Genomic DNA, 57,671 nt, shown 5'->3' with positions numbered 1-57,671 from the left:
GACGCGGGTTCCTATCGGGCGCTCAACGACCTGGCGCCCGTCGTGCTGGAGGCCAGCGCCGCAGCACCGGTCACCGACGGGGACGACCGCATGATTGCGGTGACTCTGGCCAACACCAGCCAGGTGCCGGTGCTCAATGCCAAGCTGACGCTGGTGGACCAGCGCGGCGAGCGCATCCTGCCCGCGTATTACAGCGACAACTACGCCGTGTTGCTGCCCGGCGAGCGCAAGCGGATCGAGGTGCGCTATCCCGCAAGCACTGCTGCGACGCCGTCGCTCACCCTGCGAGGCTGGAATGTGCCGCAACAGGCAGTGCCCGTCGCCCGGTGATCCGTCGCCGCCCCTTGCCCGTCGGGGCTGCTGCGGCTCCTGGGCTACAGGCAGAGATTTCCGCCTTTGCGGGAGGCCGATTGCAGGCAGCCCCCGGGATCCGCACCCGGCCTAGCGCGCGCTTGAGCTCGGCTCGCCGACCATCCGTGCGAGATAGGCGGCATGGGGCTCCGCCTGTGCCACGGTCGCATCGATCGCAGCGCGCATGCGCGCCAGAGTGGCGGTCAGTTCGGCGGTCGTGAACTGGTCTGCAAGCGGCGACGGACGCTGGGGCAGATCGTCGAAGCCCGCGTAGAGGCTCAGCCAGCTTGGATCCTGAAAGGTCTCCCATTCGCGGCGCACGAACTCACCGTTCGCGCGCCAGGTGTCCAGCTTCAGTTGCAGCCCCTCGGTCGGCACCGTCGCGCGCATCTGATCCCAGAAGGGCTCGCCACGGCGTCCGTTCGCCTGGTAATGCAGCAGCAGGAAGTCGCGCAGCCGCTCGAACTCCAGCACCGACTGATAGTTGAAGATCGTCGCCAGCCGCGGGTCGAAGCCGCGGTCGGGGAAAAAGCGCACCAGCCGTTCCAGCCCCGTCTGGATCAACGAGATGCTGGTCGACTCCAGCGGCTCCAGAAAGCCCGACGCCAGGCCAAGCCCGACGACATTGTGGTCCCAGAAGCGTGCGCGATGACCGGTGGTGAACCGCAGCCGGTTCGGCTCGGCGAGGGGTTCGCCGTCCAGCCCTTCCAGCAGCATCGCCTCCGCCGACGCATCGTCGACGAAATCGGAGCAATAGACATAGCCGTTGCCGATGCGGTGGCGCAGCGGGATGCGCCATTGCCAACCGGCAGGCCGCGCGGTCGCGATGGTAAAGGGTTTGGGCGCGGCACCGCTGAGACGACACGGGACGGCGATCGCGCGATCGACCGGAAGCCAGCGGCGCCAGTCGACATAGGGCACTTCGAGCGCCTCGCCCAGCAACAGACTGCGAAAGCCCGAGCAGTCGATCCACAGCTCACCCTCGATGCGGCGACCATCGTCCAGCACCACCGCCGCAACATTGCCGGTCAGGGAGTCGCGCTCGACCCGCCCGATCCGCGCGTCGAAATGGGTCACGCCCGCCGCGATCGCGTGCCGGCGCAGCAGCGCTGCGAACCGGCTTGCGTCGAAATGCACAGCAAAGTCGAAGACGCCAAGATCGTTGGCAGGCCGCCGAGCGGGCTCCAGGCACCTTCCTTGTTCGGCCAGTTTGGCAGCCAGGCAATAGGCCGCCAGCGGCGTCGGATCTCCGGTCTGGCGCAGCTTCAGCCAGTAATGATGGAAGGCGACGCCGCGCGCCGGCACGCCATAGAGACCGAAGGGATGGAAGAAGCGATGCCCCGGCACCTTCCAGCCGTCGAAGCGGATGCCGTACTTGATCGTGCCCTCTGTCTCGCGCAGCACCTCTGCGTCCGTCAGGCCCACGGCAGCAAAGAAGTCGCGGATGGCAGGCACCGTCGCCTCGCCGACCCCGACCGTCCCGATCGCCGAACTCTCGACCACCGTGATCGCTGGGCGCAGATGTCCGAGCTGCCGGCTCAGATAGGCCGCAGCCATCCAGCCGGCCGTGCCGCCACCCACAATCACGATGCTGCGGATCGGGTGCATCCTGTCAGTTCCTCGCCCGCCTACAGCCGAAAAGAAGTCCGCCGCACCTGTCGAGCAAGTGCGGCGGTGACGACCTCTGCAAGGCCGATCAGAAGCGGGCGCGAACCCCGGCGATGAAGCGTCGCTCGTAGATGTTCTCGAACAGCACCTGGTCGCTGTAGGTCAGATAGTAGCGTTCCGTCTCCGCGGTCAGGTTCGACGCCTGGCCATAGAGGGTGATGTTCGGCAGCACGTCGTAGGAAATCGACGCGTCCAGATAGTTGGTCGGCCGCTGGTACTGGGCGAGCCCGGCGATGCCGCCATAGTCCGACGAAACGAGCCGCTTGGAGCGATAGTTGTACGCCACGCGCGCCTGGAAGCCGTACTTCTCGTACCAGAGCGCCGCGTTCACCTGATGCTTGGAATTGTCCTGGAACGGCTGATCGTTGCCGGCCAGGTCCACGCGCCCCGTGTCGCCCAGGGACAGCGTGTAGTTGGCGTCCACGCCGAAGCCGCTCAGGAAGCCGTCCACGCCATAATCGGCGAGCGCCTGGCGCGCCGACACTTCCACGCCCTTCAGCGTACCGCCTTCACCCTGCTGCGTGGTGCTGACCGGCACCGGGCGCCGGATCACGCCATCGTTGTCGGGAATGTCGTTGCGGATGACGGTCGCATTTTCGATGAAGCTCGCGACATTGATGTAGAAGGCACCGATCGCGACCAGGCTGGACTGGCCCGTGTAATATTCGAGGCTCGCCTCGGCATTGTCGGCGCGCCACGGGTCCAGCTGCGGGTTGCCGCGCGCGTTGGCGCCGCGAGCCTCGAAGAGGCCGGTCGCAGTGTTGATCGCATAGTTGACGTTGAGGCCGCCGCCCCACTGCAGGAAGTCGAGCAGCGTCATCGTCTTGGCAAAGGCGGCGCGGAACCGCAATCCCTGGCTCAGGTCAACCGCCACGTTGAACGCCGGCAGGAAGTCGGTGAAGTCGCGGGTGGTGAAGAAATCGCCCGCATCCACGCCCGAGACGCCATAGGGCTGGGGCACGCCGACGATGTTCTGCCGCACGGTGAAGCGGGTGTTGACGACACGGACGCCGCCGTTCGCCTTGAACGGCAGGCCGAACACTTCGCCCTCGCCCGCCACTTCGGCATAGCCGGAGATCTGGCGCAGCTTGATGCCGAACGAGTCCGCCGGGTTCACGTTGTTGACGCTGCCCGGATAGAAGCTGTTCTGGAACGCCTCGGAGTCGTCCATCGCCTTGGGATCGAGCACCCACAGCGTCGGCGCGCCGGCGGCGGGCAGGTTATACTGCTTCATCAGCCCGTCGAATACGGGATCATTGCCCTGCCGGGTCAGACCCGCCGTATAGGCAACACCTGCGGCATCGCGGACAGGGCAATATTGATCGCCCAGGTTGACGTCGAACGCCTTCCACTTGACGTAGCAGCCGGCAGCCGGGTTCGCGGGATTGTCGGTGTTGCCGGCATAGAAGGGCGAAATACGCTCAAAGGTGAACTGGTCGACGCTGCGCTCGCCGTAGCGCGCACCGAACTTCAGGCGGAAATCGTCCGAGGCCTTCCACTCGGCATCGCCGCGCAGCGCCCACAGGTCGCCGTCCTGGTAGATGTTGTTTTCCGACGAGATGGTCTTGAGGCCATAGCGCGACACGTCGCCGACCTGGTCGAGGAACGCCTGCGAGAAGCTGAACACCGGCTTGCCGCTGCTATAGTCGACGGTCGCCGGCTGGCTGTAAGCACGATAGCCGGTGGGGTTGAAGCGAATGTCGCCGCCGGGATAGTTGCCGACGCCGTCATAGGCCCATTGATAGCCATCGGTCAGGTTGAACTGCGCGTAGGACTGGTCGAGCTTGCGGCTGGCCTTGCCATAGATGCCGCGGACGGTGGCGCTGAACTGCTCGCTCGGCTTCCAGTCGAGCTGCACATTGTAGTTCTGCGACTCCGAACGGATGCGGAACGTCTCCGCATAGCTGTCGAAGTTCGGCAGGTCATAGGCATAGGTCTGGACGGTGTTCAGATTGTAGCCGTCGACGACGGCGCCTGTGTCGCGCGAATTTGTCGGCAGGAAGGGCGAGGACTGCCAATCCACCATCTGGAACTGGAAGCCTGCAGTGCGATCATACTGCGTCTGCTTCGTGTAGAAGCCGTCGGCCGTCAGGCGCAGCGCGTCCGAGAATTCGAACTGCAACGACGCATTCGCGCCGAAGCGCTCGCGGCTGGTGATGCGGTTCCAGGCGGTATGCGACTGCGGCGTGATGAACGCGTCGTTCGCGTCTCCGTCGCCGTTGACGTCGAAGCCGATGATTTCGCCCGCGCCGTTGCGGACCGCAGTGCCGCGGCTGGCCAGCAGCGGGGAGCAGCGTGTGCCGCCCACTGCCGGCGGTGCACTGTTGGCGATCGGCACGACGCACGACGTAGCCGGGTCGCTGTCCGTATTCGGGCTGGTGTTGTAGAGGATCGCACCCGTGGCGTCCCGCTGGTAATTGCCGACCGCGAAGTCGCCGGGATTGGTTGCACTGCCGCCTTCGTTGCGCAGCGTGACCCCATAGTCCTGGATGCCGCGGAAGCTGTTGGACAGCGTCAGGTCGCTATAGGCTGCCGAAACCAGAACGCCGAAGCGCCCGGAGTTGTAGGAGATCAGTCCGTTTGCCGACGGGCTCCACTTCTCAGTCTTGTCGCCATATTGCGCTTCTGCCGCGCCCGCGACCGTCAGTCCGCTCTTCAGGTCGAACGGCCGACGGGTGAGCAGATCGACCGTGCCCGAAAGACCCGCCTGCTGGAGAGAGGCGGTCGGCGACTTGAACACCGTCGCGCCCGAAAACAGCTGCGAAGGAATGTCGGTAAAGTTCGGCTGCACCGTGGTGACCGAATTGGCCCCCAGGAACTGCTCGCCGTTCAGCAGCGTCGTCACCTGCGGCAGGCCGCGGATGTTGATGGCGCCACCCTCGCCCGCCTCGCGCCGGATCTGGACGCCCGGAATCCGCTGCAGCGAGTCCGAAATGGTGACGTCCGGCAGCTTGCCGATGTCCTGTGCGCTGATCGCGTCGACGACGCTGTCCGCCTCACGCTTCACCTCGATCGCGCGGGCCTGGGCGGCGCGGATACCGGTGACGACGATGTCGCCGCCCTCATTATCCGTCTGGGTAGGCGCCGCGACCGAGTCCTGCGCGCGCTCGCTCGCCTCGGGATCGCTGGCGGCGGATGCATCCTGCGCATGGACTGCGCCGATATGCCCGAAGCTTAGTGCAAGTGCAGACGATGCCGTAAGCGCCAAACGGCGCACGCGTACGCTTCGTGCGAGCATATACCCTCCCCACGCGACCGGTTGTCTTCCCCAGTTCGCTAGCAACCGGATCATTCTGCAGTTCATCAGGGGTGTCAAGCGCCCAGAGTACTTACCGGGGACTTTGCCTGGTCTTGAACATGGCGGAGGCAACTACCCGGCGGGTCCGATCCGGATGTATTCGGCAGGACCTCGATCAATCCCGGTATGCAGGCCGCCGTGGCCCGATCGTGCAAACGCCTCAAACCTTGATGAACCAGCCTCGTTGGCGCAGCCACATCATCGCCCAGCCGATCAGGGCCATGTACAAGAGGACAGGCAGCAGCGACGCCCATTGCCCCGGCAGCACGCCTGCCGCCCAGAGATAGGGACGCTGCAACAGGTCCCACCCAATCATGCTCGACGTCAGCATGTGGAGAACATAGGCGGCTACCGCGTTCGAACCGAACCCCAGGACAATGGTGGCCGGCCAGCCTCCCGGCAGACGATCGCGTCCGTCTGCCAGTCCGTGCAGGGCCGCAAGCGCCAGAGTTGTGAGCCCGGACGTCACCAGCACAAAGGTGGAGGACCAGATGTCCTTCACGACCGGAAACGCCAGGCCCCAGACGAGGCCGGCCAGCAGCATCGCCGCACCGGCAGCCGCCAGGGCTTTGCCCGAACCACGCTCTGGTCGCGCTTGCAGATAGATCCCGATCAAGACCCCGATCAGCCCGTGCGCAATCGCGGGGATCGTTCCCAGCAGCCCTTCCGGATCATAGCCCTCCGGCCCCCGCACATAGTTATGCCCGCCGGCTCCCAGCAGCACGCGGTCGACCGACACGACGAAATTATGCCCGCGAACCCAAAGGTCGTTCGGAAGCCCATCCAGCGCCGGCAGCAGCGTCAGCGGCCAATACAGGATCAGCGTCGCCACAATGACGGTCGCAAGCGTCCGGGGCTTGCACCACCAGTACAGCAGCGCACAGGCACCATAGACGAGCCCGATGCGCTGAAGCACGCCGAAGAGCCGCCACGACCCACTTGCGAAATCGGCGAACCAATAGATGTTGGAGAGCAGGAAGCCGAGGACGATCAGGCGCAGCGCCCGTGCGCAGATCCGCCGCTCAACTGCTGCGCGGGTGCCAACCTGCCCTTGCTCGCGCGCGAGCGAAAAGGGGATCGAGACCCCGACCATCATCAGGAACGCGGGAAACACCATGTCCGCAAGCGTCAGTCCGTCCCACCTGACGTGCAGCAGCAGCGGGAACACCGGCGCCTTGGCGGAATAGAACATGCCCGCTGCCGAATTGACGAGGATCATGCCCATCACGGCAAGTCCGCGCAACAGGTCCAGAGAGACCAGTCTAGGACTTCGGGCGACCGGCCGGTGCGCCGATAGCTGCCCGTTGCTTCCCACCTTCTCCGGCGCTGCTGTCATCGTCTTGCCGCCTCCCCGCGGAAGAAGGAAACAGAAAACATCTGCGACGTCCATAGTGTCACGCGGCGTCGCTGATGACGGGTGGCTGCCTGCGCCCGGCCCTGCGGCGGCACGCCCCATCGTTGACCCGCACCGGCGTCGGTGGCACTTCCAGCGGCTTGACGGGAGAGCTGCACATGCGACGATTGGCCTTGGCACTGATGTTGGGTGTTGCCGCGCCGGCTGTCGCACAGGAACAGGCATCGCTCGACCGACTGGCAGACGCGCTCGGCTATCGCTTCACCATCGTCGACAACCAGCCGAAGAACTGCCCTGGCAGCGGCGGCTGCTTCCTCTCGGATGTGACGCTCACCATCCCGGCCGATCTGCCCGCCGGCATGGAACGACCGGAGATCCGGTTCGGCTTTGTCAGCCGCATCCTGTCGATCGACAGCGATACCTTTGACAGCCGCCTCATCAACGGCGACCTCAACGCGCTCACCCTGAAGCCGGGCAAGCGGCTGGAGCCGGGCCGCAGCTATCGCGTCCGGATCCTGGGCTCGGGCCATTACTTCGCCCGCGTCTATGCGATGCCGAACGCGCACCTTGTGGTGCCCGGCCTGGAACCACGGGTCATCGCGGCGAGCCGGACGGGTGTGGATGCGGAGACCGGGCTGGAGACGCTGCCGTTCGTTCCGCCGATGCGCGACCCAGCGCTCGCCAACAACAGCAGCGCGGACCAGACGCGGTGGTTGACGCCCGAACGCGCGTTCGAGCGCTATGCCGCCCGCGGCCAAGCGGTCACCCCCGACGTGGTGATCCTGCCCAAGCCCGCTTCGGTTCGCCGCCTCGACGGGGCTGCCACGGATCTCACTCGTGGCATGCGCGTCACGGTCAGCGGCTTCTCGCGGGCCGACCTGGCCCCGGCACTGGCCGCTGTCAGCGGTGAAGTTGCCCGCGGCGGGGTTCCGGTTCGGATCACGAGGGCGCGGAACCTGCAGTCTGAGGGCTATCGCCTGCACGTCGCAGACGGCTCCATTCGCATCGAGGCAGCCGACGCAGCCGGCGCGAACCACGCCTTGCGCTCGCTCGCACAACAGGCGCGATATGAAGCGGGGCATGTGCGCCCGCTGCTGGTGGAGGACGCACCTCGCCTCGCCTTTCGCGGCCTTCACGTCGACGTGGCGCGCAACTTCCACTCCAAGGCCGAGATCCTGAAGCTGCTCGAGCAGATGGCCAGCTACAAGCTCAACAAGCTGCACCTTCACCTGGGCGACGACGAGGGTTGGCGCCTGGAAGTGAAGCAGCTGCCCGAACTGACCGAGATCGGCGGCTTCCGCTGTTTCGACCCGTCGGAGCGCAGCTGCCTGCAGCCACAGCTGGGCGCAGACCCGTCCCGCGACGCTCCGACCAACGGCTTCTTCAGCCAGGCCGACTATCTCGACATCCTTGCCGCCGCCAAGGCCCGACAGATCGAGGTGATCCCGTCCTTCGACATGCCGGGCCATTCGCGCGCGGCGATCCGGTCGATGGAGGTGCGCTACGAACGCCTGCGGGCGGCCGGGCAGCTGGCCGAAGCGGAGCGGTTCCGCCTGCGCGAGCCCGCCGACACCACCCGCTATCGCAGCATCCAGAATTACGACGACAACACGCTGAACGTCTGTCGCGAGGAGACCTATCGCTTCCTCGACGTGGTGATGGACGAGGTTGCAGCCCTGCACCGCCGCGCCGGTACGCCGCTCACCACCTATCACATCGGCGCGGACGAGACCGCGGGTGCCTGGTCCGAGTCCCCGTCCTGCCAGGCGATGATGGCCAGGACCGGCCTGAAACCGCAGCAGCTCGGCGCACACTTCATAGAGCGGGTGGCGAACGATCTGGCCGCCAAGCATATCCTGGTCGCCGGCTGGAGCGACGGGCTGGGCCATACGGCCGTGGCACGCATGCCGCGCCAGGTTCAGTCGAACATCTGGGGCGGACTGTTCACCGGGGGCGTGGCGGAAGCGCATGACCAGCTGAACCGCAGCTGGCGCGTGGTGCTGTCGATCCCCGACATGGGCTATCTCGACATGCCCTATGCGCCCGACCCCGAAGAACGCGGCTATGACTGGGCGGCACGCGAAGTCGAACTCTTCCAGATGTTTGCCTTCATGCCGGACAATCTGCCGGCCAACGGCTCGCTGCGCACCAACATCCTCAACCAGCCGGTTCCGTTGAAGGACGAGAAGCCGCGCCAACCAGACCGAAACGTCATGGGCATGCAGGCGCAGCTGTGGAGCGAGACGGTGCGCAGCGACGCGCAGGTCGACTATATGCTCTTCCCGCGCCTGCTGGGCCTCGCCGAACGCTCCTGGGCGGCGAAGCCCGGGTGGGAACCGGCCTATGTTGCAGGGACGAGCTTTGCGTTTGGCGATGGCAAGGTGAACCTCGCCGCTGTCCAGGCCGACTGGCGCGAGTTCGTCGGCCGTGCCGGTGCGGCGCTCCGCCAGCTGGACAGAAGCGGCGTCGCCTATCGCCTGGCGCCTCCAGGCGCGCGGATCGCGGCCGGGCGGCTGGAGGCGAACAGCGAATTGCCGGGTGTGCCGATCGAATATCGCTCGGGCAGCGGTTCGTGGCAGCCCTATGCCGGACCGGTGGCGGTGCGCGGTTCCGTCTCCATCCGCACCCGCTCGCCGGACGGACGCCGCCCCGGCCGCGCGGTGACGGTGGAGAACCGCTAACTGCCCGGTGCCTGGATCTCCGCCGCTTGCCGCCCTCCCGGACAGCAAGCGGCGGTCAGGCCTCGTCCAGAGCATGATGGTCGAGAGGATGTCCGTTCGTCCTGAGGTGCCATTGAGCGCAGTGGAAATGGCGTATCGCAGGACCGGCTCCGGGTGCTTCGATGCGGGGCGTCGACAAGCTCAGCCCCTACTCGGCACGAACGGCTCCTTGATGCTCCCGCTCTAACGGATGGTCCGTGCCGGACCCGCGTCGATCACAAGGTCCAGCCCGCGCGATACTCCCGATCGAGGAAGCGATTGGCTTCGGGTACGTTGGTGACGCGTCCGCTCGCCCCGTCATACTCGATCGGCTGGTCTGCCCGCATCGCGACCATGCCAAGCAGCATGGTCTCGTTGAGCGGCACCGCGACCGAGAAGGGCGAGGAGATCGCCTCTTCGCCGCGGATCGCGCGGATCCAGTTCATCTCGTGCCCGTCGCGTCCGCCCAGGATCCGCGGCAGCGACACCGGCACTGCTGCGGCGTGCGCCTCCACGCCTTCGCCGATCAGGACCGGCTGCTGCCCATAGGTGTCGTGCATCAGCATGCCGCGGTCGCCGACATAGAGCACACCGCCATCGGGGTTCATCCGCGCGGTGGCCGGCATCTCCCGGGGCGTCGGCGGCATCAATCCGCCGTCGTACCAGGTCATCGTCAGCGGTCCGCCCTTGGCATGGCCGAATTCATAGGTGGTGACGTTCGCGAGCGGGTAGCTGCCGAGTTCCGCCGGCGACTTGCCGTCCCAGATATTGTCGTCGCCACCCCAGCGGCTGTGCCGAGTCTCGATCCGCGTCGGCAGGCCGGGCTCGAGCGCCCAGACCGGGAAGTCGACGAGGTGCGCGCCCATGTCGCCCAGCGAGCCGATCCCGAACGGCACCCAGCCACGCCAGTTGAAATGCGCGTAATCCGGGTTGTAGCCCCAGTTGACGGTCGCCGGCCCGAGCCACAGGTCCCAGTCCAGCGTCGCCGGCTTTGCGACCGCTGCCGGGCGCGGCTCCCCCTGCGGCCACAGCGGCCGGTTCGTCCAGGCATGTACTTCACGCACCCGGCCGATCACGCCGCCGCGGATCAGCTCCACCACCCGGCGACCATCGTCCCCGGAATGGCCCTGGTTGCCCATCTGAGTCACCAGCTTGGGATTGCGGCGCGCAACGTCGAGCAGGGTCCGACCTTCCCGCACCGTATAGGTCAGCGGCTTCTGCACATAGACGTGGATCCCGCGCTCCATCGCGGTCTTGGCGGCGACGGCGTGGTGGTGGTCCGGCGTGGCGATCACGACCGCGTCGATGTCCTTACGGGCATCGAACATGCGCCGATAGTCCGCGAACTTCTCGGCCCGATCGTAGGCGGCCTTCAGAGGCTGCATCTCCGGCTTCGCCACGCCCTTGTCGTCGACGAAGGCCTGGGCAACATGGGCGAAGTCGACGTCGGCCAGGGCAACGATGTTCTGGCTGGTGAGCTTGGCCATGTTCTGCGCGCCCATGCCGCCGGCGCCGATGACTGCCACGTTCACGCGGTCGCTAGGCGCAATCCGCCGAGCCGCCGCCTGCTGTGGCAGGGCCAGCAGCCCGGCGCTGGCCGCCGCACCACCCAGCCAACCGCGCCGGGTCAGCCCGCCATTCCCGTCCTTCATCGCTCTCCCCTTTTTATCTCTCAGGATGTTCAGCCGTGTACGGGGAGCAGCAGGGCTCAGCGACGGGCCGAAGCTCCATCAGCTCCACGCGTGTTCCATCCGGATCGTAGAAGTTCGCCTGCCATTTGCCGTCGCGTCCCAGCTGCGGGCCGTCATGGCGCGGGGGCATTCGCCCTTCGGCCGTGAGGCGTGCGACGGTCGCCTTCATGTCGACGACGCCCAACGACAGGTGGTTGAGGACGCCCAGAAGGCGCGCATCCATCCGCCCGGCATCCACCGTGGAGCCCGGTCCCACCATCATATATTCCAGCCAGTTCGAGCCGTCCGGAACCTGCTGCGACACCCAGTCGGTCGCCCCTTCCTGCATCGCGCCATGCCAGTAGGGGCGAAAGCCGAGGAGGTCGCGGTAGAAGGCGTCCTGCCTTGTGCGGTTGTGCACCACCTGGCCGACATGGAGCAGGCGACTGCTTACAGGTGCGGGCTCCACCGGCGTGGTACGGACCGGCGGCTGGACGAAGCGGACCTCGATCCCTTCCGGGTCGTGCATGCTGAACGCCCGCTCGCCATCATCGGCAGTGGACAAGCGGGTGACCTGCTTTGCCCCATGTCGAAGCAGAAAGCGGCGCAGCGCCGCCGCGTCCGTGGTCGTGTAGGCCACATGGGCGAGACGCCCCGGGCCGTGTCCGGGCGGCAGCGGGAGGAGTTCCACAAACTGCGTCCCGCTGAAGAAATAGCGCACGCCCGCTGGATCTTCAGGATCCGCCGCTTTCCGGGCGCCAAGCACCCGCCTGTAGAAATCATCCGATGCCGTGAGGTCCGACGCATAGACGGCAAGGTGCGAAACGCCCGTAATCGGCGGCCGTATGTCCCGCTCCGCGGCCGGGATCGTCGCTGATCCGCCCGCAAACAAGACCAGCAGCGTCAACGCCGCCCGGATCATCGCCGCCCCTCCCTGTTGTTCTTCGGCACAACCTGACACGCGCAGTCGCATGCCGCAAGCGACGCGTAGCGAAGGCAGGTTTCGAGCGTATCGTCGAGAAGGTCCGCAGTCTGGACTGGCTACCCGATGTCGGCAGATCGGGTCAGAGAGCAGCGGATCGAGCGATCCGGGCTCGCGCGCGCAGTCCCGGTCGCATCGGAGCCCCGCCCCGGCTTCCCTGCGCGTTTCGGCGATATCGAGCAGATCCTTGATCGATCGCGCTAGCCGATTTGGCCGCGTCACCACGCAGTTGCTCGATCATCTTGGTCAGCTCAGGCCGATCGCGCTTTGCCCCTGACCCCCTCTCGTCAAAAGTCCGGCGGCACCAGACAGCGACAATCTTTGGCTCTCCCACCCCAGTTGGAAAAGCTTTGCGAACGATACGCAATAGCTTAAAGGGCTTGGTCATAGAGCTTGGGGGTTCACTAATGAACAAGGTTTGGTGCACGGCATCTACGATCGTGATCGCCATCGGAACGACCGCGGCACAGGCGCAAGATCAGACAGTCGCTTCCGAGCAAGAGATCGTCGTCACGGCGCAGCAGCAGCGGCCGCAGGTGACGAGCGAGGGCTCGCTCGGAGCGCTCGGAGATCGTCCAGCGCTCGAGACGCCGTTCAACGTCCGCAACTACACTGCGCAGCTGATCCTTGATCAGCAAGCCGAGACGCTGGGCGAGGTGCTGGAGAACGATCCGTCGGTGCGCATCACGCAAGGGTTCGGCAATCAGTCGGAGCTGTTCGTGATCCGCGGCTTTCCTCTGGCCGGTGACGACGTCGCTCTCGATGGTCTCTACGGGATTACCCCGCGCCAGCTGGTCTCGCCTGAACTCTACGAGCGGGTTCAGGTGCTGAATGGTTCCAGCGCCTTTCTCTTCGGCGCGGCACCCGGCGGATCAGGGCTGGGCGGCGGCATCGACCTGATCCCCAAACGCGCCGAGAAGACGCTGCTGCGCGCCACCGCCAGCTACGCTGGCGACAGCCTTTGGGGCGGCGCGATCGACCTGGGCACGCGCTTCGGCGCGGACGACGCTTTTGGCTTCCGGGTCAACGGCGTCTACCGTGACGGGGATACAGCGGTGGACGACGAACGCCGCAGCGTTCGCGTCGTCGGTGCCGATCTGGACTTTCGCTCCGGGCCGGGTCGCTTCTTCCTGGATTTCGGCTACGAGGATCAGCGCGTCTACTCACCCCGACCGCAGGTGCGGCTCGCCAACACCAGCCTGGCAATACCGCGCGTGCCCGGCGCCGACGCCAACTATGCGCAGCCATGGGCGTTCACCAAGCTGCGCGACGTCTATGTCCTCGCCCGCGCCGAGGTCGATGTAGCACCCGACTGGACGGTCTATCTCGCGGGCGGCCTGCGCGACGGCCGTGAGGACGGCGACTACGCCACGCCGACGGTCACCAACTCGGCCACCGGCGCCGCCACCCAGGCGCGGTTGTTTGTCCCGCGCGAGGACAATAACGAGAGCGGTCAGCTCGGATTGCGCGGCAAGTTCGCGCTCGCCGGCACGACCCATGCGGTTAGTCTTGGTGGCACGCTGGTACTGGCCGAGAACCGCAACGCTTTCGCTTCGGGCGGCTATCGCACCGCGACCGGCGGCTTTACGACGACGACCCCTACCAACATCTACGCGCCCGTTGCTGCGTCGCAGCCGGCGAACCTGCCGGGCACCGGCACCGGCGGCAATCTCGCTGACCCGCCGCGCGTCTCCTATACTGAGTTTGGTAGCCTCTTCGCCTCCGACACGATCGGCCTGTTCGACGACCGGGTGCTGGTCACGGGCGGCGTCCGCCAGCAGAATCTGATTGTGGAGGGTTTCAACCGCGCCACCTTCGCGCGGGCGACCCGCTACGACCGGTCGGCGACCACCCCCGTGATCGGCATCGTGGTGCGACCGACTTCGACTTTCTCGCTCTACGGCAACCGGATCGAGGGCCTCGTCCAAGGTCCCACCGCGCCAACCAACGACACTATCCTCAACCCGGGCGAGATCTTCGCGCCCTATCGAACGACACAGTACGAGGTCGGCGCCAAATGGGAGATCCGTCGTCTTACCGCGACGCTGGCATTCTACCGGACGACGCAGCCAAACGGCTACAGCATCGCCACGCCCACCGCGACACGCCCCACCGCCACGACCTTCGTGGTCGACGGTCGCCAGCGCAACCAGGGCATTGAGCTGGGTTTTAACGGCGAGCCGACCGACTGGCTGCGTGTGATCGGTGGCGGCACGATCACGGACGCCAAACTCCGCCGCACCGCGGGCGGATTGACGGACGGCAACGACGCGATCGGCGTGCCCGACTATCAGGTGAACCTGGGGCTGGAGGTGGTGCCCCCCTTCCTTCGCGCCGCGACGCTGACCGGGCGGGTCGTCCGGACGGGGCGCCAGTATCTCGATGCGACCAACCTCCAACGGCTGGACGATTGGACGCGCTTTGACCTCGGCTTGCGCTACATCCTGGTCGCGGACGAGCACCCGCTCACGCTGCGCGTCAGCGCGGAGAACATCGACAACCGCCGCTATTGGACGTCAGCGTTCGGCGGCTATCTGCTCCAGGGGCAGCCGCGCACCGTCAAGGCATCGGTCACGGTCGAGTATTGATGCGCGCGGCGACGGTCCGGGCATGGTGCTGGGTTCACAAATGGGCCAGCCTCGTCTGCACGCTGTTCCTATTGATGCTGTGCCTGACCGGCGTGCCGCTGATCTTCCATGACGAGATCGATGCAGCCTTCGATGATCGGTCGCCGCTTGCGGCGCTGCCGGAGGATGCGCCGACGCTGCCGCTTGACGCGTTCGTACGCACCGCAATGGCCATGTACCCCGGCGAGCGGCCGTTGTTTATGAGCTTCGACAACGACCGCCCGGTCACTAACGTCACCACGGGGAAAGTGGCGCAGCCCGGACGCGGCGACCTCCACATCACGGCAATCGACCGTCGCACGGCCAAGCCCGTCGGCGCGCTCGACGAAGATGCCGGTATCATGGCGGTGATCCTGCGCCTCCATGTCGACATGTTCGCCGGGTTGCCGGGCAACCTCTTCCTCGACTTCATGGGGCTGCTGTTCTGTGCATCGATCGTGTCGGGGATCGTCGTCTACGCGCCTTTCATGCGCAAGCTGGCCTTTGGTGAGGCCGCACACGCCGTAGCCGCCGCGTCCGCTGGCTCGACCTCCACAATCTGCTTGGCATTGGCCCTGCCCGGTAAGCGCCAGCGACGCGTATAGCACCGTGGTTACCCTGGCGTTGCGAGCCAGAAGCCCCGGTGCCTCAAGCCGCCGGACGACTGGCACGCAGTCGTCATGGGCGCCATGGGCCCGACACCGATCTTGAAGAGCTCGAATAGGCTGAAGGCCACCTGAAATCCTTTCGCGCCGGCCGCGGGATCAGCCGGCGCCGTTCATTGCCGGCGGCAAGCTCGCGCGGATCCAGGGCGAGGCCTGCTCATAGGCGTGACCGACCTGCAGAACCGCGAGATCGGCGTGGCGCTTGCCGATGATCTGGAGCCCGATGGGGAGCCGGTGCGCGCCGCCGAAGCCTGCGGGAACCGCCAAGGTTGGCAGCCCGGCCATGGTGGCAGGCAGGGTCACTTCCATCCAGCGATGGTAGCTGTCCATCGGCTTGCCCGCGATCTCGGTCGGCCAGCGCTGCTTGACGTCGAACGGGAAGACCTGTGCGCTGGGCAGGACGAGGAAATCGAACTGCGCGAACGCGGCCTCGAATGCCTGGTAGATGCGGGTTCGCCCCGCCGAGGCTTCCGCCAGCTGCGGCCCTGTCAGCTTCATGCCGCCCTCGACTTCCCAGATCGCCTCGGGCTTCATCATCGCGCGCTTGGCCGGATCGTCGTAGAAGGCCTGGAGATCGGCGCCGACCGACCAGTGCCGCAGGATCTTCGCGGTGCGCCACATATCTGCTGCCGGCTCGGTAAGCGTTGCGGCCTCTACTCGCATGCCGATCGCTTCGAACGCCTTGAGCGCCTTGGTGCAGGTATCAAGGACGCCGGCTTCCATCGGCAGCACGCCGTTCAGGTCGCCGAGCCACCCGATCCGCCCGCCCTTCCAGTCGCGGTCGAGCGGCCGCGCGAACATGGCGGGATCGTCGCCCAGCGAGAAGGGCGAACGCGCGTCGCCGCCGGCCTGGACCGACAGCAGCATGGCAAGATCCGCCACGGTGCGGCCGAGCGGCCCGGAGGTGGCGAAATTCTGCCAGAACAGATCGCTGTTGGGGACCGAGGGTACCCGGGCGAACGATGGGCGCAGGCCGAAGACGTTGTTCCACCCCGGCGGGTTGCGCAGCGAGCCGCCGAAATCGCTGCCGTCGGCCAGCGGCACCATCCGCAGCGCCAGCGCGACTGCGCCGCCGCCGGTACTGCCGCCGGCGGCGCGGCCGTGCGCATAGGCATTGTGGGTCGTGCCGAAGAGCGGATTGAAGCTGTGCGACCCCAGCGCGAACTCGGGCACGTTGGACTTGCCGACGAACACGGCGCCGGCCTGGCGCATGCGGGCAACGACAAGGCTGTCCGCGGTGGGGATGTTGTCGCGCAGGATCGGCGATCCTTGCGTGCTGCGGATGCCCTTGACCGGCGCGGTATCCTTCACGGCGTGGGGGAAACCGTGCAGGGGGCCGTGGAAGCGCCCGGCAGCGGCGTCCTCGTCCATCGCCGCCGCCCGGCGCAGCAACTGATCGCCATCAACTCGGGACACGATCGCGTTGAACCGCGGATTGAGCCGGTCGATCTGCGCAAGATGGGCGCGCATCACATCGCGGCTGGAAAGGTCGCGGCGCCGGATCGCGGCGGAAAGGTCGGTCGCGTTCATCGTCACGATCTCGCTCGTTCCGGAGCGGTCGGCAGCATGCGCGGCGCCCGCGGCCAGCACGGCGGGGGCTGCCGCCAGAACCGTCCTGCGGTCCATCGTCATGCGCTCGAAGATCGTGTCGCCCATTTTCTTTTCCCCGGTGCTGGATGTGTGCGTTCTTGGCCCCGCCCGCTGGACCGTAAAGGTCCAGTGTCGTCGTGAGGCGCGGGACCAAGCCCGCGCTTCGGTCAGGCAGCACGCTGAAGCATGCCAAACAGGTCGCGCGGATCGTCCGGATCCGCAAGAAGGTCGAGGTGCTGGAAGAGGGATCGTGGAGATACGCACGCTGCACACGACCAACGGCGATTGGGATCTCGTGGCGGATATACGGGCGGCCAGCTTGTCCGAGTTCGATCACGCGCTGCGGCAGGTGCGCATGATCGAAGCCGTGCTGAACAGCGAGACCAGCCTGCTGCTGAGCACCGTCTGATCGCCTGCCTGGCCGCGTTCTTTGGGTGGTCCCACCGGCTTGCCGCAAACTGGATGTTTCACGTACCCGGCAGCCAAGCGACTAAGTCCCCGACGGTGAGGGCACAAAGGGTGATGATGTGAGCAAATGGCTTGCAGGTTCGGCGCTGGTAGCATGCATGACGGCGCTTTCGGCGGCGCCTGTGTTCGCCCAAACGCTGCCTCCGCTCACCGGGCGAGTGATCGAATACGACACCAGCGAAGTCACCTGGCCGGCGCTCGATATCGCCCCTGACGGCAAGACCATCCTCTTCGACCTGCTCGGCGATATCTATGCCCTGCCGCCGCAGGGCGGAAAGGCCCGGCCGGTGATGACCGGTGCAGCGTTCGATACGCAGCCGGTCTTTTCGCCCGACGGTCGCCACATCGCCTTTGTCAGCGATCGCGATGGGCGTGAGAATTTGTGGATCGCCGATGCCGACGGCAGCAACGCGCGCCGCCTCTCGCAGGATTCTAGCGGTGCCCCCCATTATTCCTCGCCGGCCTGGTCTCCCGACGGGAGGACGCTCTACGTCTCGCGCATGATCTGGGGCGTGCTGGCATTCGAGCTATGGTCGTACGACGCGGCTAGCGGTGCCAGCGAGGTGCTGGTGAAAGCGCAGCCAAAGGGCGATGATCCGCACCCCCAGCGGCGCAACGCCATGGGCGTGGTCGCCTCACCGGACGGCAAGAGCCTCTATTACGCGACGAAGGCGGGAACGACCTGGACCAGCGGCCCGCTGCCGCACTGGACGATCGAGCGCCTCGACCTCGCCACGCGCCAGCGACAGCCGGTCGTGACGACGCCCGGTGGCGGCATGCGCCCTACCCTGTCGCACGACGGCCGTCAGCTTGCCTATGTCACGCGCGAAGGCGAGCGAACGGTGCTTCGCCTGCACGATCTCTCGACCGGCAGCGATCGCCTGCTGCATGGCCCACTCGACCCGGATGGGCAGTCCGGCGGCTATTATGTCGATCTGCTCCCGCGCATGGTCTTCTCCGCCGATGACCGGAGCATCTACCTGGGGCTGAGCGGCGGGCTGAAGCGGCTCGACCCGGCCACCGGGGCGCTCAGCGACATCCCCTTCGAGGCGCATGTCCGGCACGGGATGGGCCCCGACCTGCGGCGCCAGCACCGGATCGACACGGGGCCGGTCCATGTCCGGGTCATCCAGACCCCTCGCCTCTCGCCCGATGGCAAACAATTGGTCTTCGGTGCGGTCGGGCGCATCTATCTGGCCGACAGTCGCAAGGGTGCCAAGCCCCGCCGGCTCGACGTGCCGGGCACGGCATGGCAGCCGAGCTGGTCCGACGACGGCCGCTTCGTCACCTACGTCACCTGGACCGCCAAGGAAGGCGGCCACGTCTGGGTCGCGGCGGTCGACGGCAAGACCGCGCCGCGCAGGATCACGACTCAGCCGGCCTACTATTCGGAACCGCTGTTCCTCGCCGGTGGCCACGACGTGGTCGCTTTTTCCGCCAGCCAGCATGATCGGCTCTACCGCACCGCTGAGAGCCTTGGGCCGACGCCGTCGACGCTGGTGCGTCTGTCGGTGAAGGACGGGCGGATGACCGCGCTGGGCGAGGTCGGCGCGGCAATGGACCTGCGCCGCGATGCCGATCCGGCGCGGGTGCGTTACTACGCCGACGGGTGGATTTCGTCGCACGCCGTCGACGGCAGCCGCCAGGGCAAGGACGCGGCAAGGCACGTGGTGAAGCTCGTCGCGCGGCCAGACAGCCAGTATTTCGACGCGCCCGCCCCGCTCAAGAACGCGCAACTAAACGCGAACGGCAAGACGGCGTTGGTGCGCTACGCCTCGCAACTGTACCTCGTCCCGGTTCCCGAGGCGAAGGGCGGCAAGGCGCCGACCGTCACCGTCAGCGACCCGGCGTCGGGTGCGCGGCGGATCACCGCGATCGGCGCCGACTATATGGACTGGGCACCCGACATGCGGTCGCTCGTCTGGTCGGTCGGCTCGACCGTGCGCCGGCTGCCGCTGGGCGCCGCGCAGCAAGGCACGCCCGCTGCCATCGAGAAGCGGGCAAAGAGCGCGCTGATGGACGTGGTCCTGCCACGCGACGTACCCAAGGGCCGGCTGCTGCTGCGCGGCGCGCGTGTTGCTACGATGAAGGGCAGCGAAGTCATCGACAACGCGGACCTGCTGATCGTCGACAACCGTATCGCCGCGATCGGCCCGCGCGGCAGCGTAGGGATACCCGCCGGCACCGAGGTGCGCGACGTAGCCGGCAAGTTCATCGTGCCCGGCTTCATCGATGCGCACGCCCATTGGTTCGAGACGCGCCGCCGCATCCTCGACATCGGGCATTGGGATTTTTCGTCCAACCTCGCTTATGGGGTGACCGCCGGGCTGGACGTGCAGACCTTCGATCCCGACGTGTTCATCTATGCCGACATGATCGATGCCGGGATGATGATCGGCCAGCGCGCCTTCTCGACCGGCGAGGGCGTGTTCCGCACCAGCCCGATGAACAGCCGCGAAGACGCGATCGCCACGCTGCGCCGCTATTCGGACTATTATCGGACGCCCAACATCAAGCAATATATGGTCGGCGGCCGGACCGAGCGGCGCCACCTTATCGAAGGGGCGCAGGCGCTTGGCCTGATGCCGACAACGGAGGGCGCCAGCGACTATCGCCTGGACCTGACCCAGCTGCTCGATGGCTACGCCGGCAACGAGCACAGCCTGCCGATCGCGCCGATCCATGACGATCTCACCCAGCTGCTCGTGCGGTCGCGCATTGCCACCGTGCCGACCATGCTGGTGCTCTACGGCGCGCCAGGGCCGCTGGGGGCAATGACGGCGGGCCATCAGCAGGATTTCGACCGGAAACTCAGCCGCTTTGTTCCCGAATTTGCGTTCGCGGCGAAGCGCGACTCGGCGCAATGGAACCGCGGCGACGGACAAGGCTTCACGCTCTTCGCGAAACAGGCGAGCGATATCGGCGCTGCCGGCGGACTGCTCGGGGTCGGGGCGCATGGCATTGTGCAAGGACTATCCTATCACTGGGAGCTGGAAGCGATGGCGTCGGGCGGAGCCAGCGCGATGCAGATCCTGCAGGCGGCAACGATCGGTTCGGCCGAGGTGATCGGGCGCGCGCTGGATCTCGGCTCGATCGAACCGGGGAAGCTCGCCGACCTGCTGGTGCTCGACAGGGATCCGCTTGCCGACATCCGCAACACTCGCTCGCTCAAGCTCGTGATGCAGAACGGGCGGCTGTACGACGCCGCAACGCTGGACGAGCAATGGCCACGGCGCAAGCAGCGCGAGCCACAATGGTTCGAGGAGATGTCGAAGCGCGAAGTTGCGGCCGCGATGGCGACGGCCAGTGCGTTCGACGAAGCCCAGGGGAACGCCGCCTCGTTCGAATATTGAGCTAGCCTGCCCGGTCGAGCGCCGCTTTCAACGCCTTGATCGCGCTGTCGGTCTCGGCGGCGTTGAGGCTGGCGAAGCCGATGCGCAGGCCGCGCTCGGCCTCCGGGCGGGCCATGTAGGATGCGGACGAGGCGAAGCGCAGGCCCGCCAGCTTGGCTTCGTTTTCCAGCGCCAAGAGGTCGACCCCGGGGAAGCGCAGCCAGAAGGCAAGGCCCCCGTTTGGCTTATCGAAGGCAATGCGCTCGCCAAAGGCCTCGCGTAGCTTTTCGGCAAAGGTTTCCCGGCGCTCCCCGTAGACCCTACGTACCTTGCGGGCGTGCCGCCGCAGCGCGCCGCCCGTAATGAGCTCGGCCACGGCATCCTCAGTTACCGTGTTGCCCATTCCGTCGGTCAGCGAGACATAGTGCCGCAGCGCGCGGATCATCGGTTCGGGTGCGACCACATAGCCGACGCGAAGCGCCGGCGCGATCAGCTTCGACAGCGAGCCGAGATAGATCACGTGATCGGGCGCATAAGCCGCCATCGGCAGGAGCGGTTGCGACGCGAAGTGGAACTCGTGGTCGTAATCATCCTCGATGATCGCGAAGCCGAACTGCTTGGCGAGATTGAGCAGCGCTAGCCGCCTACCCGGGCGCAGCTCGGCGGTGGTCGGGAACTGGTGGTGCGGCGTGAGAAAGATCGCCCGAACCTTGTGGCTGCGGCACGCCCGCTCCACTGCGCCGATGTCGATTGCCGGCCCGTCGAAGGGTACGGCAATGAGCTTGGCGCCCATCATTCGGAAGGCGGCTAGCGCCGGCTCGTAGGTTAGTTCCTCGACGATCACGGCGTCGCCGGGGCGGATCAAGGCCTGTGCCGTCAAGAAAACGCCGTTCTGGCTTCCGCGGGTGATGCAGACTTCTTCGGGCCCCACCGTAAGTCCGCGCTGGTGGCGCAGCATCTCGGCGATAGCGGACCGCAGCCGCGTGGTGCCGAGCGGATCGCGGTATTGCAGGTGACCGTCCGGAGGCGAGCGCAGCAGGGCTGTGCGATAGGCCTGCACCAGCACATCTTTGGGGAAGAGCCGGCCGTCAGGTGCGCCTTCGTCCAGCTTGATGCCGCTGCCGCCGGGCAGTGCGAGCGGGCGCTCGGGCACTGGCAGGATGCGATATTGAGGCTGCGACTTTTCCGGTGGCTTGTTGGCGGGAGCTTTTGCGCGCGCGCTTCCGACGGGATCGGGAAAGCTGGTTGCCACCATGGTGCCGCGCGTACCCGAAGATTCCAGCCAGCCTTGCGCGATCAGCTCTTCATAAGCGAGCACGAACGTCTTGCGATTGAGGTTGAGCTCGGCGGCGAGCTGCCGACTGCCGGGCAGGAAGGTGCCGGGCGTCAGGCGGCCACGCTCGATGTCGCGGATGATGGCAGAGACGACCTGAAGGTAGATCGGCGTTGGCAGCGCGGGATCGATCCGGTCGCCAAGCATGAGGTGAAGGGGCCGAAGCATGCGCCGCTGGTAGGAGCCTCGCTGTTCTAGTGTGTGCCTGCGCCGCGCTAGGCGCTCACCGGCGTAGAAGCAAACGCAAAGGCGCACAGACTGGACCCGGACGATTGATGGGACTGGACCTTGAGATGGACCAGCGTCTGACCCATCGAGCGGGCAGCCACGGCAAGCGGCGCCGTGAACGGGGAGCAATGCAGTGAACAGTTCATTCGTGGCCTATGGTCCACAGGATGTCCGCCTCGTCGTCGAGTGCTATCCGCTCGCGTGGGTTCAATCGTGCGCCGCCGACGGTGCGATCGAGGCATCCTTGCTCCCGCTCGTCGGCGAGTATGATGAACAAGGGCGGCTGATAGCTTTGATCGGGCACATGGCGCGGCGCAATCCGCTGCATGAGGCGCTCCGAGGCAATTGCCGGGCGACGATCCTGTTCAACGGTCCTCAGGGCTATGTCTCGCCCGAACATGCGGGCCTGCGCGATTGGGGCCCCACCTGGAATTACGTGCTACTGCGGATCGCGGCCGATCTGCAGTTCGACGACGCGTTGACGGGGCCGGCGCTGGACGTGCTGATCGACGAGATGGAGCGTGGCCGGCCGTCCCCTTGGCGCAAGGAGGAACTCGGCAGTCGGTACGTTGGCATGGCAGGAGCGATCATCGGCTTCCGCGCCGAGATCCGCTCATGCGCGGGCATATTCAAGCTGGGGCAGGACGAGCGCCCCGAGGTTCTCGCGCATATCCTCGCCTCGCACCCCGATGCCGCGCTGGTGGAGTGGATGCGCCGCTTCAACAGCTGACGTCGCCGGCGCCGCGAATATTCACCAAGAAGGCGGCGAGTTCGCACTCGCCGCCTTCTTCTGTTCTGGAAACCGGGCCGTCAGAATTCCAGACGCGCTCCCACCGTCATGTAGCGGCCAATCACGTCGTAATAGGGCGAGAAGGTCGAGTAGAGCGGCGGGTCCTTGTCGAACAGGTTCGACACGTTGCCGTAGAGCTCGAAGTGCTTGCCGTCGCCGAAGGGCACCTTCTGGCTCAGCTGCAGGTCGACGTAGGTGTAGGCCGGGATGCGGTTGTTGGTCAGCGCCGTGCTGGTGCGGTTCCAATAGCCGGAGGAGATGTAGCGCGCACGGACCAGGCCGCTGAAGCTGTCGCTCGCATAGCCGATCGTAGCGTTGGCGCGGATCCGCGGAACGCCGTTGACGAATGCATAGCCCTGCGACTTGACGTACTCGACCTTGGAAACGCCGTCATCGGTGGTGAAGTGGTTCACCCAGGTGCCGACAAGGCGGAAGGTGAGGTGCCCGTCCGTGCTGTTGTTCACCGGCATCCGGTAAGCCAGCTCGGCATCGACGCCGTCGGTCTTGAACTCCGACAGGTTGACCGAGGATGAGGCCACGCTTTCGAGCCGGCCGCTGCTGTCACGGGTGATGTAGTCGCACAGGCTGGTGTTGCCGCCTGCGCAACGATCGACCAGCACCTGCGCGCCGATGCTGGTGATGACGTCCTTGATGGCGATGTTGAAATAGTCGATCGAGGCAGTCAGCCCGCGCAGCGGGGCAGCGGTGAAGCCTGCGGTCCAGGTATCCGCCTTCTCCGGCCTCAACGCGGTGTTGCCGCCGCCATAGACCAGCACGTTGCGGCTGCCTTCCGCAGTGAACTGCGGATCGACCACGCCGACATAGCTCACCGTCTGGTTCGAATAGAGCTCGCTCAGATTCGGCGCACGGATGTCGCGCGAGCGCGTCACACGGCCGATCACGCCGGGCAAGAATTCGTTGGTAGCGCCCAGCTTCCACGACCAGATCGTGCCGCTGGTGCTATAGTCGGACGCGCGCACGGCGCCGTTCAGCTCCAGCTTGCGCAGCAGCGGCACGTCTTTGATCACGGGGACGACGATCTCGCCGAACGCTTCCTGCACGTCATACTCGCCGCGGTAGGCGTTGAAGTAGAAGGTGCTGAAAGCCTTGGCGGCATCCAGCTCGCCGACTTCCGAGGAGGTAGAGAGGTTGCGCCCTTCGGCGCCCACGGCGATCGACACTGCACCCGCTGGCAGGTCGAACGGCTCGCCGCGCAGCGACACGCCATAGGTGTCTATCTTGTTAACGCCATTGTAGCGCGGCGTGCCGGTGACATAGTCGATCGCCGCCTGCGACGGCGCGCCTTCGCCGAACAGGTTGATCGGCACGCAGCCAGCCGCGCCAGAGCGGCACACGGCCTCGCCGGTCGCTGGATCGATCACCGAGTCCACCGCATTGGCGAAGTTCTGGGTGATCAGGAAGCCGGGCGTCTCCATCTTGTTGCGATACTCGCCGTGGCTGTAATAGCCGCCGTAGCGCCAGCGGCCCTCGCCGAAGCTGCCGTCGAGCGCCAGCGTGCCCTGAACGCTGCGCCGGTCGAGGTTGATGCTCGAATAGGCGAGGTCCGCGTTGTAGCGGGCCATGGTGAAGCTGGTTTGCCCGGCGGCAGCGAGTGCCTGCTGAATGTCTTCGTTGAGGAAGGCATTGTCGGACCGGATCGTGACGCTGCCCGTGTGGTCACCGAACCAGGTGTAGCTGTTGTAATAGCGCGAATACCGCAGGTCGGCGCTGAGCTTGAGCGTGTCGGTCAGGTCATAGGAGGCCTTGGCCATCACGGCATAGCGCTGTTGCGGCGTGATCAGCGGGCTGCGCTCGTCGTCGGACGGGCCTTCGCCGCCAACCATGTTGCTGCCGACAACGGTGCCGATCTCCGGCGTGCGCAGCGTGCCGTCCGGGTTGAAGCCAAAGCCCCGGAGCGCGCCCGAGGTGATGTAGCCGCCGATCAGGCGCGTGGCGAGCCCCACGTCGCCCGTCAGCGTGTTGTTGACGGTGGCGAAGCGCCCGGTGTTCTCGCGGTTGGTCTTCTTCAAAATGCCTTTGTTGTCGACATATTCGCCGCCGACGACGAGATGGCCGCGGCCGCCGGCGAAGCTGGTGCCATATTTCCCTTCGAAGCGGATCTGTCCCGCGTCGCCGCGCGAAGAAATCCCGCCCTCTGCTCCGAGACGGACGCCCTCATAGTCGCTGTCGATGATCATGTTGACCACGCCGGCGACCGCGTCCGAGCCCCAGGCGGCGGAGGCGCCCCCAGTGACGATGTCGACGCTGTCGACCATGATCGAGGGCACGGTGTTGAGGTCGTTGTCGCTGACCAAGCGGCGCCCGTCGACGAGGACCAGCGAGCGTGTTTCGCCCAGGCCGCGAATGTTGATCGGGAAGCGGCCGGCCTGGGCGTTGGTGCCCGAGGTCTGCGGCGACTGGTTCGCCTTGAACTGCGGCAGATCGGCTAGCGCCGCGCCGATGTTGGTGCGGCTGACGACCTGCAGGTCTTCCTGCGTCATGTGCAGCAGCGGGGTAGGTGACTCATAGCCGGGACGATCGATACGCGAGCCGGTGACGACGATGTCGCCCTGGCCGGATGACGTGGCAGCCGTGGGCGCCTCGGTCGTCTCCGATTGCGCGGTGGATTGGGCAAGCGCCGGCATGGCCGATACGCTCAGCGCAATGAGCGCGGTGCTCGCCAGAACCGACCGACGACGTGTGCGGAGAAGCTGTTCCACCCTTAATCCCCCCAATGAAGATCGCCTCGTCCTGCGGAGCGACCCAACCCGGCCCAATGGCCTCATCCGGCAGATGAAACGGAAGGCCGACCCAGCGGAACATCCACTTTTCTGGAAGTTGAGGGGACCAAGAGCGCCCCGCGACCGACTTGATCCCGGGCGCCGCACCGGACCAGAACCGGGCAGCGCTCCAGTGTGGTCAGCCAGGGCGCGCCCGTTTCTGCGGCCATGTGGGCGGGAACAGTTCTACCGGCCGAGCTCGAGCGGCCGGTCGCGCGCGGCGCGAAGAAGGGCGAGCGGGCTGGCGCCTTCGGCGGCGGCAAGCGCCTCCGCCCCTTCCAAGGTCGCGCGCGCGAGCGCCATGGCGTCCCCCGGCGCCCGGTCCGGCCGCTTCGCCCGCCGCCGCGAGCGCCTCGGCGAAGCGGAAGAATCAGGCCGGGCCACTACTGCGGATCATGGACGAGCACCCGGTGCTCCACGCACGCGCCAGCGCGCCGCCCATGCGCCCGCGCCGACCAGCAGCACGGTCAGGCGCGTTCCTCCTGGAACACTTAGGCCGCTGCTCCCGTGTAGCGTTCCTTCCCGCCGACGAACGTGCGCAGCACCTGAGTCTTGGGCAGCGCTTCAGGATCCGTGGTGGTCGGATCGCGATCGAGCACGACCAGATCGGCAAGGAAGCCCGGCGCAATCCGGCCGAGGCGATCGTCCTGGAAGCCCGCGAAAGCATTGGTGACGGTATAGGCCATCAGCGCCTGTTCCACCGTGACCTTCTGATCAGGCAGCCAGCCGCGTGGGTTGGCGCCGTCAATCGTCTCGCGCGTCACCGCCGCATAGATGCCGATCAGCGGATCGATCGGCGCAACCGGCCAGTCCGAGCCGAAAGTCGTGGTGGCGCCGCTGTTGATCAGCGAGGCAAAAGCATAGGTGCCATCCAGCCGCCGTTCGCCGATCCGCTTCACCGCCCAACGCCCGTCGTCGATCGCATGGTAGGGCTGCACCGACGCGATCACCTTCTGGCGGGCGAAGCGCGGAATGGTCGCCGGGCGGATGTGTTGGGCATGCTCCACGCGGAAGCGCCGGTCGCGCGCACCGTTCACCCGCACGGCTTCGGCATAGACGTCCAGGATGTCGTCGTTCGCTTCGTCACCGATGGCGTGGACGGTCACCTGCAAGCGCGCCCGATCGGCGCCGATCACCGCGTCGCGCAACTCGGTCAGCGGCATCACACGAACACCGCGTGTCGCCGGATCATCGCTATACGGCTCGCGGAAAAGCGCGGTGCGTGCGCCGAGCGAACCATCCACCAGCGCCTTCAGCCCGCCCCATCGCACCCAGTCGTCGCCACGCCCCTCGCTCTTCACCAGCGCCGCCATCCTCTCCCAATCCTGCAGCGGCACGAAATTGTAGAAGCGCATATCCGTCTCGCCCTTGGCGCGCAGGCGGCGGAGCGCGTCGAAGTTGGTCCAGCCGAACGGATCGGGAATGTGGACCTGCGCAATCCCGCGCGCCAGGCCGTGCGCGATGCCGGCCCGCAGCGCTTCTTCCGCCTGTGACGGGCTGAGCGGCGGGATCACTCGCTCGACCAGTTCCTTGGCATTGTCCTTGAGCACGCCGGTCGGCTCGCCCGCTGCGTCGCGCACGATCACCCCGCCTTTGGGATCAGGCGTGTTGCGGGTGATGCCGGCCAGCTTCAGCGCCACCGAATTGCATAGGTAGGAGTGGAGGTCGGTACGCGGGATCGCGACCGGCGTGTTCGGCGTGACCGGATCGATCCACTCGCGCGTCGGCAGCGCGCCGCCGAAGCGCTGTTCGTCCCACGGCCCGCCTAGCAGCCAGCGATCAGGGTGCGCGCGCGCCGCCGCATCGATGCGCGCGACAAAGTCCGCTCGGGTCTTCACCTCGAGCAGGTCCGGGCGCCCAAGCGCACTGGCACCCATCAGAAAATGGGTGTGATTGTCGATGAAGGCGGGCATGGCGAATGCGCCGCCAAGGCCGATGATGCGGGTCGAGCGGCCGGTGCGCGCGCGCACTGCCCTTGCGCCGACAGCGGCGATGCGATCTCCGACGATACCCACCGCGTCCGTCCGGCCGCCGGGCCGTCCCGTCCAGATGCTGCCCCCCACCAATGCGCAATCGAGCGGTGCCTCAGCGGCGATCGAACGGCCCGCGATGGTCAGCGCAGCACCTGCGCCCAGAAACTGCCGACGATCAAACATGGCCCTTCCCCTTGTGCCTGGCGATGGAGTTCGCACTAGCATCGCGCACGCGTTCGGCCCCGCCAACGTCCAAGATCGGATCGAGGATGGGGACCAGTTTTCGTCGCCCCGGCGGCACGCTACGCTCGGTCTTAGACTCCGGAACAGCGCTGAGCTTGACCTGGGAGCCCACCTTTGAATGCACGCCGTGTCCATCTACGGCCGGGGCCGTCGAGCGGGGTGACAGGGTTCCCGCACTGGCGTGTCACCGCAGTTGCCTCGAGCGGTTCCGGGGCAACCTTGAGGTTTTCACATCCGATGCCGCCAGCTCGCGGATGAGGCGTTCCAGCACGACGGTTCCGACGTCGGGCGATCGCCGCAAGCGCGGCAGAATCCGCTGTAGTCTGAACGCCAAAGGCTTTAGACGCTTCCTGCGCGCTTCCTAGGTTCCATACCGCGCCGACCGGCTGGTCCCGAAGAGCCGCCGCCGTAGCTAGACGCCTTGTAGGTCAACCACGCCGCCCCAGGCCTTCTCCGTCGCCTTCTTGCGGCCTGCAATCACGTCACCTCCGAGCAAAGGTGACCAGCAGCGCGACGCCGGACACTTTGATTGCGCAGTCCAGCATTAAACAGTCTAGCCGCCGCAAATCGACTTCTCCGAGCCGCTGGTCTTCAAGTACGAACAGGAAGGTGGCGCCGCGCGCCTGAACAGTATCGCCGGCTCCCAGCCATTTGATGCTGGCTCGATAGGAGCCAGACCTTGTCATCGCGTTCAGGACCAGCGCGCCGCCCTCACTCGGTTCACCCCGCAACGGCACGCCGCCGTCGAAGGCGTGAACACCTCGCCCTTCGTGCAGCACCAGTCCTCCGGTGGGGCCCACCAGTCGCAACGAGCCTTGCACGATGGCAAGAACGCGGTCGACACCAGCGAAGGTCGAAAAGGCCCCTTCCACTTCGACCTTCGCGAGACTGAGACGCCAGAGGAAGTCTCCAGCAACTGCAGCGGGCGGAAATACGGCGATCTCGCGCGTCGTTCCAACGCCGTTCTTCCAGGCAGTCTCCCGGCAGTCCGCCGCCTGGAGGATCCGCCCGATGCTCATCCGAGGATGCCGGGCAGGTCGAGTCCCTTCTCCCGCGCGCAGGCTTGCGCGACGTCATAGCCTGCGTCGGCGTGACGCATGACGCCGGTGGCCGGGTCGTTCCACAGCACGCGCTCCAGCCGCGCGGCGGCCTCAGGCGTGCCATCCGCCACGATCACGACACCGCTGTGTTGCGAAAAGCCCATGCCGACCCCTCCGCCATGGTGCAGCGACACCCAGGTAGCGCCCGACGCGGTGTTGAGCAGCGCGTTCAGCAGCGGCCAATCGCTCACCGCGTCTGATCCGTCCTGCATCGCCTCGGTCTCGCGGTTGGGCGAGGCGACCGAGCCGCTGTCGAGATGGTCGCGGCCGATCACGATCGGCGCCTTCAGCTCGCCCTTGGCGACCATCTCGTTGAACGCCATGCCCAAGCGATGGCGATCGCCCAGCCCCACCCAGCAGATACGTGCGGGCAGGCCCTGAAATTGTATCTTCTCGCGCGCCATGTCGAGCCAGGTGTGGAGATGCGCGTCGTCGGGCAGCAGCTCCTTCACCTTGGCGTCGGTCTTGTAGATGTCCTCCGGATCGCCCGACAGCGCGACCCAGCGGAACGGTCCGACACCCCGGCAGAACAGTGGTCGGATATAGGCGGGAACGAAGCCGGGAAAGTCGAAGGCGTTCTCCACACCCTCGTCCTTGGCCACCTGGCGGATGTTGTTGCCATAGTCGGTCGTGGGCACGCCGGCCGCCTGGAAGTCGAGCATGGCGCGGACGTGCTGGGCCATCGACGCCTTGGCCGCCTTTGCCACGGCCTCGGGCTCGCGCTCGCGCCGCTCGATCCATTCGGCGACGGTCCAGCCGATCGGAAGATAGCCGTTGACCGGATCATGCGCGCTGGTCTGGTCGGTGAGCAGGTCGGGGCGGATGCCGCGGCGATAGAGCTCGGGCAGCAGCTCGGCGGCGTTGCCGAGCAGCCCGACCGAAACCGCCTTCCGCTCGGCGCAGCTCTTCTCGAGGATCGCCATCGCTTCCTCGATGGTCGAGGCCGCGACGTCGAGATAGCCGGTGCGCAGGCGCATTTCGATGCGGCTCGGCTGGCACTCGATCGCCAGGCAGGAGGCGCCGGCCATCACCGCGGCGAGCGGCTGCGCGCCACCCATGCCGCCGAGGCCGGCGGTCAGCAGCCACTTGCCGCCGAGGTCGCCGCCATAATGCTGGCGCCCCATTTCGACGAAGGTCTCGTACGTGCCCTGAACGATGCCCTGGGTGCCGATATAGATCCACGAGCCCGCGGTCATCTGCCCGTACATCGCCAGACCGCGCCGATCGAGCTCGTTGAAATGCTCCCAGTTCGCCCAGTGCGGCACCAGGTTGCTGTTGGCGATCAGGACGCGCGGTGCATCGGCATGGGTGCGGAACACGCCAACCGGCTTGCCCGACTGGATCAGCAGCGTCTGGTCGGCCTCCAGCCGCTTCAGCGTCTCGACGATCCGGTCATAGCTTTTCCAGTCGCGCGCCGCGCGCCCGATCCCGCCATAGACCACCAGTTCCTCCGGGCGCTCGGCCACGTCGGGATGCAGGTTGTTCATCAGCATGCGCAGCGGCGCTTCGGTGAGCCAGCTCTTGGCGCTCAGCTCCGTGCCGGTCGCCGGCTTGATCACGCGGGTGTTGTCGATGCGGGTCATGGGATCAGGCTTTCTGAGTGGCGAAAGCGATGCACGCCTTCATGATTTCGGTGAGGACGGGCGCGATGCGGTTCGCGCGAGCGGGATCGAAGGCGGGCGGCCAGTTCGCCTCGGTCGGGGTCTCCGGCTCGTCCATGTAACCGCGGATGGCGAGTTCCATCTGGATGGCGTGGATGCCCCTGTCCGGCCGGCCGTAATGGCGCGTTGTCCAGCCGCCGCGGAAGCGGCCATCGAGCACATGGCTCTCGTCGCTCGCCGCGCAGATCGCCTCCACCGCGGACGCAAGCGCCGGGTCGCAGGTGACGCCGCCGTTGGTACCGATGTTGAACTGCGGCAACTCGCCTTCGAACAGGCGCGGAACATGGCTGCGGATCGAATGTGCGTCATAGAGCACCACCCGGCTGTGCCGGGCATGCAGCCGCTCGATCTCCCCGGCCAGCGCGGCATGATAGGGGGCGAACCAGCGCGCGCGGCGGCGGGCGATCTCCGCTTCGTCGGGGATTGCCCCCGCGTAGAGCGGCTCGCCATCGAAGGTGGTCGTCGGGCAAAGCTCGGTGGTCGCCTGGCCCGGATAGAGCGATGCGCCGGAAGGATCGCGGTTAAGATCGATCACGCTGCGCGAGATGCTTGACCAGATGAGCGTGACGCCGAGATCGCGGGCAAAGGCGTAGAGCGCGTCCACCCACCAGTCCGCGTCGCGCCGCGCCAGCCAGGGCGAGCGGAAACCCGGTTCCACATCGGCGAGGCCCGTGCCGACATGGGGCATGGCGACGATCAGCGGTGCGTCACCGCGAACGACGTGCAGCCAGTCGCTCATGCCACGCCCGGGAGCAGACCGCCTGCCGTCGATGCGAGCGCGCCTGAGCGGATCAGCGTGTTGGCCGCCTCCATGTCAGGATAGAAATGGCGGTCGTCGGCCAGTGCCGGGACCCGCGCGCGCAGGCACGCACGCGCCGCCTCCAGCGCGGCGCCCGAGGCGAGCGGCGCATGGAAGTCGACGCCCTGTGCCGCGGCCAGCCATTCGATCCCGATCACCGCGATCGCATTCTCCGCCATGTCGAGCAGGCGGCGCGCACCATGCGCCGCCATGGAGACATGGTCCTCCTGATTGGCAGAGGTCGGGATGGAATCGACGCTTGCCGGATAGGCGCGCTGCTTGTTCTCGCTGACCAGCGCGGCCGCGGTCACCTGCGGGATCATGAAGCCGGAGTTGAGGCCCGGCTTTGGCGTGAGAAAGGCAGGCAGGCCCGACAGCGCAGGATCCACCAGCATGGCAACGCGGCGTTCGGAGATGGAGCCGATCTCGCAGATTGCCATCGCGATCATGTCGGCGGCGAACGCGACCGGCTCGGCATGGAAGTTGCCGCCGGACAGCGCCTCGTCGGTCTCCGGGAAGATGAGCGGATTGTCGGACACGCCGTTCGCCTCGACCTCCAGCGTGGTCGCGGCCTGCCGCAACACGTCCAAGGCGGCGCCCATCACTTGGGGCTGGCAGCGCAGGCAGTAGGGATCCTGCACGCGCGTGTCGTTTTCCAGATGGCTGGCGCGGACCGCGCTGCCGGCCATCAGCGTGCGCAGCGCCTCGGCAACCTCAATCTGCCCCTTCTGCCGGCGCAGCTGATGTATGCGTGGGTCGAACGGAGTGTCGGATCCCTTGGCCGCCTCGGTCGAGAGCGCGCCGGTAACCAGGGCGGAACGGAACAGCAATTCCGCCTCGAACAGCCCCGCCAGCGCGTTCGCGGTTGAGAATTGCGTGCCGTTGAGCAGCGCGAGACCCTCCTTGGGGCCAAGCTCAAGCGGGGCAAGTCCGGCCTGCGCCAGCGCGTCGGCCGCCGGCAGACGCTCGCCGCGCACGAAGATCTCGCCTACGCCGATCATGGTCGCGGCCATGTGCGCCAGCGGCGCGAGGTCGCCGCTGGCGCCCACCGATCCCTGGCACGGCACCACCGGCGTCAGCTCCATGGCCAGCATCGCTTCCAGCAGCGCCACGGTTTCCGGCCGCACCCCCGACGCACCCTGTGCGAGGCTGGCGAGCTTGAGCGCCATCATCAGGCGGATGACGGGAACCGGCGAGGGCGCGCCGGTTCCGGCGGCGTGGCTCAGCACGATGTTGCGTTGGAGCGTGGCGAGGTCGTCGTCGCCGATGCGGACGCTGGCGAGCTTTCCGAAGCCGGTGTTGATGCCATAGACCGGCGCGCCCTTGGCAAGGATGCGCGACACCGCGGCGGCGCCTTCGACGATGCGCGGGCCGCAGGCGGGATCAAGCCGCAGCGAGGCACCGCGATAGATGTTCCGCCAATCTTTCAGCGAAACGGCGCCGGGAAGAAGCACGATCTCGTTCATTGACCACTCCAGATACGCGCATGGAGCGGATTGAACCCCATGCGATAGACAAGTTCGGCCGGACGCTCGACGTCCCAGATGGCAAGGTCGCAGCGCTTGCCCGCCTCCAGCGTGCCGCGGTCGGCAAGACCCAGCGCGCGGGCCGCATTGCGGGTAACGCCAGCCAGGCATTCGGCGACGGTGAGGCGGAACAGCGTCGCGCCCATGTTCATCACCAGCAGCAGCGAGGTGAGCGGCGAGGTGCCCGGATTGCAGTCGGTCGCAAGCGCGATCGGCACGCCAGCGCGACGCAGCCCCTCGATCGGCGGCAACCGGGTCTCGCGTACGAAATAATAGGCTCCGGGCAGCAGCGTCGCAACGGTGCCGGCACGCGCCATGGCGGCGATGCCGTCCTCGTCGAGATACTCGAGGTGATCGGCGGAAAGCGCCCCAAAGCTTGCGGCGAGTGCCGCCCCGTGCAGGTTCGACAGCTGCTCGGCATGGAGCTTTACCGGCAGGCCGTGGCGCGCGGCGGCCGCGAACAGCCGCTCGGTCTGCTCAGGCGTGAAGCCGATCCCCTCGCAAAAGGCGTCAACCGCGTCGGCGAGGCCCAGTCGCGCAACCTCCGGCAGCATCGTGTCGCAGAGCATGCCGATATAGCCGTCCGCATCCCCTACATACTCGGGCGGAAGCGCGTGGGCCCCCAGGAAGGTGGTCGCAACCTCCACCGGCCGCTCCGCCGCCAGCCCCCGCGCCGCGCGCAGCATGCGGATCTCGGTCTCGCCGTCGAGCCCATAGCCCGACTTGATCTCCACCGTCGTGACACCTTCGGCAATCAGCGCGTCTAGGCGCGGCAGCGCCGAGGCGACGAGCGCGTCCTCGCTCGCGGCGCGGGTGGCGCGCATGGTGGAGACGATGCCGCCGCCTGCCCGCGCGATTGCTTCATAGGAGGCGCCCTCCAGTCGCAGCTCAAATTCCTGCGCACGATCGCCGCCGTGGACCAGATGCGTGTGGCAGTCGATCAACCCGGGTGTGATCCAGCGGCCTTCGCAATCTACGACCCGCTTCGCCTCGAGGTCGGGCGCATCCGAGCGTGCCCCCGCGTAGAGGATGAGACCGTCCCGCGCGGCAACCAGACCGTCCTCGACCACGCCGAGCGCCTCGCCGACCATCGTAGCCAGCCGCGCCCCTTTCCAAACCGTATCGCACTGCATGCGCATGGTCCCCACCCGTTGCATTCGAAAGATTGCACCATCATTCCCTAATGTATAGACAAAAAAGAGCAGGGAGCAGGATTCATGCCGAGCACATCCAGTCACAATGCCAAGTCGTTGTTTTTCCAGCATCTGCTCCTCCCGACGGGTTGGGCGCGCGATGTGCGCCTGCGGCTCGCCGCCGGCCGGATCTCGGCCGTCGAGACCGGCGCGGATGCGGTGGCGGACGACGAGCGGCACCGTTGCGGCTTGCCCGGCATGCCGAACCTGCACAGCCATGCGTTCCAACGCGGCATGGCGGGGCTTGCCGAGCGGCGCGGCCCTTCGAGCGACAGCTTCTGGACGTGGCGCGAGATCATGTACCGCTTCGTCGACCGGATGACGCCCGACGACGTGCAGGCGATCGCTGCGCTGGCTTATCTCGAGATGCTGGAGGGTGGCTTCACCCGCGTTGGCGAGTTCCACTATCTCCACCACGATCGCGCCGGAGCGGTGTTCGCCGATGTGGCGGAGATGAGCGGCGCCATCGTCGCGGCCGCCGCACAGAGCGGGATCGGGCTTACCCTCCTGCCGGTGCTCTACAGCTATGCCGGCTTCGGCGCGAAGCCCGCCCAGCCCGCGCAAGCGCGCTTCCTGTTTGATATCGAGGGCTATGCGCGCCTGATCGAGGGCGCGAAGCGCCACGCCGGCACGCTGCCCGACGCGGTGGTCGGCGTGGCGCCGCACAGCCTGCGGGCGGTGTCGCCGGAACAGTTGCAGGCGCTTGCGACGATGTCGAAGGGATGCCCGGTGCACATCCACATCGCCGAGCAGGTGAAGGAGGTGGAGGACTGCGTCGCCTGGAGCGGGCAGCGCCCGGTTGAGTGGCTGCTCGACCATGCCGACGTCGACGACCGCTGGTGCCTGATCCACGCCATCCATATGACCGAGGCGGAGACCCGCAGGTTGGCGCACAGCGGCGCCGTCGCCGGCCTCTGCCCGATCACCGAGGCCAATCTGGGCGACGGCCTTTTTCCAGTGGAGGCGTTCCTCGATGCGGGCGGGCGCTATGGCGTGGGTAGCGATTCCAACGTGCGGATCGACTGCAGCGAGGAGCTGCGCCTGCTCGAATACGGCCAGCGGCTGACCCGGCGCGCCCGTAACGTATTGGCGCGCGGCGCGGACCGCTCGACCGGAGCCGATCTCCACGCGGCGGCTCTTGCCGGCGGCGCGGCGGCGCTGGGGGCCCAGGGCGGCATCGTGGTCGGCGCCGCGGTCGACATCGTCAGCCTCGATCTCGACCATCCGGCACTGCTGCACCGGGAGGGCGATGCGATCACCGACAGCTTCGTCTTTGCGGCCGGCCGGTCCGCCATTGACTGCGTCTGGCGCTATGGGGACAAGTTGGTGAGCAACGGTCGGCATCGCGCGCGCGCGCGCATTGTCCAGAACTACCGTTCCGCGCTGGAGAGGCTGATCAGGTGAGGATGCCGCTGCACGAACGGATTCGATCGGATTTCGAAGGGCGGATCCTGGGCGGCGATCTCGCGCCCGGCGACCGCCTGCCGATCGAGCAGGAGTTGATGCTGCAATACGACTGCTCGCGCATGACCGTGAACAAGGCGCTGTCGACGCTGGCGGCGGCGGGGTTGATCGACCGGCGCAAGCGCGCAGGCACCTTTGTCGCACGGCCCAAGGTCCACAGCATGGTGCTCGACGTCCCTGATCTGGCGGCGCAAGTACGCGACCGCGGGCAGGACTATGCCTATCGTGCGCTCACGCAGGTCCTGCGTCCGGCAGGCGAGGATGCAGACGAGGAGCTGCTGGCCGGCCGCGGCGCGCTGATGCAGGTCGACGGGCTGCACTTGGCCGATGGCGCGCCGCTTGCGATCGAGTTCCGCCTGGTGAGCGCCGCCGCCGTGCCCGAGATCGTGGAAGCCGATCTGGGAAGCGTGCCGCCCGGTACCTGGCTGCTGCAGCATGTGCCATGGACCGAGGCGGAGACACGGATTTCCGCGGTCGCCGCCCTCGACGACGAAGCACGTTGGCTGGGCGTATCCGCGGGCGCGCCGTGCCTGTGCGTCGAGCGCCGCACCTGGCGGGGCAGCGAACGGATCACCTATGTGCGCCAGCTGTTCCTGGCGGACGCCTATGACATGGTGGCACGCTTCGGCCCCGGCGCTTCGGGCAGGTAGGAGGGGCGCCGTCCGGCACGGCGCCCTCCCCGGTCAGTTGGTTGCGCCGCCTGCGTAGAGCGTGTTGAACAGCAGCTTGTAGCCGCCGTGCGACTGGCCGCGCCACTGCGGGCGGAAGCCGTAGAGGTAGACCTTGCCCTTGCCATACTGGACCTCGACCGCGGCCGCCTTGCCCTGGATTGCCTCGGGGTGCAGCAGCACGCCGCTGCGCAGCGGATCGCCGGTCGGCGTATAGGACGCCAGCACCTGACCCTGGAAGCCGGGCTTGGGCGCAAAGGCGGGTCCCCGCTCGAACATCACGATTGGGTCGGCCGGCATGCCCGCATTGACGCTTGCCGCCGGGTTCAGGCTGACCTGGAGCAGAGCGCCGGAGCAGAAGAAGGTGTCGCTTTTCACGTCCTTCAGGATGTTGGTGACGGGCAGCTGGAACAGGTCGATGATTGCGTCAGACGCATTGTTGAGCGCGACCAGCGTGCCGCCGTTGCGGACGAAGTCCTTCAGCTTCTCCGCGCCATCCTCCCCAATGCCGCCGCTATAGGGTGCGGGCATCTGGTTCGGGCTGAACCCGTCCATCAATGAGGCGAGCGGCCCCTTGTACTTCGACGTGAAGTTCGCCGGCGGCGCGGTGTCGCCGGGCCGCGTCGACTGCGGCGCACCGATGTCGGGGATCACGATCGTGTCGTACTTGCCCGACAGCCCGGCCTTCACGTCCGCATTGTACAGGCTCTTGGGTTGAAAGGCATATTGCTCCAGCAGCCAGCGGGTCCAGCCCTCATCGATGTTGGAGCCCCAGGGCCGATAGAGCGCGACGCGCCCCTTGCGCACCGCTGCGCCCGCGGGCGCCTCGGCCGACGCGGTGACGGCGACCGTATGCTGCGAGGCGATCTTGTCCATCACCGAACGCGGAAGGCCGGTGATGGCGATCGCCTCCTGCGGAGCTGCCCCAGGCTGGAAGGATGCGGTCGTCCAGCGCGCCTCGCCGCCAGCCGCAAGTGCCGCATTCAAAACGCGGTAGCCGTTGTTCACGCGTCGATCGATCAGATAGGTGCTGCCCGATCCGCTCACCCCGCCGGCGGGCGGAGTGGCGGCAGCGACCTTTTGCATGGCCGCGCGGGCGGCGGCCTCGATCGGCTTCTCGACCCGGTCGACGCGCACGCCCATCTGCATCGGCAGCGTCCAACCGGTCACGTCATAGGGCAGTTCGGCCGGTTGGCCGTCGCCGTTCAGCACGGCATCCGGATATTTCTGCTTGTCGAGCAGTTCGCGCGCTAGTCCAGCGAATGGCTGGTCCATCGGCACCACCCAGCTTCCCGCGGCATAGGTCTGGCCGTTGAGCGCAGTCGGCGCGCCGATCTGCAGCACGTCGAGGCCGTGGCGGATCATCAGTTGGGCAAGCGAGGCGGCCTCGGGCATGTCCGCCTGACCGGCCGGAATGACATAGGCGGCGGGACCATCCACGGCCGCGGCGGCAACCATGTCGCGGCCTGCCTGGTAGCGGTTGTAGAGCAGCGTATCGCGATATTTCTGCGCCGTCTCCAGCACCGACATGGACGCTGTCAGCATATAGTCGACGGAGTTCTTCAGGTGCCACTCGCCGCCCCGCCAGGGATGCGGGTACATGATCTGCGCCTTCAGATCGCGGGTCTGCTTGGGGAAGTCGTCGAGCGAGTAGGTCTTCGGCGTCGCGCTGTCGTGCGCCGTCTCGGTGAAGAAGGAGATCGTGTTGCGGAAGACGTGGATATAGTCGAGGAACCCTGCGTACCAGTTGTCGAAGCGGGCCTGGGCGATCGCGCCCGGTTTTCCCTCCGTCTCCATCCGCGTCATGATGTTGGTGCCGATGGCGTTGGTCCAGATCCGCATGTACGGGCTGATGTTGGACGACACTGGGTCCGCGAACGGCGGCACCCAGATACGGGCCGGGAACGGCGCCACCTGATGCTGGCTGTACCAGATCACCGGCGCATATTCCTGCTCGGTCGCGTTGACGACCTGGCTTTCCTTCATGTTCAGCATGTAGCCGTCACGGTTGTTATCGTGGCCGACATATTCCTGGTAGAGCCAGGGCGTGCGACTGGTCTCCCACTGGGTGCCGCGCTGCTTGCGATACCAGTCGACGACGATGTCCTGCCCGTCGGGATTGAGCGTCGGCCACAGGACAAGAATGACGTTCTTGAGGATGCCGTCTACTTCGGCATCGTTCTTCGCGGACAGCAGCTTGTGCGCGAGCGCCAGCGGCAGCTGGTGATCCGACACCTCGCTGGCGTGCATGCCGCCGTCGATGTGGACAATGATCGGGCTGTCCTTGGCCAGTTGGCGCGCCTGTTCGTCGCTCAAGCCGCGCGGATCGCCCAGCCGCTTGGAGATCGCCTTGTACTTGTCGAAGTTGGCGACGTTTTCCGGGCTCGATATGACCGCGTAGACCATCGTCTTACCGTGGGTGGTCTTGCCGGTCTCGAACAGCTTGATGCGGTCGGACGCGCGGGCAAGCGCCTGGAAGTAGCGGATAGAGTCCTCGTAGTTGGCAAGGTAGTAGTCCTCGCCGACGTCATGGCCGAGCACTGCCTTCGGATCCGGCACGTCCTGCGCCATCGCGGGCACGCAGAGTCCCAGGGCAGACGCGGCCAGCAGGGTGCGCACAGTGCGCACCACCGGGGTGTTCTTGATCATGTCGCTTGTTGCTCCGATGCAATCAGAAGTGACGGCGCAGGTTAAGACCCAGGGTGCGCGGCGCGGCGGAAACCGCCGAATAGCTGTTGGGCGTGGACGACATTGAGGCACGGTTGATCGCCACGCTGTCGAAAAGGTTGTTCACGAACAGGTAGATGCCCGTATCGCTTTCCGACAGCTCGAAGCCGACGCGCAGGTTCGCCAGGGCGTAATCGTCGATCTTCACCCGATAAACGTTGGTTGGCCGGAATTCGGAGTAGGACGAGCCGACATAGTTCAGGTCGGCGCGTGCGAAGAAGTCTACCGCATCGCTGACCGGCGCGTGATATTCCGCGCCGACCGAACCGCTGAAGTGGGGAATATAGGGGATGCGATCCCCGGCGCGACCGGCGGCCACGACCGAGTCATTGACCTGATCCTCGGTTAGTTTGGCGTCGAGATAGTTGCCTGATAGCGTAAACTGGAGCGCACCGCCCGGCCGGATGAAGGCCTCAGCCTCCAGGCCGCGGATGCGCGCTGCACCGGCGTTGGAGAGGAATGAGAAGGCGCCGTTGGTGGTGCGCCCGCTCACCTGCATATTGTCCCAGTCGATCTGGAAGGCTGCAAGGTTGAGCGTCAGCCTGCGGTCGAGCAAGCCGAACTTGGTGCCGATCTCGTAGTTCCAGAGCTTGTCCGACTCATAGGGCGTCAGGTCCGCCGCCAGCCCGATCACCTGGTTCGCGCCGCCCGGGCGGAAACCCTGCGACGCGGTGGCATAGAACAGCATGTTGCGGTTGGCCTGCCAGGACGCGTTGAACTTCAGCAACGTGCCGTCCTCCGACGAGTCCACCGTATTGAGCGGACGCACCGGCGCGCCGATCAGCGTCCAGCCGATGTCGGTGTATCCGGACACCGTTTTGTCATAGTCATAGTAGCGAATGCCCGCCGTCAGGCCGAGCTCGGGCGTAACGTGGAAGGTGCCCTCGCCGAACACCGCGACCTGCTTGAGCCTGTCCGAGATCTGGCGGCGGTAGAAGATCTGCTCGGGCATGATGATCCCGCCGGTGGTGACGTCGGCGCGCGCATCCTCGGACGTAACCTGGTTCTTGCGGCTCTGGTAAAAGGCGCCCACGGTCCAGTCGAGGGCGGAATCGCCGGTCGAGCTCAGGCGGACCTCCTGCGTGAAGTCCGTGGTGGATCCGGGATAGTAGATGGCCGCCGGGCTCAGGCTGTCGATATAGTCGTAGTAGCTACCGAGCTGATCCGCCGAGCAGGCATCGGTGCCGACATAGGAGGCGCAGCGCGCCTCCGTACGATAGGTGCCGATGTAGTAGCTGTCGTCGGCCGCATAGGCAGACCTGCGATGCTGATAGCCGGTGATCGAGGTCAGCGTCACGCCGCCCAGGTCCCACTCGGCGTTGACGCTGTAGAACTGCGACTTGTCGGTATAGGGCAGGATGACCTGCGCCGCTGACTTGTAGTCGCCGACCTCGGGATTCCAGCTCGCCGAGACCGCGTCGGTGTTCTCGAACATCGCGGTGGCATCGATCGAGAAGTTGGTGGTCGGCGTGAAGCGCAGCATCAGCCGCCCGCCCGTCGCCGTATAATCGTTGACGTTCTTGCGACCAAGGAAGCTGTTGTCGACATAGCCGTCGCTGTCGCGGCGATAGAGAACCGCGCGCGCAGCCAGCACGTCGGTGACGAGCGGCACGTTGACCATCCCGTTGACGAAATAGCCGAAGCCGCCGCCCTTGGTGGTCTGCACCTGGCCTTCGACCTCGCCCTCGTACTCCTGACTGGGCTTGTTGAAGAGCACGCGGATCGCGCCGCCCATAGAGCTCGCGCCGTAGAGCGTGCCCTGCGGTCCGCGCAGCACCTCAATGCGGTTGACGTCAAACAGGGTGAAATCGGCGGTGCGCCCGGCGGCGTCGCTCGACACGCCGACCGAGCCGGTCACCGGCACGTCATTGTAATAAGTGCCGACGGTTGCCTCGCCCGACGCCTGAACGCCGCGCAGGCTGACGCGGCGCTGGCCGGGACCGTTGTCTTGGATGCGCAGCGACGGCACGAATTTGGCATAATCGGTGATGTTCGTGACGCCGGCGTTGGTCAGCGTCTCGCCGGTCAGTGCGGTGATAGCGAGCGGGGTCGTCTGAACCGTGGTGTCGCGGCGCAGTGCCGTGACGACGACGTCGTTGGTTTCCTCTGTTGCGGGAGGATCCTGCGCGTCTTGGGCTGCAGCCGGGGTGAGGCTTGTGGCAATCAAGAGCGCGGCGGAAGCAATCCCGCACTGCAGTGTCACGCGAAGAGGCGAATGGTCAAAGCGCATCTGGTGGTCCCCCCAAAAACGGAGAAGGAGGCCGGCGCCATCTACTTCCCCCACGAAGAATCACATGATGCCGCGCGCTTAATGTATATACAAGAAATAATGTTGCTCAATTAAGCAGCATCACTGCACTTTTAGTGCACATAATTTGAGCATCTGCTATTTGGCGCGCGCCGGCTTCCCATGAGCGGGCATTAGGGTGGCACACCAAAGAACAGCAGGTCGCAGCGCCCTCTTCATAAAGGGCAGTGCTGCCTTTTCGTGGCGTGCCGCGGTGATAAAGCTCTCCAGGATATCCCGCCATGATTGATTATGGGCGAGCAGAGCCATCAGTTCGTCCCGCCATACCGGCGGCTCGAATTATCCGGCCAGTATGGGATCTGATCCGGTTTCCGCGCTAGGAGTGGCTGCCCTTCTGAAGAGTGTGCCGCACATTGCATTTGGGGCGGCTCTGACGAATCATTTTGGCGGGAAGTCGAGAGGGCACCATGGATCTTACGCTCAGCGGACCTCAGATGAACTCGCGCTCCGTGAATCCCTCTTGGTTTGCTAGACCAGTCGCGTCCTCATCTTGCTGGCGGGCTTCGGTGCCTCTGCGCTTCCGGCCTGGAGCCTGTTGCCAAAGCCAGAGGCTTGCTTTGCGTTTTGGGGTTCAGTCCTCGCGGGGTTTATTGCTCGCCGACTTGCAAACCAGCTCCGATGTTGAGCCTAAAGAGCGTGGCGTTGACGGGCGTTGCCTTCCTAGGGTGCCAACTGGCGATGCAACTGTTGTTGCTCGGCGGTATCATCCACGTGTAGCGCCGGCCGCGGGTGCAGACAGTCGAAACGACACACTTTACCTCCGCCGTTGCGGCCTGAGGCTTGTCACGCTTGGAGTGCCAACTTCCATGGCCGGCTGGCCGCAGCCAGCATGACGATTTCGCCCGACCTTATAAGCCCTCCTCATGCTCGATGCAGACGGTAACTCTGGCGTCGAAAGAGGCGAGAGCACCGGCTCTCTTCTCTGCAGGCAGCATCGGGAGCGCGAATGGCGCGGTTCGCCTCAGCGCGAGAGCGGCGGCGCAAGCGGTGTCCTCCTCTATTTGTCGCGAACAAGCGTAGATCGCATCCTCAAGCTGGGCACTATGCACCGCCGCCGAGCAGGATCGCACGCTATCGGCCAGGCTAGGCTCATCCAGACCGGCCGCCAGAATCGTCAGAAACATCGGGGCTCCCTTTCTGTGCGCCGCCCGCCGGCCATGGACTGGCAAAGCTGGCGCTGCTCGGCAAGACGACGACCATCTCCGGCGTCAGCCTGCCGGCGCTGACCATCCACCGCAGCGACTGCGATAGGCAGGACTATCAGCTGCAGAAGCAGTAAGAGGTTACCGGCGTCAAAGCCCCACTGGCACGATCGCGGCGCCGCGAAGAAGACGGTGACTGTCGGCAACGCGGACGGCGCCCGCAAGCTGCCACGCACTATGCCAGCGAGGCGGACGCCAGGGCGCCCCGACCGCCGAGAGCAGCCGCGCCGTCCGCCAGCGTCGCCTTCAAACTGGCGCTGGGCACCGGCCAGCGCAAGGGCGACCTCCTGGCGCTGCCGTCGACGGCCTATGACGGCCAGCGCATCCGGCTGCGCCAGGCCAAACGCAACCGCGTGATCGACATGCGGTCACCCAGTCGCTGAAGGCGCTCCTGGACGCGCAGCCGCGCACCGCAAAGACGATCCTCACCCGCGACGGCAAGCCGTGGGCAAGGTCAACTGCGATCACCGCTGGCGCGAGACGGTTGTCCGCGCGGGTCGCGACGGCCTGCACTTCCACGACCTGCGCGGCACCGCCTGCACGATCCTCGGGCAAGCCGGCGCAACGCCGTCCGAAATCGCCGCGATGCTTGGCTGGACCGTCTCCACGGTCGCCCGGATGCTCGATCTCTACCAGGCGATGACCGCGTCGCTGAGCGATTCTGCGGTCGCAAAACTCGAAGCGCGCAAGTGCAGAACGCGCCCGAAGCGCACACCGAAAAAGGGGAAGAAAGTGAATAAAATCGGTTGGCTGGGGCGGCAGGATTCGAACCTGCGAATGCCGGTACCAAAAACCGGTGCCTTACCGCTTGGCGACGCCCCAACAGCCGGGGCCTTATACCGGCCCCGGGCGTGGTGGAAAGGGGGTTATGCGCCCAGGCGCTCGAGCCAGCCGTACGGGTCCTCGGACCGGCCGCGCTGGAGGTTGACCAGCGTGTCGCGCAGCGCGAGCGTGCGCTCGCCGGCACCGCCGTTGCCGATGGAGAAGCTTCCTTCAGGCGACGACACCTTGCCGATCGGCGTCACGACCGCGGCGGTGCCGCAGGCGAATGCCTCGCGCAGGCGGCCGCTCCTCGCGTCGGCCTCCCACTGGTCGATCCCATAGCGTTCCTCGCGGACGGCGATGCCCTGATCGCGGGCGATGCGGAGGATCGAATCGCGCGTGATGCCGGGAAGGATCGTGCCGGTCAGCGCCGGCGTCAGCATGCTGCCGTCATCGAACACGAAGAAGATGTTCATGCCACCGAGTTCCTCGATCCAGCGGCGCTCCGCCGCGTCGAGGAAGACCACCTGGTCGCAGCCCTGGCGGATCGCCTCCGCCTGAGCCACGAGGCTGCCGGCATAATTGCCGCCGCACTTGGCCTCGCCCGTGCCGCCGGCGGCCGCACGCGTATATTCCTGCGACACCCACAGCGACACGCTGGGAGCACCACCCTTGAAATAGGCGCCGACCGAAGAGGCGAGCACGATGTAGAGATATTCGGCCGAGGGCTTCACCCCCAGGAACACCTCGCTCGCGAACATGAACGGGCGCAGGTAGAGCGCCCCGCCCTCGCCCTCCGGGATCCAGTCGCGCTCGACCAGGGAGAGTTCGCGGCATGAGGCGAGGAACAGCTCCTCCGGCAGTTCGGGCATCGCCATGCGCTTGGCCGAGCGGCGGAAGCGCCTGGCATTCTCGTCTGGACGGAACAGGCCGACACCGCCGTCCTCCAGCCGATAGGCTTTCAGGCCCTCGAAAATCTCCTGCGCATAGTGGAGCACGGCCGCTGCCGGGTCCATCTGCACAGGGCCGCGGGCGACAATCTGGGCGTCGTGCCAGCCTTTTTCCTCCGACCAGCGCGCGATCGCCATGTGGTCGGTGAACACGCGGCCAAAGCCGGGGCTTACCAGCTTTTCCGCACGCTCGCTGGCCGGAAGCGGCGAGGCGCTCGGCGTCAGGGGGAAGCGTGGTTCGAACTGGTCGGTCATGGTCTGCTCCGCAAGCGGCAACGGCGCTGCGCCGTTCCGGCTTGCCGTGGCCTAGGGCCGCTGGCAGAACAGGTCAACATGACTGCCGCAACCCATGCCGCCTCGGCGCAATTCCTTCGCGAGACGGAGATCCGGCGCGGCTTCGAGCTTCTTTATTTCGGGCAGTCGAACCTCAGCCGAGTGACGGACGCGGCGCTGGAGGCGCATCGCCTTGGGCGGGCGCACCATCGCGCGCTCTACTTCATCGCGCGCAAGCCCGGCCTGTCGGTGAGCGAGCTGCTGCGGCTGCTGGCGATCACCAAACAGTCGCTGGGCCGGGTGCTGGGGGAGTTGTCGGAACGCGGCTTGGTGGAGAGCCGCAGCGACGATCGCGACGCGCGCAAGCGGCTGCTGCGGCTGACGGCGGAAGGGGCGGCGCTGGAGGCGCGGCTGTACCAGCTGGTGCGGGAGCGGCTTGCCCGGGCGTATCAGGCCGCTGGGCCGGAGGCGGTTGCGGGCTTCTGGACGGTGCTGGAGAGTCTTGTGCCCGAAAGTGACCGCGCGATGATCCGGGCGTTGGGGGACCGGTAGCGCGGGTCGATCGCCCGTTCCTCCCGAGCTGTCGTCGAACTCGTCGAGACGGCGTATCGACAACCGGCTGCGAAGGATCTCTCGACACGGGCTCTCGACAAGCTCGATCCCTGCTCGAGACAAACGGAAGAGGAGGCGACCGCGACGTCGCTGGTGGTGCAGACCGGCCTTACCCGCGCGCAGCAGCCGCCATCTCTGCGTTGCGGCGGGCGGAAGCAGCAAGCGTTTGCGCCATCAGACGGCGGAGCGCGTCTTCACGGTCTAGCACGTTCAGCCCCTCGCGCGTCGATCCGCCGGGGCTCGCCACCCGGTCGGCGAGCGTCGCGGGCGACACGTCGGCCGCTCCCGCCAGCAAGCCTGCGCCCTCGACGGTTGCAATCGCCAGCCGCTGCGCCTGATCCTCCGGCAGGCCCAGCGCCGCACCGGCCGCGCCCATTGCGTCGATGAAGCGGAACACGAAGCCGGGGCCGCAGCCCGACAGCGCGGTGACGGCATCAAACAGCTGTTCCTCGGCAATCCACTCGACCAGGCCGAGCGGCGCCATCAGCGCGGTCGCCGCACCGCGCAGCGCCTGGTCCTGGCTCTCGCTGTGCAGCGCGACCACGCCCTTGCCCATCGCCACCGGCAGGTTCGGCATCGCGCGCACGATCGCGTCGGCCCGGAAGCGCGCGGCCAGCGCGGCGTTCTCCACTCCGGCCAGGATCGACAGCAGCAGCCGCGGCTGCAGCCGTGCGACGGCGGTCTGGGCGATCGCATCGAGCTGCTGCGGCTTCATGCCCAGCATCACCGTCGCCGCTGCGGGCGCATCCTCGGCCCGGGTGACGACGCGGATGCCCTCAATCGCCCGCGTCCCGCTGCGGTTGAGGACGGTCACGTCATCGGCCGGCACGGTGCCGGCCTCCAGCCAGCGGCGCAGCATGGCGCCCGCCATGTTGCCGCAGCCGACCAGCAGCAGCGGACCAGCCGGGAGCGGCATCACGCCTCGCCTCGCGTCTCGATCATCGAGGCGGCGATCGCTTCCTTGGGCGACTTTCCACCCCACAGCACGAACTGGAACACCGGGTAGAAGCGCTCGCACTCGTCGATCGCGGTGTCGACCAGCACCTCGGCCTGGTCGAGCGACAGCGCAGCCTCCTCGACGTCGATCATCGCCGCATGGCGGAACAGCAGGATGCCGCTCGACGACCAGAGCTCGAAATGCCCGATCCAAAGCTGCTCGTTGATAAGCCCGATCGCCTCATAGATCGCGGTGCGGCGGTCGTCCGCCACGCGCACGTCCGGGAAGGCCAGGAACTGGAGCACGCCATCGTCCGCGCGCCAGATCGCGCGCAGCTCGAACTCGGTCCAGCTTCCCTTGACCTTGGCGACGATCTCGTCCTCGTCGCGCTGGTGCGACCAGCCGTGTGCGGCAAAGTAGCGCTCCAGCATGTCGATCGGAGCGGCGGCGTCGCGGTCCTCCTCGGCTTCGTCGAGCATCAGGTCCTTTCCGGATGGGCAGTCGTCATGGTTCAGAAATGCCAAGCGGCGCGCACCGACACAAGGTCGATGCACGCCGCTGGCCAGAAAGCTGGGGAAAACCCGTTAGCCGATGCTGTCGCCGGCCAGCGGCTCCGCTGCGGCCGGCGGCGTCGTCGACCCTGCAAGTCGCGCCTCCAGCGCTTCCAGCCGCGCCTTCAGTTCGTCGGCCTCGTCGCGCGCGGCGACCGCCATGGCCTTGACCACCTCGAACTCGTCGCGGCTGACGAAGTCGAGCCCGCCGACCATTTCGCGGACCCGCTCGCGCGCAGCACTTTCGCCCTCGCGAGCCATGCCGGCCAGCGTGCCAGCCGCGCCGTTCACGAACTTGGCGAAATCGTCGAAGATCCGGTTTTCGGATTGCATGTGTCAGGTCCTTCCCGCGTCTAGAGTGCCATTTGGGCGGAGGAGGTCGCGGGCACAAGGGTCTCCGCATCGGGATTGTGGCGATCGATCTGCCAGGTGAGCGCCGTCGCGAGCGCGAGCCAGGCGATATAGGGCACGAACAACAGCGCCGCGCGCGGGCGGATGCGCGCAAACAGCCACGTCGTCACCAGCACCAGCGCGAACAGCACCAGGATCAGCACCAGTGCCGCCGACACGCGGTGCGCGCCGAAGAACAGCGGCATCCAGGCAAGGTTGAGCACCAGCTGCACCACGAACACGGCGACCGCGACGCGCCGCCCGCGGGCGCCGCGCGCGTCCAGCACCATCGCGACCGCAATGCCGAGCAGCAGGTAGATCAGCGTCCACGCGACGGGAAACGCCCAGTCGGGCGGCGTGAAGGACGGCTTGTCGAGCGCGGCATACCAGGCGTTTTCCGATCCTGCCGGCACCAGCGTGCCGACCGCCAGCCCGAGCAGCAGCACCAGCGGCACCGTCACGATCGCCCAGCGCAGGAAGCCTGCGCGCAGCTGGGACCTGGAAGCGATCTCGTTCACCCGCACCATCCTGTCGTTCGATCGGTGCCGTGTCTGCGGTGCGGCTGCGACCATTGCAAGCGTCGGCACCCCGGTCGGGCCTGTCCCTATTCGGGATCGCCCGCCTCCGGAGCGTGCGCCGCGATCAGGAACTCGACATTACCCTCGGGACCGGTGATCGGGCTCGGCACGACACCCTCGACCCGCCAGCCGCGGCCGGTGAGCCATTGCGCGACCTCCTCGCAGACGCGCGCGTGCACGGCCGGGTCGCGCACCACCCCGCCCTTGCCGACCTCCGCCCGCCCCGCCTCGAACTGCGGCTTCACCAAAGCGAGCAACCGCGCGCCCGGTCCCGCAAAGCCCAGCGGCACGTCGAGCACCTTGGCAAGCGCGATGAAGCTTGCGTCGCACACGATCAGGTCGACGGGTTCGGGAATATGCGCTGCCGTCAGCAGCCGGGCGCTGGTCTGTTCGTGCACAACGACGCGCGGGTCCTGCCGCAGCTTCCAGGCGAGCTGATTGGTCCCGCTGTCGACCGCATAGACGCGCGCCGCGCCGCGCGTGAGCAGCACGTCCGTGAAGCCGCCGGTCGAGGAGCCGACGTCGATCGCGACCGCCCCTTCCACGCCCCAGCCGAAATGGTCCAGGCCGTGGGCGAGCTTGATGCCCCCGCGCGAGACCCAGGGGTGGTCGCGGCCGCGCACGTCCAGCACGGCATCATCGGCAAGTTGCTGGCCGGGCTTGTCGATCTTGCGGTCGCCGACGAACACCAGCCCGGCCATCACCAGCGCCTGGGCACGGGTGCGGCTTTCGGCGAGGCCTCGGTCGACGAGCAGCTGGTCGGCGCGGATCTTGGGCATGGCGGCCGAATGGACCGGAACGACGGGCGCGGCAAGCGGCTCAGCAGGCGACGACGTTCACCGCCAACCCGCCCAGGCTCGTTTCCTTATACTCGGAGCGCATATGGTCGCCGGTCTGGCGCATCGTCTCGATCACCGCGTCCAGCGGCACGATGTGGCTGCCGTCGCCATGCAGCGCGAGATAGGCGGCGTTGACCGCCTTCACTGCGCCCATGGTGTTGCGCTCGATGCAGGGCACCTGCACCAGCCCACCGATCGGGTCGCAGGTGAGGCCGAGGTTGTGCTCCATGCCGATCTCTGCCGCGTTCTCGATCTGCTGGTTGGTGCCGCCCAGCACCGCCGCCAGTCCCGCCGCCGCCATCGAGCAGGCGACGCCGACCTCGCCCTGGCATCCCATCTCGGCCGCCGAGATCGACGCGCGCTTCTTGTAGAGAAAGCCGATCGCCGCGGCCGTGGCGAGCAGGACTCGCGAACCCTCCGGCGTCGCGTCCTCGATGAAGTGCTCGTAATATTTGAGCACCGCCGGGATCACGCCCGCAGCACCATTGGTGGGGGCAGTGACGACACGGCCGCCGGCGGCATTCTCCTCGTTCACCGCAAGCGCCCAGAGGCTGATCCACTCCATGACCGAAGCGGGCGCGGCACGGTCGCTGCGCGCGGCCAGCGTGGTATGCAGCGCCTTCGCCCGGCGGCGGACGTTGAGGCCACCCGGCAGGATCCCATCGGCGGCGCAGCCGCGCTCGATGGAGGCGAGCATCGCGCTGCGGACCGCATCGAGGAACGCGTCGGTCTCGCCACGGCTGCGCCAGGCGCATTCGTTGCGGCGTACGATCTCGCCAATCGTCAGCCCGGTTGCCTCGCCGACTTCCAGCAGCTCGGCGCCCGAGGCGAAGGGGTGGACGACAGCGGCGTTGGCCAGTTGCAGTCCAGCGCCTGCCTCCACCACCACGCCGCCGCCGATCGAGAAATAGGTGCGCGTGAACTCGGCGCCGTCCGCTGCGACGGCGGTGAAGCGCACCGCGTTGGGGTGGCCGGGCAGGAACTCATGCGAGAAAAGGATGTCGTCGCAGGCGAACGGGATCGCGACACGCCCGGCGAGGTCCAGCTGTCTGGCCTCGCGCACAGCCCGCAGGATGCCCGGCACCGCGTCCGGATTGACCGTGTCGGGCAGATGCCCGGCGAGCCCCAGCAGCACCGCGCTGTCGGTGGCGTGGCCGCGCCCGGTCAGCGACAGCGAGCCGAACAGCTCGCAGTGGACGCGCACCGGCTGCAGCGCCTCCAGCGCCGCCTCGGCAAAGGCATGGGCCGCGCGCATCGGCCCCACCGTGTGCGAGCTCGACGGGCCGATGCCGATGGTGAACAATTCGGTGACGCTGATCGCGCGGCGCGCGTCGGCTCGACTTTCCTGGGCAGAAACGTCCGGCATGATGAACTCCCCGCCATCCGGCGGTTCCATGCCCCCTCTGTCCTTCCTGCCTGAGAATGCTATCCCGTCGGCGGACGCCAGGGCGCCTCTCTCCAGATGTTGATGACGACCGGTCCTTCTGCCTGAAAGTTTCCGGGGCGGTTGCTCCTTCGGCGCCGGGCTGGCCGCCCGATCTCTCCCATGTCGTCGCACCGATGCTTCCGCTGGCGCTGGCCGAGTGTCAACCCTTCACGACGATGGGGATGCCGGCGACGGTCATGTGCACGCGGTCGACGGCGGCGGCAACCCGCTGGTTGATGGTGCCGGCCAGGTCGCGGAAGCGACGGGCAAGTGCATTGTCGGGCACGATGCCGAGCCCGACCTCATTGGCCACCAGCACCACCTGCCCGCGCGCACCGGCAATGGCCTCCAGCAGCGCCGTCAGCCGCGCATCCGCGTCTTCCTCGCCAAGCAGGAGATTGGATGCCCAGAGCGTCAGGCAGTCGACCAGCAGCACCGCCTCCTCCCCGTCCGCGGCGGCGATGGCACCCGCGACGTCGAGCGGCGCTTCCACCGTGGTCCAGCGTGTATCGCGATCCGCCTGGTGGCGACGGATGCGGTCGGTCATCTCATCGTCGAACGCCTGCGCTGTCGCCACGAACACCAGTCTGCCACCAGCCGCCTCGGCCACCGCCTGCGCATAGCGGCTCTTGCCCGAACGTGCGCCGCCCAGCACCAGCATGGTTCGATCCGGTCCGGTGATGCGCATCCTTGCTCCTTGGCCTTTGTGGCGCCAATGCAGATGGAGGCCAGCGTCCCTCAAGTCGAGACTTCGCATTGCACTCACTGATGTTCCACGGCGGCTGCCTAGACGAAGCGGCGCGATGCTTCCCTGACGCCCCGCAGCCGTGGCTCGATCTCTCCACGGGTATCAACCCGCTGCCCTGGACCCCGCGGGACCTGCCCGCAGTCGATTTGCGGGCGCTTCCCTCGGCCTCTTCCCTGGCGATGCTGGAAGCAACCGCAGCGGAAGCCTTTGGCGCCGGCGAACTGGCGGTCGCCGCGCTTCCCGGCACGGAAATGGGGCTTCGGCTGCTGGAGCTTGCGGGCTTGCCCCAGCCCTTCCGGTACCTTGCCCCCGGCTACCGAACGCATGCCGATGCGCTGCCGAGCGCTGCTGCCATCCATGCCGATGCGGCCGAGGACGTGCGGGACGGCACCCTGCTGCTGGCCAACCCGAACAATCCCGATGGCCGCGTGTTCGCCCCCGATAGGTTGCTCGGCCTCGGCCGGCGATTGGCGCAAAGAGGCGGCATGCTGGTGATCGACGAGGCCTTTGCGGATGCGACGCCCCGGCTGAGCATCCTGCCGCACCTCCGCCGCGAGGATCGCGTGCTCGTGTTCCGCTCGTTCGGCAAGTTCTTCGGGCTGGCTGGCGTACGCCTGGGCTTTGCCTGCGGGGCCGCCGACATCGTCGCCGCGCTTCGTAAGCGGCTAGGGAGCTGGCCAGTGTCCGCCACCGCGATCGCGATCGGCACCGCCGCCTACCGCGACACCGCCTGGACCACCCGGACCCGCCTGGCGTTGGCCGAACGCTGCGCCGCGCTCGACGCGCTGTTGCGCCGCCACGCGCTGGAACCGCGCGGCGCGAGCCCGCTGTTCCGCCTGGTGGAGACGCCGCAAGCGCGCGCGATCTTCACCTATCTGGCGCAGCGCGGCATCCTGACGCGGCCGTTCGACTATGCACCCGAGTGGCTGCGCATCGGCGTGCCCGCGGACACCGGCGCCCTGCAGCGGCTCGACCAGGCGCTCTCCGATCGCTGAGCCCGTTGCCCTGCTCGCGCTGGCGACCGATGCGGCGATCGGCTGGCCCGAGTGGCTGTACGCGCGCGTCGGCCACCCGGTAGGCGGCTTCGCGCGGCTCATCCACGCGTGCGAGCGGCGATGGAACCGGCCGCACCACTCGCAGCGGCGCAGGCGTCTGGCGGGCGTCGCCACGATCGCGCTTCCGATCGCGATCGGCGCAGGCGGTGCCTGGGCCGCGGAGGTGCTGCTCCGCCACCTCCTCGGCCCCTATGCCTGGATCGGCGTTGCGCTGCTCGCCGCACCCGGTCTGGCGCAACGCAGCCTGGACGATCATGTCCGTCCGATCGCAGCCGCGCTCGCGGAGGGCAATCTGCCGGCCGCCCGCCCCGCCGTCGCCCGCATCGTCGGGCGGGACACTGCCGCACTCGATGAGCCGGGGGTCGCCCGCGCCGCGATTGAAAGCCTCTCGGAAAGCTTCTGCGACGGTGTCGCCGCGCCGCTGTTCTGGCTCCTGCTGCTCGGGCTGCCGGGGCTGTGGGCGTACAAGGCGATCAACACCGCCGACAGCCTGATCGGCCATCGCGAGGAGCGATGGCGCGCCTTTGGTTGGGCGTCCGCGCGCATCGATGATTGCGCCAATCTGGTCCCGGCGCGGCTCGGGGGCGCGGTTCTGTGCCTCGCCGGCGGGGGCGGCTGGCGCACGATGCGGCGCGATGCGCATCGCCATGCCTCGCCGAACGCCGGCTGGACCGAGGCGGCGATGGCGGGCGTGCTGCGCGTGCGGCTGGCCGGGCCGGTCGCCTATGACGGGGTGGTTTCCGACAAGCCGTGGATCGGTGGATCCTTCCGGGATCCAGATGCTCGGGATCTCGGCCGAGCGTTGCGGGTCTACCGTCGCGCGTGCCTTTTCCTCTGGATCCTTGCAGGAGCGTTCGCATGGCTGCTGTGATGCTGCAGGGGACCGGCTCGGATGTCGGCAAGTCGGTGCTGGTGGCGGGGCTTTGCCGGGCGCTCGCCAACCGCGGCTTGCGCGTGCGTCCGTTCAAGCCGCAGAACATGTCCAACAATGCCGCGGTCACCGCTGACGGTGGGGAGATCGGCCGCGCTCAGGCGACCCAGGCGCTGGCCGCGCGGGTGCCGGCAAGCGTCGACATGAACCCCGTGCTGCTGAAGCCGCAGGGCGACCGGACCTCGCAGCTGATCGTGCGCGGCCAGATGCGAGGCATCCTCAAGGCGGCGGAATGGCGCCAAGGCCGCGAGGGGCTGCTGGACGAAGTGCTGGCGAGTTACCGCCGGCTGGCGGCAGAAGCCGACATTGTCGTGATCGAAGGCGCCGGTTCGCCGGCCGAAATCAACCTGCGCGCGGGCGACATCGCCAACATGGGCTTTGCCCGTGCAGCCGGTGTGCCAGTGGTGCTGATCGGCGACATCGACCGGGGCGGCGTCATCGCATCGCTGGTCGGCACGCGCGCCGTGATCGACCCGGAGGACGCAACGATGATCCACGGCTTCCTGGTCAACAAGTTCCGCGGCGATCCGGCGCTGTTCACCGATGGCTATCGAGCGATTGCAGAGCGGACGGGTTGGCGCGGCTTTGGCGTGGTGCCATGGCTGAAGGACGCTTCCCGTCTGCCGAGCGAGGATGCGGTCGTCCTTCAACGCCCGCCGGCACCTGCCGACGGCCGCGTAGTGATCGCCTGTCCGATCACCGCCCATATCGCGAACTTCGACGATCTAGACCCGTTGCGGCTTGAGCCGGAGGTGGAGCTCGTGATGGTGCCGCCCGGCCGGCCCATCCCTGCGGAGGCGGCGCTGATCGTGCTTGCGGGGTCCAAGACGACCATCGCCGACCTGCGCTTCGTGCGCGAACAGGGGTGGGACATCGACATCCTGGCGCATCATCGGCGCGGACGTCCGGTGCTGGGGCTCTGCGGGGGCTATCAGATGCTTGGCCGCAGCATCGCCGATCCGCTGGGCGTTGAAGGCCCTGCGGAAGCGGTCGCCGGGCTGGGATTGCTTGTGGTCGACACCGTTCTTGGCGGCGACAAGACGCTGGTCGAGGTGCGCGGCACTGCCAATGGCGCAGCCTTTGACGGCTATGAGATTCACCTGGGGACGACCACCGGCCCGGATACGGCACGTCCGGCGGTTCGCTTCGACAGCGGCCGGGTGGACGGGGCGGTGAGCGCCGACGGGTTGGTCACGGGAAGCTATGTGCACGGGCTGCTGGGTGTGGCAGGGCAGCGACGCACCTGGCTCGCCCGGCTGGGGGTGGCAGGGCGTGGTCCCGATCACCGCGCTTCCGTGGACGCCGCGCTCGACAGCATCGCTGACGAACTGGAGCGCCACGTCGACATCGACGCGCTGGTCGCGCTGTCAGCCCTGGCCGATCGCGACTAGCGCCACCAGAAGGCCTGTCTCCACCAGTTCGATCCCGGCGCCATGCGCGTCGCCCGTGACGCCGCCCAGCCGGTGTCGCAGCCACCCGCCCACCGCCACGACCAACAAGGGCGCAAGGAGCAGCGCCGGCACGGCAGCGCAGGCGGCCGCCCATACCGCTCCCCAACCCAAAAGGTCGCGCGCCCGCACTGCTGAGGCGATCTGAGCGCCCAACCCACTCGGCCGGAGCGGCCGCAGCCAGCGCGCCCACACGAGCGGCCCCATGCGCGCGGCGAACGGCACCAGCACAACCGCGAGCCACCCCCCCGCCACCACGTCGTGCAGCAGCACGATCTTCGCCAGCAGTTGGAGCACGATCGCGACCACCCCGAAGCTTCCGACATGCGGGTCGGCCATCACCGCGAGCAGCCGGTTGCGATCGCCATGCGCGGCACCGATCCCATCCGCCAAGTCCGCCAGGCCGTCGAGGTGAAGCGCTCCGGTAACCGCCACCCAGGCGATGAGCGCGGCAAGCGCCCCGATCCACGGGTCGGCCGCTCCACCGAGCCACCCCGCCCCCGCCACGAGCGCCCCGATGATCAGCCCGACCAGCGGATAGCAGCGCACCGCCCCTGCGAAGTCACTGGCATCGGCCCTGATCGAAGGAACCGGAAGCCGGGTGAGGAACCCGATCGCAAGCAACAGGCGCCTCATGGCCGCAACGCGACGATCTGTGCCGTGGGAGTCTCGCCACGCCAGATCCGCAAGGACAGAACGCAGCCATAGGGCAGGCCGAATGCCCAGCTTTGGCTCCGGCTGAAGCCGCAAGCGGCGACCAGCGCGGCGCGGATCGATCCGGCATGAGCCACCACCAGCGTCGGTGCCTCGATCTCCCACAATGCCGCGGCCACGCGCGCAAGGAACGGCGACCATCGTTCTCCTCCAGGGGGCGCGGCGGCGTCCGGATCGTCCCAGAAATCCCGCAGCGCGGCGGCGTCCACTTCGCTCGGCGAGAGGCCATCCCAGGCGCCGAAATCCAGTTCTCGCCAGCGCGGATCGAGGTGCAGCGGCACGCCATGCGCCCGTGCGATGCTCGCCGCGCAATCCGTTGCGCGGCGCAGGTCGGACGCGATCACCCGTTCGACGTCCAGCGCTTCCGCGGCCGCAAGGCACCGTGCCACGCCGCTGTCGAGGACCGCGCAATCGGTGCGGCCGAGCAGGCGCCCGGCGAGCTCCGGCTCGCCATGCCGCATCAGGTGCAGGTCGATCGGCGCAGTCACGCCTCGGCCACGCCGGCCTCGGCAAAGCTCGCCATCTGGTCGTGCGCGGCAAGCGCCGCACGCACGACGCCCGCGGCGACGGCAGCGCCACTCCCCTCCCCAAGCCGCATGCCCAGCGACAGGATTGGCGCGAGACCCAGCCGTTCGAGCAGACGCGCATGGCCGGGTTCGGCGGAACAGTGGCCGGCCAGGCAATGCTCGGTGATCTCCGGCCGCTCCATTGCCAGCGGCGCCACAGCGGAACTGCAGATAAAGCCGTCGAGCAGCACCGGTACGCCTGCTTGCCGCGTCGCCAGCACGGCTCCCGCGATTGCCGCGATCTCCCGTCCGCCCAGCCGCCGCAGCAGCTCGAACGCGCTCGTCGTCGCGATGCGATGCCGCTCCAGCGCGCCTTCGACCGCCGCAAGCTTCGCGTCGAGCGCGCTGCCATGAACGCCGGTTCCAGGCCCAACCCAATCCCGGGCGCTCCCGCCGAAGCTCGCGGCGCTGAGCGCTGCCGCCGCAGTGGAATTGCCGATGCCCATCTCGCCCAGCACCAGCAGGTCGAGATCGGGCGCGACCACCGCCGCACCCAGGTTCAGCGCGGCAAGGCATTCCTCCACGGACATGGCGGGTGCGTCGACGAAGTCGGCGGTCGGCCGGTCGAGCTCGATCGGCACGACCATCAGCTCCAGTCCGGCCGCGCCTGCCAGCGCGTTGATCGCGGCGCCCCCGGCCTGGAAGTTCGCGACCATCTGGGCGGTGACCTCGACGGGATAGGCGCTGACCCCGCGCGCGGCCACGCCGTGATTGCCCGCGAAGATCGCGACGCGGCCATGGTCCAGCCGCGGACGCGCGCGTCCCTGCCAGCCGGCCAGGAATACCGCGATATCTTCCAGCCGGCCGAGCGATCCGCGCGGCTTGGTCAGCACGTCCTGCCGGGCTGCAGCATCGGCACAGGCCGCGGCGTCGACCGTGCGGAGCTGGTGCAGCGCCTGCTCGAATGCAGCCACGGACTCGAAGACGGGGCTCACTCGACGACGAACCCCGGCGGTGGCGTGCGGGTGAGAAAATGCCCCTTCACACCTTCCGGCCATTGGCGATACGGCACCTGACCCGCCTCGCTCTCGGCATAGAGGACGGCATAGTCCAGGATTGCCCGCGCGGCTTCCACGTCCGGCGTGAAGCGGCCAAGCACATAGCCGACCTTGTCCGGAGCGCGCAGGTGGATGGTGCAGGAGTCGCCGCATGCGAACAGGCACGGCATCTCCTGCACGGCGACGCCCTGATACGCCGGATCCTGGGCCTGAAGCGCGCGCAACGCCTCCACGAGCAGCGCACCGTCGCGCTGCCCGGACGTGCCCTCGCCCGCGCCATCCGACCGGCGGCAGGTGTTGCAGGCCACCACCGCGGGACCGGCCGCTGCCGGCTTCAGCATCATGCCGGCACGGCAGTTGGTCGAGGCGCCGGCACCCCGGCCGCGCTCAGCAGCCGGTAGAGTCCAAGCAGCCCCAGCAGCACGGCGGCATTACGGACGAACTGACGCACCAGGACCTCCATGGTGAAGGCGCCGGCGCCCCCGTCCATGCCCAGAGTGCCGAGCAGGATCACCAGCTTGAAGGCCACAAAGGCGGCGAGATAGCCGACGGCCAGTCGCAGGCCCCAGGAACCGGACGACCGTGCCGAGGCGGCATGCGCCGCAAGCGCCCCGGCGATGGCGCCAACCCCCATGATGCCGCCCCACCCCAGGCTGTTCGCGGTGGTAGGATAGTCCAGCCAGCAGAAGCCGACGAGCTGGCTGGCGGCCCAGGCGGCAAGGGCAAGGGACACGCCGTCCCTCGCCCGCATGTGCACTGCCGCGAGCGCAGCAAGTGCCGGAAACGGCGTGGCGCATTTGAAGACCAGGGTCGTCGCGACGCTCGCCAGCGTCAGCAGCATGATCCACAGCGCCGATGCGCGTCGCGAAGAACCCTGTTCCGTCATGCCCCCTGCTCCTTAGAAGCGCCCGCGCAGGCCAGCATAGATGCTGCGGCCAAGCGTGCCATAGCGATAGGAAGTGGCGTACTCCTCATCGAACAGGTTCTCGACGCGCGCGAACAGCCGCACGCTCTCGCTGACCGGCAACTCACCCCGCAGGTCGACCAAGGTATAGTCGTCGAGCCGGGTCGTGTTGCTGGCGTTGTCATAGCTCTTGCCGGCCCAGCGGAGCGCCGCACCCAGCGATGCGCCGCTCGGCAGGCTGTAGGTGGCCGAGGCATTGGCGGTGTAGCGCGGGCGACGGGCCAGCCAGTTGCCATAGCTGCTGCCGCTCG

The 57,671-nt window shown here is 67.3% G+C and carries 43 protein-coding genes, 1 tRNA gene, 1 pseudogene and 1 riboswitch (2 of these 46 only partly in view); of the genes and pseudogenes, 14 read left to right on the top strand and 31 right to left on the bottom strand.

The window, feature by feature from the left end:
* A protein-coding gene (locus tag LK533_RS04485) for a glycosyl hydrolase 2 galactose-binding domain-containing protein (protein WP_229361555.1) crosses the window boundary here: on the top strand, nt 1-330 show its 3' portion. 3,078 nt of this gene lie to the left of the window's left edge; 330 of the gene's 3,408 nt are visible here — the last part of the coding sequence; its start codon lies off the left edge, out of view; its stop codon occupies nt 328-330.
* Nucleotides 331-441: 111 nt separating this feature from the next.
* Here LK533_RS04485 and LK533_RS04480 read toward each other — a convergent pair whose 3' ends face one another.
* The 3 genes from LK533_RS04480 to LK533_RS04470 form a co-directional block, all read right to left on the bottom strand.
* Nucleotides 442-1,959, bottom strand: a complete 1,518-nt coding sequence (locus LK533_RS04480) for a tryptophan halogenase family protein (protein WP_229361554.1) — start codon at nt 1,957-1,959, stop codon at nt 442-444.
* 88 nt (nt 1,960-2,047) lie between these two features.
* Nucleotides 2,048-5,257, bottom strand: coding sequence for a TonB-dependent receptor (locus tag LK533_RS04475; RefSeq protein ID WP_229361553.1), 3,210 nt, complete (start codon nt 5,255-5,257; stop codon nt 2,048-2,050).
* Nucleotides 5,258-5,477: 220 nt separating this feature from the next.
* Nucleotides 5,478-6,653: an acyltransferase family protein gene (locus LK533_RS04470; protein WP_267495105.1), complete on the bottom strand. Its 1,176-nt coding sequence runs from the start codon at nt 6,651-6,653 to the stop codon at nt 5,478-5,480.
* A gap of 176 nt (nt 6,654-6,829) precedes the next feature.
* Between LK533_RS04470 and LK533_RS04465 the strand changes: the two genes are divergently transcribed.
* Nucleotides 6,830-9,352: a family 20 glycosylhydrolase gene (locus LK533_RS04465; RefSeq protein ID WP_229361551.1), complete on the top strand. Its 2,523-nt coding sequence runs from the start codon at nt 6,830-6,832 to the stop codon at nt 9,350-9,352.
* 254 nt (nt 9,353-9,606) lie between these two features.
* Here the strand turns inward: LK533_RS04465 and LK533_RS04460 are convergent, their stop codons facing one another.
* Nucleotides 9,607-11,022, bottom strand: coding sequence for a Gfo/Idh/MocA family protein (locus tag LK533_RS04460; RefSeq protein ID WP_229361550.1), 1,416 nt, complete (start codon nt 11,020-11,022; stop codon nt 9,607-9,609).
* Between the two features lie 13 nt (nt 11,023-11,035).
* On the bottom strand, nt 11,036-11,962 hold the full coding sequence (locus tag LK533_RS04455) for a VOC family protein (protein WP_229361549.1): 927 nt from the start codon (nt 11,960-11,962) through the stop codon (nt 11,036-11,038).
* A gap of 467 nt (nt 11,963-12,429) precedes the next feature.
* Here LK533_RS04455 and LK533_RS04450 point away from each other — a divergent pair, with 467 nt between their 5' ends.
* Nucleotides 12,430-14,610, top strand: coding sequence for a TonB-dependent receptor (locus tag LK533_RS04450; protein WP_229361548.1), 2,181 nt, complete (start codon nt 12,430-12,432; stop codon nt 14,608-14,610).
* Complete coding sequence (locus tag LK533_RS04445) at nt 14,610-15,233, top strand: PepSY-associated TM helix domain-containing protein (RefSeq protein ID WP_229361547.1); 624 nt, start codon at nt 14,610-14,612, stop codon at nt 15,231-15,233. The genes LK533_RS04450 and LK533_RS04445 overlap by 1 nt, the downstream gene beginning before the upstream one ends.
* A gap of 159 nt (nt 15,234-15,392) precedes the next feature.
* On the opposite strand, the gene LK533_RS04440 is transcribed toward LK533_RS04445, so the two are convergent.
* A complete protein-coding gene (locus LK533_RS04440; RefSeq protein WP_229361546.1) occupies nt 15,393-16,949 on the bottom strand; it encodes an amidase in 1,557 nt (518 codons plus the stop codon).
* A gap of 184 nt (nt 16,950-17,133) precedes the next feature.
* Here LK533_RS04440 and LK533_RS17915 point away from each other — a divergent pair, with 184 nt between their 5' ends.
* Both LK533_RS17915 and LK533_RS04430 read left to right on the top strand, forming a co-directional pair.
* Entirely contained in the window at nt 17,134-17,292 is a 159-nt protein-coding gene (locus LK533_RS17915) for an Lrp/AsnC ligand binding domain-containing protein (RefSeq protein WP_229361545.1), read from the top strand.
* A 157-nt stretch (nt 17,293-17,449) separates the two neighbouring features.
* Nucleotides 17,450-20,704, top strand: a complete 3,255-nt coding sequence (locus tag LK533_RS04430; protein ID WP_229361544.1) for an amidohydrolase family protein — start codon at nt 17,450-17,452, stop codon at nt 20,702-20,704.
* Nucleotide 20,705: 1 nt separating this feature from the next.
* Here LK533_RS04430 and LK533_RS04425 read toward each other — a convergent pair whose 3' ends face one another.
* The gene (locus LK533_RS04425; RefSeq protein WP_229361543.1) at nt 20,706-22,184 is read right to left on the bottom strand and encodes a PLP-dependent aminotransferase family protein; all 1,479 of its coding nucleotides are present in this window, start codon (nt 22,182-22,184) and stop codon (nt 20,706-20,708) included.
* A gap of 193 nt (nt 22,185-22,377) precedes the next feature.
* On the opposite strand from LK533_RS04425, the gene LK533_RS04420 reads away from it, so the two are divergent.
* Entirely contained in the window at nt 22,378-22,974 is a 597-nt protein-coding gene (locus LK533_RS04420; RefSeq protein WP_324255254.1) for an FMN-binding negative transcriptional regulator, read from the top strand.
* Nucleotides 22,975-23,054: 80 nt separating this feature from the next.
* Here LK533_RS04420 and LK533_RS04415 read toward each other — a convergent pair whose 3' ends face one another.
* The 7 genes from LK533_RS04415 to hutI form a co-directional block, all read right to left on the bottom strand.
* Complete coding sequence (locus LK533_RS04415) at nt 23,055-25,679, bottom strand: TonB-dependent receptor domain-containing protein (RefSeq protein ID WP_229361541.1); 2,625 nt, start codon at nt 25,677-25,679, stop codon at nt 23,055-23,057.
* Between the two features lie 626 nt (nt 25,680-26,305).
* Entirely contained in the window at nt 26,306-27,970 is a 1,665-nt protein-coding gene (locus LK533_RS04410) for an amidohydrolase (protein WP_229361540.1), read from the bottom strand.
* Nucleotides 27,971-28,512: 542 nt separating this feature from the next.
* The gene (locus tag LK533_RS04405) at nt 28,513-29,049 is read right to left on the bottom strand and encodes a HutD family protein (protein ID WP_229361539.1); all 537 of its coding nucleotides are present in this window, start codon (nt 29,047-29,049) and stop codon (nt 28,513-28,515) included.
* Nucleotides 29,046-30,713 carry a urocanate hydratase gene (gene hutU, locus LK533_RS04400; protein WP_229361538.1) on the bottom strand — a complete coding sequence of 556 codons (1,668 nt, stop codon included), beginning with the start codon at nt 30,711-30,713 and terminating at the stop codon, nt 29,046-29,048. The genes LK533_RS04405 and hutU overlap by 4 nt, the downstream gene beginning before the upstream one ends.
* Nucleotides 30,714-30,717: 4 nt before the next feature.
* Nucleotides 30,718-31,530: an N-formylglutamate deformylase gene (gene hutG / locus LK533_RS04395; protein WP_229361537.1), complete on the bottom strand. Its 813-nt coding sequence runs from the start codon at nt 31,528-31,530 to the stop codon at nt 30,718-30,720.
* Nucleotides 31,527-33,056 (bottom strand): histidine ammonia-lyase, encoded by a 1,530-nt coding sequence (hutH, locus tag LK533_RS04390; RefSeq protein ID WP_229361536.1) that lies wholly within the window; start codon nt 33,054-33,056, stop codon nt 31,527-31,529. Before hutH ends, hutG begins: the two co-directional genes overlap by 4 nt.
* Nucleotides 33,053-34,249, bottom strand: coding sequence for an imidazolonepropionase (gene hutI, locus LK533_RS04385; protein WP_229361752.1), 1,197 nt, complete (start codon nt 34,247-34,249; stop codon nt 33,053-33,055). The genes hutH and hutI overlap by 4 nt, the downstream gene beginning before the upstream one ends.
* 84 nt (nt 34,250-34,333) lie before the next feature.
* Here hutI and LK533_RS04380 point away from each other — a divergent pair, with 84 nt between their 5' ends.
* Both LK533_RS04380 and LK533_RS04375 read left to right on the top strand, forming a co-directional pair.
* Nucleotides 34,334-35,713 carry a formimidoylglutamate deiminase gene (locus tag LK533_RS04380; protein ID WP_229361535.1) on the top strand — a complete coding sequence of 460 codons (1,380 nt, stop codon included), beginning with the start codon at nt 34,334-34,336 and terminating at the stop codon, nt 35,711-35,713.
* A 2-nt stretch (nt 35,714-35,715) separates the two neighbouring features.
* A complete protein-coding gene (locus tag LK533_RS04375; RefSeq protein ID WP_229361534.1) occupies nt 35,716-36,423 on the top strand; it encodes a UTRA domain-containing protein in 708 nt (235 codons plus the stop codon).
* A 33-nt stretch (nt 36,424-36,456) separates the two neighbouring features.
* Here the strand turns inward: LK533_RS04375 and LK533_RS04370 are convergent, their stop codons facing one another.
* Nucleotides 36,457-39,090 carry a M14 family metallopeptidase gene (locus LK533_RS04370; protein WP_229361533.1) on the bottom strand — a complete coding sequence of 878 codons (2,634 nt, stop codon included), beginning with the start codon at nt 39,088-39,090 and terminating at the stop codon, nt 36,457-36,459.
* A gap of 22 nt (nt 39,091-39,112) precedes the next feature.
* Nucleotides 39,113-41,335: a TonB-dependent receptor gene (locus tag LK533_RS04365; RefSeq protein WP_229361532.1), complete on the bottom strand. Its 2,223-nt coding sequence runs from the start codon at nt 41,333-41,335 to the stop codon at nt 39,113-39,115.
* Nucleotides 41,336-43,122: 1,787 nt separating this feature from the next.
* On the opposite strand from LK533_RS04365, the pseudogene LK533_RS18035 reads away from it, so the two are divergent.
* A pseudogene (locus tag LK533_RS18035) lies at nt 43,123-43,269 on the top strand (hypothetical protein); the annotation flags it as partial.
* A 156-nt stretch (nt 43,270-43,425) separates the two neighbouring features.
* On the opposite strand, the gene LK533_RS04360 reads toward LK533_RS18035, so the two are convergent.
* Nucleotides 43,426-43,500, bottom strand: a tRNA-Gln gene (locus LK533_RS04360).
* 44 nt (nt 43,501-43,544) lie between these two features.
* The gene (locus tag LK533_RS04355; RefSeq protein ID WP_229361531.1) at nt 43,545-44,645 is read right to left on the bottom strand and encodes a branched-chain amino acid aminotransferase; all 1,101 of its coding nucleotides are present in this window, start codon (nt 44,643-44,645) and stop codon (nt 43,545-43,547) included.
* Between the two features lie 78 nt (nt 44,646-44,723).
* On the opposite strand from LK533_RS04355, the gene LK533_RS04350 reads away from it, so the two are divergent.
* The gene (locus tag LK533_RS04350) at nt 44,724-45,215 is read left to right on the top strand and encodes a MarR family winged helix-turn-helix transcriptional regulator (RefSeq protein WP_229361530.1); all 492 of its coding nucleotides are present in this window, start codon (nt 44,724-44,726) and stop codon (nt 45,213-45,215) included.
* A gap of 169 nt (nt 45,216-45,384) precedes the next feature.
* Here the strand turns inward: LK533_RS04350 and proC are convergent, their stop codons facing one another.
* The 7 genes from proC to cobU all read right to left on the bottom strand — a co-directional run bounded on the left by proC (nt 45,385) and on the right by cobU (nt 50,684).
* The gene (gene proC / locus LK533_RS04345; RefSeq protein ID WP_229361529.1) at nt 45,385-46,191 is read right to left on the bottom strand and encodes a pyrroline-5-carboxylate reductase; all 807 of its coding nucleotides are present in this window, start codon (nt 46,189-46,191) and stop codon (nt 45,385-45,387) included.
* Nucleotides 46,191-46,691: a YbjN domain-containing protein gene (locus LK533_RS04340; protein WP_229361528.1), complete on the bottom strand. Its 501-nt coding sequence runs from the start codon at nt 46,689-46,691 to the stop codon at nt 46,191-46,193. Before LK533_RS04340 ends, proC begins: the two co-directional genes overlap by 1 nt.
* Nucleotides 46,692-46,796: 105 nt before the next feature.
* A complete protein-coding gene (locus LK533_RS04335) occupies nt 46,797-47,096 on the bottom strand; it encodes an accessory factor UbiK family protein (RefSeq protein ID WP_229361527.1) in 300 nt (99 codons plus the stop codon).
* 20 nt (nt 47,097-47,116) lie between these two features.
* Nucleotides 47,117-47,671 carry a TspO/MBR family protein gene (locus LK533_RS04330; protein WP_229361526.1) on the bottom strand — a complete coding sequence of 185 codons (555 nt, stop codon included), beginning with the start codon at nt 47,669-47,671 and terminating at the stop codon, nt 47,117-47,119.
* Between the two features lie 86 nt (nt 47,672-47,757).
* Nucleotides 47,758-48,510 carry a TlyA family RNA methyltransferase gene (locus LK533_RS04325; RefSeq protein ID WP_229361525.1) on the bottom strand — a complete coding sequence of 251 codons (753 nt, stop codon included), beginning with the start codon at nt 48,508-48,510 and terminating at the stop codon, nt 47,758-47,760.
* A 40-nt stretch (nt 48,511-48,550) separates the two neighbouring features.
* Complete coding sequence (locus tag LK533_RS04320) at nt 48,551-49,936, bottom strand: L-serine ammonia-lyase (protein ID WP_229361751.1); 1,386 nt, start codon at nt 49,934-49,936, stop codon at nt 48,551-48,553.
* A gap of 101 nt (nt 49,937-50,037) precedes the next feature.
* A riboswitch (glycine riboswitch) is annotated at nt 50,038-50,127 on the bottom strand.
* Nucleotides 50,128-50,156: 29 nt separating this feature from the next.
* Nucleotides 50,157-50,684 (bottom strand): bifunctional adenosylcobinamide kinase/adenosylcobinamide-phosphate guanylyltransferase, encoded by a 528-nt coding sequence (cobU, locus tag LK533_RS04315; protein ID WP_229361524.1) that lies wholly within the window; start codon nt 50,682-50,684, stop codon nt 50,157-50,159.
* A gap of 239 nt (nt 50,685-50,923) precedes the next feature.
* Between cobU and LK533_RS04310 the strand changes: the two genes are divergently transcribed.
* Genes LK533_RS04310 through LK533_RS04300 form a run of 3 tightly spaced genes read left to right on the top strand, consistent with a single transcriptional unit; the run spans nt 50,924 to nt 54,121 of the window.
* Nucleotides 50,924-51,739, top strand: a complete 816-nt coding sequence (locus tag LK533_RS04310) for an aminotransferase class I/II-fold pyridoxal phosphate-dependent enzyme (RefSeq protein ID WP_324255253.1) — start codon at nt 50,924-50,926, stop codon at nt 51,737-51,739.
* Entirely contained in the window at nt 51,657-52,670 is a 1,014-nt protein-coding gene (cbiB, locus tag LK533_RS04305; RefSeq protein WP_229361522.1) for an adenosylcobinamide-phosphate synthase CbiB, read from the top strand. Before LK533_RS04310 ends, cbiB begins: the two co-directional genes overlap by 83 nt.
* A complete protein-coding gene (locus tag LK533_RS04300; RefSeq protein WP_229361521.1) occupies nt 52,658-54,121 on the top strand; it encodes a cobyric acid synthase in 1,464 nt (487 codons plus the stop codon). Before cbiB ends, LK533_RS04300 begins: the two co-directional genes overlap by 13 nt.
* Here the strand turns inward: LK533_RS04300 and cobS are convergent.
* The 6 genes in view from cobS to LK533_RS04270 are tightly spaced (at most 32 nt apart) and all read right to left on the bottom strand, a layout consistent with a single transcriptional unit that may run on beyond the window.
* Nucleotides 54,098-54,814: an adenosylcobinamide-GDP ribazoletransferase gene (gene cobS / locus LK533_RS04295; protein ID WP_229361520.1), complete on the bottom strand. Its 717-nt coding sequence runs from the start codon at nt 54,812-54,814 to the stop codon at nt 54,098-54,100. The two genes, LK533_RS04300 and cobS, sit on opposite strands and share 24 nt — an antisense overlap.
* Nucleotides 54,811-55,353 carry a histidine phosphatase family protein gene (locus LK533_RS04290; RefSeq protein ID WP_267495207.1) on the bottom strand — a complete coding sequence of 181 codons (543 nt, stop codon included), beginning with the start codon at nt 55,351-55,353 and terminating at the stop codon, nt 54,811-54,813. Before LK533_RS04290 ends, cobS begins: the two co-directional genes overlap by 4 nt.
* Before the next feature lie 23 nt (nt 55,354-55,376).
* Nucleotides 55,377-56,393, bottom strand: coding sequence for a nicotinate-nucleotide--dimethylbenzimidazole phosphoribosyltransferase (cobT, locus tag LK533_RS04285; RefSeq protein ID WP_420705812.1), 1,017 nt, complete (start codon nt 56,391-56,393; stop codon nt 55,377-55,379).
* Nucleotides 56,390-56,764: a DUF1636 domain-containing protein gene (locus LK533_RS04280; RefSeq protein ID WP_420705811.1), complete on the bottom strand. Its 375-nt coding sequence runs from the start codon at nt 56,762-56,764 to the stop codon at nt 56,390-56,392. Before LK533_RS04280 ends, cobT begins: the two co-directional genes overlap by 4 nt.
* A gap of 32 nt (nt 56,765-56,796) precedes the next feature.
* The gene (locus LK533_RS04275) at nt 56,797-57,342 is read right to left on the bottom strand and encodes a hypothetical protein (RefSeq protein ID WP_229361517.1); all 546 of its coding nucleotides are present in this window, start codon (nt 57,340-57,342) and stop codon (nt 56,797-56,799) included.
* Between the two features lie 12 nt (nt 57,343-57,354).
* Nucleotides 57,355-57,671 carry the final stretch of a TonB-dependent receptor plug domain-containing protein gene (locus LK533_RS04270; protein WP_229361516.1) on the bottom strand. It continues 1,624 nt past the right edge of the window, so the window shows 317 of its 1,941 coding nt (coding positions 1,625-1,941); its start codon lies beyond the right edge, outside the window; its stop codon occupies nt 57,355-57,357.

It is taken from the genome of Sphingomonas sp. PL-96 (assembly GCF_020707215.1).
Taxonomy (GTDB): Bacteria; Pseudomonadota; Alphaproteobacteria; order Sphingomonadales; family Sphingomonadaceae; genus Sphingomonas.
This window is presented reverse-complemented; position numbering and strand designations above follow the sequence as displayed.

Excerpts from the sequence above, each read along its gene's own strand:
- LK533_RS04480 (WP_229361554.1), bottom strand. The coding sequence starts at position 1,959 with ATGCACCCGATCCGCAGCATCGTGATTGTGGGTGGCGGCACGGCCGGC.
- LK533_RS04475 (WP_229361553.1), bottom strand. The coding sequence starts at position 5,257 with ATGCTCGCACGAAGCGTACGCGTGCGCCGTTTGGCGCTTACGGCATCG.
- LK533_RS04470 (WP_267495105.1), bottom strand. The coding sequence starts at position 6,653 with ATGACAGCAGCGCCGGAGAAGGTGGGAAGCAACGGGCAGCTATCGGCG.
- LK533_RS04465 (WP_229361551.1), top strand. The coding sequence starts at position 6,830 with ATGCGACGATTGGCCTTGGCACTGATGTTGGGTGTTGCCGCGCCGGCT.
- LK533_RS04460 (WP_229361550.1), bottom strand. The coding sequence starts at position 11,022 with ATGAAGGACGGGAATGGCGGGCTGACCCGGCGCGGTTGGCTGGGTGGT.
- LK533_RS04455 (WP_229361549.1), bottom strand. The coding sequence starts at position 11,962 with ATGATCCGGGCGGCGTTGACGCTGCTGGTCTTGTTTGCGGGCGGATCA.
- LK533_RS04450 (WP_229361548.1), top strand. The coding sequence starts at position 12,430 with ATGAACAAGGTTTGGTGCACGGCATCTACGATCGTGATCGCCATCGGA.
- LK533_RS04445 (WP_229361547.1), top strand. The coding sequence starts at position 14,610 with ATGCGCGCGGCGACGGTCCGGGCATGGTGCTGGGTTCACAAATGGGCC.
- LK533_RS04440 (WP_229361546.1), bottom strand. The coding sequence starts at position 16,949 with ATGGGCGACACGATCTTCGAGCGCATGACGATGGACCGCAGGACGGTT.
- LK533_RS04430 (WP_229361544.1), top strand. The coding sequence starts at position 17,450 with ATGACGGCGCTTTCGGCGGCGCCTGTGTTCGCCCAAACGCTGCCTCCG.
- LK533_RS04425 (WP_229361543.1), bottom strand. The coding sequence starts at position 22,184 with ATGCTTCGGCCCCTTCACCTCATGCTTGGCGACCGGATCGATCCCGCG.
- LK533_RS04415 (WP_229361541.1), bottom strand. The coding sequence starts at position 25,679 with ATGCCGGCGCTTGCCCAATCCACCGCGCAATCGGAGACGACCGAGGCG.
- LK533_RS04410 (WP_229361540.1), bottom strand. The coding sequence starts at position 27,970 with ATGTTTGATCGTCGGCAGTTTCTGGGCGCAGGTGCTGCGCTGACCATC.
- LK533_RS04405 (WP_229361539.1), bottom strand. The coding sequence starts at position 29,049 with ATGAGCATCGGGCGGATCCTCCAGGCGGCGGACTGCCGGGAGACTGCC.
- hutU (WP_229361538.1), bottom strand. The coding sequence starts at position 30,713 with ATGACCCGCATCGACAACACCCGCGTGATCAAGCCGGCGACCGGCACG.
- hutG (WP_229361537.1), bottom strand. The coding sequence starts at position 31,530 with ATGAGCGACTGGCTGCACGTCGTTCGCGGTGACGCACCGCTGATCGTC.
- hutH (WP_229361536.1), bottom strand. The coding sequence starts at position 33,056 with ATGAACGAGATCGTGCTTCTTCCCGGCGCCGTTTCGCTGAAAGATTGG.
- hutI (WP_229361752.1), bottom strand. The coding sequence starts at position 34,249 with ATGCAGTGCGATACGGTTTGGAAAGGGGCGCGGCTGGCTACGATGGTC.
- LK533_RS04380 (WP_229361535.1), top strand. The coding sequence starts at position 34,334 with ATGCCGAGCACATCCAGTCACAATGCCAAGTCGTTGTTTTTCCAGCAT.
- LK533_RS04375 (WP_229361534.1), top strand. The coding sequence starts at position 35,716 with ATGCCGCTGCACGAACGGATTCGATCGGATTTCGAAGGGCGGATCCTG.
- LK533_RS04370 (WP_229361533.1), bottom strand. The coding sequence starts at position 39,090 with ATGATCAAGAACACCCCGGTGGTGCGCACTGTGCGCACCCTGCTGGCC.
- LK533_RS04355 (WP_229361531.1), bottom strand. The coding sequence starts at position 44,645 with ATGACCGACCAGTTCGAACCACGCTTCCCCCTGACGCCGAGCGCCTCG.
- LK533_RS04350 (WP_229361530.1), top strand. The coding sequence starts at position 44,724 with ATGACTGCCGCAACCCATGCCGCCTCGGCGCAATTCCTTCGCGAGACG.
- proC (WP_229361529.1), bottom strand. The coding sequence starts at position 46,191 with ATGCCGCTCCCGGCTGGTCCGCTGCTGCTGGTCGGCTGCGGCAACATG.
- LK533_RS04340 (WP_229361528.1), bottom strand. The coding sequence starts at position 46,691 with ATGCTCGACGAAGCCGAGGAGGACCGCGACGCCGCCGCTCCGATCGAC.
- LK533_RS04335 (WP_229361527.1), bottom strand. The coding sequence starts at position 47,096 with ATGCAATCCGAAAACCGGATCTTCGACGATTTCGCCAAGTTCGTGAAC.
- LK533_RS04325 (WP_229361525.1), bottom strand. The coding sequence starts at position 48,510 with ATGCCCAAGATCCGCGCCGACCAGCTGCTCGTCGACCGAGGCCTCGCC.
- LK533_RS04320 (WP_229361751.1), bottom strand. The coding sequence starts at position 49,936 with ATGCCGGACGTTTCTGCCCAGGAAAGTCGAGCCGACGCGCGCCGCGCG.
- cobU (WP_229361524.1), bottom strand. The coding sequence starts at position 50,684 with ATGCGCATCACCGGACCGGATCGAACCATGCTGGTGCTGGGCGGCGCA.
- LK533_RS04310 (WP_324255253.1), top strand. The coding sequence starts at position 50,924 with ATGCTGGAAGCAACCGCAGCGGAAGCCTTTGGCGCCGGCGAACTGGCG.
- cbiB (WP_229361522.1), top strand. The coding sequence starts at position 51,657 with ATGCACCCGAGTGGCTGCGCATCGGCGTGCCCGCGGACACCGGCGCCC.
- LK533_RS04300 (WP_229361521.1), top strand. The coding sequence starts at position 52,658 with ATGGCTGCTGTGATGCTGCAGGGGACCGGCTCGGATGTCGGCAAGTCG.
- cobS (WP_229361520.1), bottom strand. The coding sequence starts at position 54,814 with ATGAGGCGCCTGTTGCTTGCGATCGGGTTCCTCACCCGGCTTCCGGTT.
- LK533_RS04290 (WP_267495207.1), bottom strand. The coding sequence starts at position 55,353 with ATGCGGCATGGCGAGCCGGAGCTCGCCGGGCGCCTGCTCGGCCGCACC.
- LK533_RS04275 (WP_229361517.1), bottom strand. The coding sequence starts at position 57,342 with ATGACGGAACAGGGTTCTTCGCGACGCGCATCGGCGCTGTGGATCATG.